Raw genomic sequence first — 56,307 nt, 5'->3', positions numbered from 1 at the left:
AATTGCTCGACACCATGGGCGTCGACATCATCGAGGCGGGCTTCCCCATTGCATCGAACGGCGATTTCGAGGCTGTCGCCCTGATCGCCAAACAGGTGAAGCGGGCGACCGTCGCCGGCCTCGCCCGCGCCATCTCGGCCGACATCGCCCGCGCCGGCGAGGCCGTGCGCCATGCGGCGCGCCCGCGCATCCACACCTTCGTGTCCACCTCGCCGATCCACTTGGCGCACCAGATGCGCAAGTCGGAGGAGGAGGTGCTGGAGATCATCACCGCGACGGTGACCCAGGCGCGGAATCTGATCGAGGATATCGAGTGGTCCGCCATGGACGCCACCCGCACTCCGATCGATTATCTGTGCCGCTGCGTGGAAGCCGCCATCAAGGCCGGTGCCACCACCATCAACCTGCCGGACACGGTGGGTTATGCCACGCCCGACGAGTACCGCGCCATGTTCCGAGCGGTGCGCGAGCGCGTGCCGAATGCGGACAAGGCGATCTTCTCAGCCCATTGCCACAACGATCTGGGCCTCGCCGTCGCCAACTCCCTGGCAGCCCTGGAGGGCGGAGCGCGGCAGATCGAATGCACCCTCAACGGCATCGGCGAGCGGGCGGGCAATGCGGCTCTGGAAGAGATTGTCATGGCCATCAAGACCCGTGGCGACGTGCTGCCCTACGAGACCGGCATCGAGGCCACCATGCTGACCCGCGCCTCGAAGCTCGCGTCTGCCGCCACCTCGTTCCCGGTGCAGTACAACAAGGCCATCGTGGGCCGGAACGCCTTCGCGCATGAGAGCGGCATCCACCAGGACGGCATGCTCAAGAACGCCCAGACCTACGAGATCATGACGCCCGAGAGCGTCGGCGTGTCCAAGACCTCTCTGGTCATGGGCAAGCATTCGGGCCGTGCCGCCTTCCGCAACAAGCTGGAGGAGCTGGGCTACAGCCTCTCCGACAACCAGTTCCAGGATGCCTTCGAGCGGTTCAAGGAACTCGCCGACCGCAAGAAGCATGTCTACGACGAGGACATCGAAGCGCTGGTCGACCAGAACATCGCCATGGCCCATGACCGCATCAAGCTGGTATCCCTCCACATCGTCGCCGGCACCCGCGGCCCGCAACGCGCCACCATGCGGCTCCAGGTCGATGAGCGGATCGTCGTGGAGGAGCAGGAGGGCAACGGCCCGGTGGATGCCACCTTCAACGCCATCAAGGCCCTGGTGCCTCACGAGGCGGTGCTGGAACTCTATCAGGTCCACGCGGTCACCGAGGGTACGGACGCCCAGGCGGAAGTTTCGGTCCGCCTCTCTGCCGACGACCGCAGCGTGACCTCCCGTGCGGCCGATCCGGACACTCTGGTCGCCTCCGCCCAGGCCTATCTCGGCGCCCTCAACAAGCTCATGAGCCGGGGTGCCCGCCTGCATGCCCAGCACGCGGCGGAATGATTGGCGAAAAGGCCCGCCTGGCGGGCCTTTTTCTTGCTCGGAGAGCGTCCGGAGTATCGAACCCTCAAGCTTTGGGCTTGAGCCGCTCGCCCCTTCCCGCGACAATCATAGGCTTGTCCGTTCGGTTGGAGGCCGATAGCGCAACAAACCTGCTCTGCGGCCCAAGCTCTTGGAAAAATCCGCCCCTGGGCCGAAAACCTCGCTTACAGGGGCTAGACAGGCTCCATCCGGTTTGTTACACGCACGGCCTCTTCAGCGGACATCGCGCCGCTGAATTCGCTTCGGCGACGGGTGATTAGCTCAGTTGGTAGAGCAGCTGACTCTTAATCAGCGGGTCGTAGGTTCGAGCCCTACATCACCCACCAAATCTTCCAAGAACTTAGCCACTCTGAGCTCATCCAGCAGATTGAGCATGCAGTTGCTGGTAATCACATAGTAAGCACCCAGCGCACTTACGGCGGCCCTATAGGGTTAGCGAAGGGCTGCGTTTCAGCCGGCTCGATAAACAGACGTGCATATGCGATCGGTCCATGCCGTCGCGGCGGTTTCGTGCGCATTGGGCACATGGGTCCCCGATGGAGCCACACGCTCGCGCCACGGCTTCTCCGGCACAGGAGGGTTGTGAGATGAAACGCAGGCTCTTCGCAGCAATGATCCCGGATTGGAGCCAAAACGATTAAGGCAGCCGCTCGCTTGGAAGGCCGCGTTTGCCCACAGTTCGGCTCTCGACGGCGGCCCGGTATGGCAACAAGCGGAAACTGAATCCGAAAAGCCTGGCGTAAGCTTTGGGTAGTTATCGGCAAGCCTTCCGCTCATCCGCGTCGAGGAAGCCGCAAGCTCGAATTAGATCACGTGGATCCTTGTAGGTCCTTCAATAGCCTTGAATTGGCATTCCCTGGACTCGCGATCAGGAGCGGCATCGGCAGTCTGTTGGTAGGCCGCTTCACTCACCAGGATTTCTCCGGCCTCCGCGGAGCCTTGGATCCTCGACGCCAGATTCACCACTGGGCCAGTGATGGCGAACTCCTTGCAAGCCTTCCCAACTTCGCCGATCGACGCCACTCCCGTATGGATCCCTATGCCAATCCCCAAGGAGGCACGGCCTTCCTCCACGGCCGTCCGGCTTCGCTCGAGCCACCTTTGCTGGATATCGGTCGCGGCCAGAACAGCCTGCTGCACGTGGTCCTGACGGGTATAGGGAAAGTTGAACACCGCCAGAACCGCATCACCCAGAAACTTGTTCACGACCCCGTCCCGTTCCCAGATCGCCTTGGCGCAAACGTCGTAGAAGCTGTCGAGCATGTCCCCGACCTCTTCCGTAGGCGCATCTTCGGACAGCGAGGTGTAGCCCCGGAGGTCGGCAAAGAGGACCGTCGCCGGGAAGATGCCCCGCTTCTTGCCATACACACGGGAGAAGAAGGTCTCGCAAACCGTGCAGAGATTCGGGTTCATCCTGCTGCTCTTGATCCCGACGACGCGGAACGGGATGGACAGAGGCCCCCGAAGAGCGATCGGAACTCGCATATTCTGCCAGCAACTTATGCAGATCGTCGACTGAGCGGTGGTCATGAGTTCCTCGCGTTACGTCGCAGGCGGGACAGGGCCGGTGCAGTCAGCAGTGACCGTTTCAGGATCGCTAAAGTGGCTGAAGGTTCAACGCACTGCATATGGAAGGCGAAGGATTTCGGCGGAATTGCCTGGAATTTCCATAGCCATAGACCAGACGAACCCTCCAAGATGCCGACGGTGGGCTGCTTGCAAGAGGTGATCGGATGGCGCGCGACATCGACCGGAAACTGCGGGTGACAACTGCCGCGCTTGGGTTGATCACTCGCAAAGATCTGGCGGCTGCCTTCAGGCGGGTCAACGCTGCCACGACATTCGATATTGAACGAGCCCATAAATGGCTGCAGGGTCGCTCCAGCCCGCGTGATGCCCGGCTCTACCAGGACTGGGTCAGCGTCCTGGACATCGACCAGAGCGCCGAATGGATCGCGAATTGCGAGTTCGATGCCTTCTTGGAGGTTGTTGCTCGACGGTACAACATCGGCCGGGAAGCGCTCTCCTCCCAGGGCACACCAACGCATTCTGTGCGCTCCGGGAGAGCGAAGGATACCTACTCGAATTTGGCAGGCGCCTATGTCTGCTACTCGAATTCCTGGTCGCCATACTTTCGCGGTCACATGATCCGCGGCGGATTGACGATTGCTGATACCGCAACTCCGCAGGTTGCCTATTCGGAGGTTCTGCCAACAGGTCAGCTCCAGGTGAGTGGGACGCTGAGTTTGAGCAACCGTGCGATGCATATGACCCTGAGGGAGCTCTCAGGCGATGCGCAGTTCCTGTTTTGCCTGTTTCCTCCGACGGCCCCGGTCAGAGTGCTTGGCGGTCTCATGTGCGGAGCCACGCTCCTCGGACCGGACTCGAGCCCATCGGTAACCCGGATCATCATGATCCGTCTTCCCGCCACAAGCGACTACCTGCAGACAGCCAATGCGTACCTCCCGAAAGGAAGCTCCTTCGCTCACGATCTGATCTCTCTTGGACTGCCGGTCTCATCGCCGCAGATAGTCGATGAACGGCTTTCGGAGTTCTTGTGCTCGGGTGACGGTAAAGGCCTCGATCAGCCCAGCATGGCTACATACCGGTCGATTGTTGAGGCATTCGACCGTGAATGGTTGTATCGCCTCGATGAAGGCTTTCATCCCATGAAGTGACTCAGTTGCAACAGCGTGCATCAGGAACTTGGGGGCGAGCCAGAGGTGTTACGCAACCTGCCCTCCTAAGCGCGAAATTAGCCCGACGTGAGCGAAGGGGATCCCTGAAGCAGGTGATGAGCGGATCCCACGCGCCTGTACTGAAGGTCCACTCTCGGCATGCCTTCAATGGAAGCTCGAGAGCAGCATTCTTCACGTAACCAGACGGTCCGAGTGAGGCGAGAAATCGGGCGTCTGACCCTGTTCGGCATTCTTTTTTGAGCAGCGAATGGTCATGGCGAGGCGGGCGGCTTGACCGCATCGTAGATTGCAATGACCGCGTCGTGGAGCCGGTCCATTCCGTCGGCAGGTTGCGAGTTGGTCTGCACCGTGATCAGGATATCGTTTTGCGAAAACCAAACGTAGAGAGTGCGGTAGCCGAGCGTCTCGCCCTCATAGAACCAGTGCGCCCCCATCTGTCCGAGGATTGCCTGGACCAACCCGAGGGAGAAGCCGCGCGGGTCCTCCGATGACACCTGGGCGAGGGGTTCTCCGGTCCGGGTCGAGATCATCCGGAGCCACTCACCCTGTTGCTTCGGGGGCACCACCCGGCCCGCGAACACCGCCCGCATCCAGCGGGTGACGTCCCGTGCGTTCGAGACTGCGCCGCCAGCGGCCTGGGCCCACGATGAGCTCATGGCACGAACGTCGCGGCCTATCAGCGGCAGGTTCCAGGACGCCGCACAATCCTTCGGCTGATAATCGGTGCAGGCCGGGTTCTCGAAATAGCCATGCGCCAGCCGCCGGAGCACAGTCTCAGGATAGGAGCCACTCTCGTAGAAGGTCGAGTGAAGCCCGAGCGGCTCGATCACAAGCTCATGAACCAGTTCCTGGAATGTCTTTCCAGTTGCCTTTTCAGCAATCATACTCGCCAGGATGTAGTTGGTGTTGGAGTAGTGGTAGCCCATTGTGACAGGGAGGCTGTTGCTACTGGTGGGATACACCAGCCTCACAAGCTCCTCAGCGCTGAGGTCGCGCTGGGGTTCCTCGACCCACAGGCGCGACATCGCCTCAGTCTCGGAATAGTTCGGGATCCCACTGGTCATGTTGAGCAGGCGCCGAATGCTGACATCCTGCCAGGCTGAATACTCCGGCAACCACTTGCCAAGCGTGTCGTCGAGCGACAACTTTCCGGTCTCCTCAAGCTTCAGGATCACGGCCGCCGTGAACGATTTCGAGGTGCTGCCCATCTGGAACAGGGTGTTCTGGCTGACAGGTCCGTCGGAGGCTGATCGGCCTGTGGTGCCGGCGAATGCCTCGATAGCCGGCCCAGGATCCCCAAGGCTGATGTAGGCGGCGATGCCGGTGACCTTCTCCAGTGGGGCTCTCCCGGCCAGCCAAGTATCGAGTGCCGCTTGCACCTTCTCGGGACTGCTCGGCTCGGAACCTGCACTGAAGGCGATCGTCGACACGATGATGCCGATACACGCTGGCAGAAGGGCTCTTGCGTGGACCATGGTTGCCTCCCTGGTGCCTCAGGGTCGGCTGCCATTACAGCAGATCTATGGCCAAGCCAGGGGGAACGCCCGGCACATTCCTGTGTCCCGAAAGAACAAGATGCGACCGGATCCGGGCCCGGTCACCCAGGAGCCACGGCTTTACCATGTACTGGCTCTCGCCGAACTCCGGTTGACAGACAGGCCTCCTGGTCAATTGACGAACGACCGCACTTGGCACTCCCCGGACCAAAGAGCTTGGTTCGGTTTGCCATTTGAGAGCTGACGTTCGTTGAGCGGCCGGCATGTGGAAGTTTGACCCACTCCGGACCATCCGCCATGTCCTCCCCCAAGTCCGCTCGAATTCCACGCATGGTCAGGTGCCGGCCGGGGCTCGCCCAACCTCGGCGGCTATGCCGCGCAGCGCCTGCTCGAAGGCAGCGGCCGGCTGACCGCCGGAGATCAGCCATTTTCCGTTGATGACGATGGCCGGAACCGATCGGATGCCGCTGGAGATCCATTCTCGCTGGGCAGCGCGGACCTCCTCGGCATAGCGCCCAGACGCCAGGATCTCGCGCGCATCATCCCCGTCGAGTCCAGCCGCAACGGCAGCATCCATCAGCACCGCATGGTCCGACACGTTCGTGCCGTCCGTAAAGTTGGCCTTGAACAGGGAGTGCTTCAGCTCCCGCTGGCGCCCGACGGTCTCCGCCCAGTGCAGCAGGCGGTGGGCATCGAACGTGTTGTAGATCCGGCTCTCCTCCGACATGTTGAACGTGAAGCCAACCTCGGCTCCACGCGATCGGATCATCGCGCGATTGGCGGCCGACTGCTCCGGTGTGGAGCCGTACTTCTCCGCGATATGCTCGACGAGGTTTTGCCCGGCGGCGGGCATGGCAGGATTGAGCTCGAACGGCTGGAAGGTGATGTCGGCCTCCACCGCGTCCGCAGCATTGGCAAGCGCCTGCTCAAGCCCCAGCAGGCCGATGACGCACCATGGGCAGGCCACGTCGGAGACGAAGTCGATCTTCAGGTGCTGGGTCATGGTGCTGCTCGTTGTCGTTCGTGCAAATTGTGAGGGCGCAGGAATACCGGAATTACCATAATAGCGATACGTTCAGGCGATTAACCCTCGAAGCGCTTGTTCAAGTTCCGGCGATCCCTGCCGTGGGTTCGCGTTACCGGATGCGAGATCGAGGCTTCGCATCTTCGACTATTGAGGAGCAAGGCCTCATCCTGCTCTACATACGTCCGGCACCGGAGTTCGTCGATCCCGGATGCATACCCCGCGGACGCCATAGAACGTCCATCAAGGCCATGCGACCGGCGCTGCAGGAACACCATCTTCCGGCTGGCATGGAGCTCTTGAGATGGGCCTAAAACGCCTTCTGATTGGCGCGAACGAACCGAATGGGCACGGTGTCATTGATATGATCGAGGAAAACTACTCCTCGGTACGGCCGGCTTGCGGCCCCAGCAGATGAGAGAATGACAATGGCTCGAACCAAAAAGGACGACGTTTCCCAGCCCAGCAGGAGCCGGAAGGCGCCGGAGAGATCCGCGCCGAAATCCGCCTCCCGGTCTGCCACGAAGAAGGAAGCTGGCGCTTCCAAGCGTGCCCAGCCTAAAGCGATGGCTGGTTCTCGGTCCGCCACGAAGTCCCAGGCTGTCCCCACGAAGGCCCGTTCCTCCGCAGGATCGCGCACGGCAGCGCGTGCGACCTCCGGCCCATCGCGATCGCGTTCCACGACACAAGCCCGCTCCGCATCCCGCTCGTCGGGCAGCCTGCTGAACCCGATGGCCTGGCTCTCGACCCTTGAGACAACGCTCACCTCCCCGCAGGCTCGCGCGGTGATGGCAGAGGCCCTCAGGGCGGTCGCGAACGTGCTTGAGAAGCCGCAGGGCCAGGGCAGCGGAACCCAAGAAGGCCGGAATGCCGTGTCGGCTGCCGGCAGTCTCGGTGCCGAGATTGTGGCTGCTCCACTGCAGGTGGCAGCGGCTGCCATTGGGGCCGCCGGTGAGGTCGTGACGAGCGCCCTTGGCGGATCTCCGGGCGGGGGCGGCAATGGCGGCAGTCGGAAGGGAGGCCGGCGGACCTCCTCCCGGAAGAATTCCTCGGCGGCCGGCGAATAGGCAGCCTGATGACCTGACGATCGGTCGGACGGCTCTGAACTACGAAGGAAAGCAAAAAGGCCGCCTCGGCGTAGGCGGCCTTCTCACTGTCGGAAATTCTAAGACCCCATCAAGCCGCCTCGGCGACAGGAGCGGGACCAGCTTCGTCCATGGCCCGCATGTAGACGTCGAGCAGGCTGTCGTGCTCGTCACGCTCGTCCTGATCCTGCTTGCGCAGCTTGATGATCTCTTTGAGGATCCTCACGTCGAAGCCTTCGCCCTTGGCCTCGGAGAAGACTTCCTTCTTGGCCTCGTTCAACTCCTTGATCTCGTTCTCGATGTTCTCGATGCGCTCCACGAACGAGCGGATCCGATTGCCCGGAATTCCAACGACGTCACTCATGGCTTCTCCTTTGCCGTATGTGGACCGGCACTATCCGGCACCGGAGTAAGCACCCCGTTAATCCGGGGCACCAGCCGTGGAGGAAGCCATCAGGGGAAAACGTCCGCTTCTGGCATTTCTTGGTAGTAGCGCATTGGTCTGTTCATCCGGTTAAGCAGACCTTCTGGAAGGCAGGGAACCGGCAGAAAATGACCCTAGGCTGACATTCCGCTCCAGATCATAGCATTGTTTCACAAGCCTTGTATTTGAGCTTTCGCCGCTTTTCTGAGCAGATACCGCTGTCTTCCCAACTCCATCGTCATCGTTCTCTCAAACCGTTACCTCTCAGGCGATCGTGGCATGCTTCTTGCATGGTAGTCCCTCGCTGCACCTGAACCAGGGCAGGCAAGGGAGAAGGACCTATGTCAATATTCGACATGACGCGTAGAAACCTGATGGCGCTGGCAGCAGCGGCGCTGGTTTCGAGCGCCACGGCGCAGGCCGCAAAAGCAGAGGAAACGATCAAGGTAGGGGTTCTCCACTCATTGTCGGGCACGATGGCCATCAGCGAGACAACCCTGAAGGATGTCATGCTGATGCTCGTCGAAGAGCAGAACAAGAAGGGCGGATTGCTCGGCAAGAAGCTTGAGGCAGTCGTCGTCGATCCGGCTTCCAACTGGCCGCTCTTCGCCGAGAAGGCTCGCGAACTCATCAGCCAGCACAAGGTTTCAGCCGTCTTCGGCGCTTGGACTTCGGTGTCGCGCAAATCGGTGCTGCCGGTTTTCAAGGAACTCAACAGCATTCTGTTCTACCCGGTCCAATACGAGGGCGAGGAGAGCGAGCGGAACGTATTCTACACGGGCGCTGCTCCGAACCAGCAGGCCATTCCGGCCGTCGACTACCTCGCCAAGGAGGAGAAGGTCGAGCGCTGGGTTCTGGCCGGAACGGACTATGTGTATCCCCGCACGACCAACAAGATCCTGGAGGCCTATCTGAAGTCCAAGGGCGTGAAGGCCGAGGACATCATGATCAGCTACACGCCGTTCGGACATTCCGACTGGCAGACCATTGTCGCCGATGTCAAGAAGTTCGGCGCGTCGGGCAAGAAGACGGCCGTGGTCTCCACGATCAACGGCGATGCCAATGTGCCGTTCTACAAGGAACTCGCCAACCAGGGTGTGAAGGCGACTGACATTCCGGTTGTGGCCTTCTCAGTCGGCGAAGAGGAACTCGCAGGCGTCGACACGAAGCCCCTTGTCGGACATCTCGCAGCGTGGAACTACTTCCAGTCGGTCGATACGCCCGAGAACAAGGCTTTCATCGAGAAGTGGAAGGCCTACACCAAGAATCCGAAGCGGGTCTCCAACGATCCGATGGAAGCCCATGTGATCGGTTTCAACATGTGGGTGAAGGCCGTCGAGAAAGCCGGCACGACGGAGCCGGACAAGGTGATCGATGCCATCGTAGGCATTAAGGTCCCGAACCTCACCGGCGGCGTCTCGGAGATGCTCCCGAACCACCACATCACCAAACCGGTGCTGATCGGCGAGATCAAGGAAGATGGTCAGTTCGACACCGTCTGGCAAACCGATGATCTGGTGGCAGGCGATGCCTGGTCGAAGCACCTAGAGGGCTCGAAGGACCTTGTCGCCGATTGGCAAACCCTCAAGTGCGGCAACTACAACAACGTGACGAAGAAGTGCGGTTCCTAAACCCTCAAAGATGAGGGCGGCGGCCGCCGCCCTCACGCTCCCTCGGTTCGAAGTTCATTTCATGATTGTTTTGCGCAATTTCCTGCAAGTCTTCGTTCTGCTGCTCGGCATGGCCTCTGCTGCCCTGGCGGGACCTTATGAAGAGGCTCTGCCCAAGTTCACCAGTGACAGCTATGCGGATACGGAAGCGGCAATCGGGACCGTTGCTGGCAGCGGCAATCCCTTGGCCGTGGATGTCATTGAGGCCCTGCGAGACGGGCGGCTCCTCGTCGGGTCCGGACAGGTCTTCGTTCGCCGAGGCTCCGGAGACCTCACCAATGCCGCCACGGGTCAGGCATGGGGCAATCCGGCTGGTGAGCTGAAGCCGGTCCGGATCAACAACCGGGTGCGCCGTGCTGTCGAGGCTGCGCTCGGCAGCCTAACATTGCTTAGCTCCGATGCGACGAAGCGTCTGGAGGCTGCACGCGCCGTGTTCCGCTCCCGGGATGAGGCAGCCCTGCCCACGCTGGAAAAAGCCATTGCGCAGGAGGGCCAGCCGCATGTCCGGAATGCTTTTGAGAGCGCCCGTGCCGCCATCCTCCTGAATAAGCCGGATGCACTGCCCACGCAGAGGCTCGCTGCCGTTGAAACCCTTCGGAATCGGGGTGATCAGGAAGCTCTCGCTCTCCTGTCCAACCTGCCGTCCCAGGCAACGCCTGAAGTTATGGCTGCTGCAGGAAAAGCGGCCGAAGCTATCCGGACTCGCCTCGCGTTCTGGGAAGCAGTCCAGAACGTCTGGTACGGCATCTCCCTCGGGTCCGTCCTGCTGCTGGCGGCCATCGGCCTTGCCATCACGTTCGGCACCATGGGCGTCATCAACATGGCTCATGGCGAGATGGTGATGCTGGGAGCCTACACCACATTCATGGTGCAGGAGTTGATCCGCTCCCATTTCCCTGGGCTGTTCGGAGCCTCGCTCCTGATCGCGCTGCCGCTCGCGTTTCTGGTTGCGGGTTCAGTCGGCGTTCTCATTGAGAGGACCGTGATCCGCTTCCTTTATGGACGTCCTCTGGAAACCCTGCTCGCCACGTGGGGAATCTCCCTCATCTTGCAGCAGGCTGTGCGCACGATCTTCGGCCCCACCAACAGGGAGGTCGGGACACCGGCCTGGATGAGCGGGGCACTGGACGTGGGGGCGATGAGCCTGACCTACAATCGCATGGCCATCGTGGTCTTCGCCTTTGCAGTCTTCGCGATCCTGCTCTTTGTGCTGCGATACACCTCTCTGGGGCTGTACGTGCGGGCCGTCACGCAGAACCGGCGCATGGCAGGCTCCATGGGCATCCGGACCAGCCGCATCGATGCGCTTGCCTTCGGGCTCGGATCGGGGGTGGCGGGCATCGCCGGCGTGGCACTCTCCCAGATTGACAATGTCAGCCCTAATCTGGGGCAGGGCTACATCATCGACAGCTTCATGGTGGTCGTGTTCGGCGGTGTCGGAAACCTGTGGGGCACGCTGGTCGGCGCGATGACGCTCGGCATTACGAACAAGATGCTCGAACCCTATGCGGGAGCAGTCCTCGGCAAGATCGTCCTGCTCATCGCCATCATCGTCTTCATTCAAAGGCGTCCGCGCGGACTCTTCGCGCTCAAAGGCAGGGCGGTGGAAGCATGAGAACTCAATCCCTGTTCGACTGGAAGACAACTCTCGTTCTGTCCCTCCTGGCTGCCGCCGCCATCCTGGTGCCGGCCATGAACGGACTGGCCGCTCCCGGATCGGCCCTGCACCTCTCGGATCACCTGGTGCCGCTGCTCGGCAAATATGTCTGCTTTGCCCTGCTGGCGCTCTCGGTTGATCTGATCTGGGGGTTCTGCGGCATTCTCTCCCTCGGACAAGGAGCATTCTTCGCACTGGGAGGCTATGCCATGGGCATGTACCTCATGCGCCAGATTGGGCCTCGTGGTGCCTATGCAGATCCGATCCTGCCCGATTTCATGGTATTTCTGAACTGGAAGGAGCTGCCCTGGTTCTGGCATGGCTTCGACTGGTTCCCCTTCGCGGCACTGATGGTGCTGCTGGTGCCCGGGGCGCTCGCCTTCGTGTTCGGCTGGTTCGCGTTCCGGTCGCGGGTCACCGGCGTCTACTTCTCCATCATCACTCAGGCCATGACCTTCGCGCTGATGCTGGCCTTCTTCCGCAATGACATGGGGCTGGGCGGCAACAATGGGTTGACCGATTTCAAAGAGATTCTCGGCTTCCCGGTTCAGGCGGGCTCGACGCGGATAGCCCTGTTCGTGCTCTCTGTCCTGGCGCTTGCAAGCGGCTACCTGCTGTGCCGGTGGGTCGTTGGGTCCACATTCGGCAAGGTGCTCGTGGCCGTGCGCGATGCAGAGAGCCGCACGCGTTTTCTCGGCTACCGCGTCGAGCACTACAAGCTTGTGGTATTCACGCTGTCCGCCATGCTGGCGGGCATCGCGGGTGCGCTTTACGTACCGCAGGTCGGCATTATCAATCCGAGTGAATTTGCTCCAGCCACTTCCATCGAGGTGGTGATCTGGGTGGCGGTCGGCGGACGCGGGACCCTTGCCGGCGCCATTCTCGGGGCGCTGCTGGTCAATGCGGGCAAGACCTGGTTCACCGCCGCGCTGCCGGAGTTCTGGCTATTCGCCTTGGGCAGCCTCTTCGTCTTCGTCACGCTGTTCATGCCCCACGGAATCCTCGGCGCCGCCGGGGATCTGTGGGAGCGTTCCAGTCAGAAGCTGCGCACGCGCCGTTCACCCCAACCTGTCACCCAACCGGCGGAGTGAGCCATGACCGCACCGGTTACGCCGACCCTGCTATATCTTGATAACGTCACCGTCTCGTTCGATGGCTTTCGTGCGCTCAACGCTCTGTCCCTCACCATCGACCACGCGGAGATGCGCGCCATCATAGGCCCCAACGGGGCAGGCAAGACGACCATGATGGACGTGATCACCGGAAAGACGCAGCCCAACGAAGGCACGGCCCTGTACGAAGGCACCCACGACCTGACCGCTCTCGATGAGACAGCCATCGCCGAACTCGGCATCGGTCGAAAGTTCCAGACTCCGACCGTCTTCGAGATGCACACGGTCGAGGACAACCTGCTTCTCGCACTGAAGAACAAGCGCGGGCCTTTCGCGACCCTGTTCTCGCGCCGTGCGGCTCAGGATCGGGAGAGGATCGATGCTCTTCTGGAGCGGGTGCGCCTCACAGCGCAGCGCCATCGCAGGGCAGGCGAGCTGTCTCATGGGCAGAAGCAATGGCTCGAGATCGGGATGCTGCTGGCGCAGGAGCCGAAGCTCCTGCTGATCGACGAGCCTGCCGCCGGCATGACGGACCAGGAAACCGCCGACACCGCCGACCTTCTCCGTGACATCGCCAAGAGCAAGGCTGTGATCGTGGTCGAGCACGACATGACCTTCGTGCGCGATCTCGATGTGAAGGTTACCTGCCTGCATGAGGGTTCCGTGCTGGCCGAGGGATCGCTCGATGCGGTGAGTGCCAATGAACGTGTGGTTGAAGTCTATTTAGGCAGATGATGATGCTCGCAGTCGAAAACCTGTCTCTTCATTACGGCGCGGCCCAGGCTTTGCGCAGCGTTTCCGTCGCTGCTGCCGTGGGCGAGGTCACATGCGTTCTCGGACGCAACGGCGTGGGCAAGACATCGCTGCTCAGGGCCATAGCGGGCCATCGGGCGATCTCGAGTGGCAGTATCCTTTTCGAGGGGCAGAACATCGCGCGCCTGAGGCCCTTCGAGCGCGCAGCGCTCGGCATCGCCTATGTGCCTCAAGGCCGGGAGATATTCCCGCTCCTGACGGTGAAGGAGAATCTCGAAACAGGCTTCGCGCCGTTGAAGCGCGGCTCGCGTCAGATCCCCGAGGAGGTATTCGAGCTCTTCCCGGTGCTCAAGTCCATGCTTGGGCGGCGGGGCGGCGACCTGTCGGGTGGGCAGCAGCAGCAGCTCGCCATCGGCCGGGCGTTGGTCATGCGTCCGCGGCTCCTGGTGCTCGATGAACCGACCGAGGGCATCCAGCCCTCGATCATCAAGGATATCGGCCGCGCCATCTCTTACCTGCGCGGGCGCAAGAACATGGCGATCGTGCTCGTCGAGCAGTATTTCGACTTCGCCCGCGATCTGGCAGACCGCTTTGTTGTCATGGAGCGCGGTGAGATCGTGCAGCATGGCGACCGTGCAGCGCTGGAGGGGAACGATGTTCGTCAGCGCCTTGCCATTTGACGGCCTTCAGACCCTGCGCCAGCGGGCCGTCGGTCGTGTATCGTTCGCTGCAGCCGCTCTCGATGGTCTGACTCGGCCGATGCGCATCGAGGAAAGCGGCTCTATGCGCATTCGCCTACCGAGGGGGGAGGGTGCAGGGCTCGATGCCGTTCTCGTCAACACCGCAGGCGGCATCGCCTGTGGCGATCGCTTCACGGTGGAAGTCGAGGCTCAGGCTAATGCTTCGGTGACGGTTGCGACTCCTGCCGCGGAGAAGGTTTATCGCTCGGACGGGCCTGTTTCGAATTTGCTGGTGAAGCTCACCTCAGGAGCAGGGGCTCGTCTCGATTGGCTCCCGCAGGAGACTATTCTGTTCGACAACGCGAGGCTTGACCGGCAGCTTGAGGCGAATGTTGCCGAGGATGGGCGTCTGACTCTGCTGGAGGCGGTCGTCTTCGGGCGTGAGGCGAGGGGGGAGCGCATCACGGATGGACTCTTCATCGACCGTTGGCGCATCCGCCGCGGATCACGCCTCGTCTATGCCGACACATTGCTGCTCGACGGGCCCATCGCCGACCTGCTGCAGAGGCCGAGCGTCGGCAACGGCGCCCGTGCCCTCGCGACCTTGATTTATGTCGCCCCGGATGCCGAGGCTCGCCTGGAACCGGTCCGCGAACAGCTATCTTCCAGGCAGGGCTGCGACGCTGCGGCGAGCGCCTGGAACGGCCTCCTCGCCGTACGTTTCTGCGCTGCCACCGTCGAGGCGCTCCGCGCTGCCATCTGTCCGTTCCTCCTCAGCTTTCGTGGCGAGCCCCTGCCTCGTGTCTGGCTCAGCTAGGATCTTGGAATGCAACTCACACCTCGCGAAAAAGACAAGCTCCTGATCGCCATGGCTGCCATGGTGGCCCGCCGCCGCCTGGAGCGCGGCGTGATGCTCAATTATCCGGAGGCAATCGCTCTCATCACCGACACGGTGGTGGAGGGCGCGCGCGACGGGCGTTCCGTCGCCGAGCTGATGGAGGCTGGCGCCCATGTTGTCACCGCCGATCAGGTCATGGAGGGCGTGGCCGAGATGATTCACGACGTTCAGGTCGAAGCCACTTTCCCCGATGGCACCAAGCTCGTGACCGTGCATCACCCGATCCGGGGTGCGGCTTCCAAGGACGTGCCCGGGCAGGTCATGGCGCAAGATGGCGAGATCACCTTCAACGCCGGCGCGGAGCGAACCGTGCTGACAGTAGCGAACACAGGCGACCGCCCCATCCAGGTCGGGAGCCACTACCATTTCTTCGAGACCAATCCGGCCCTGTCCTTCGAGCGCGAGAAGGCGCGAGGCATGCGTCTCGATATTACGCCCGGCACAGCGGTGCGGTTCGAGCCCGGCTCCACGCGTGAGGTCACGCTGGTGCCGCTCTCCGGCAAGCGCGAGGTCTATGGTTTCCGCCAAAGCGTGATGGGGGCACTCTGATGACGAATGGAAGAAAGCCAGCCTCGCTCCCGCGTGCGGCCTATGCCGCCATGTTCGGCCCCACCAAGGGCGACAGGATCAGGCTTGCCGATACCTCCCTCGTGATCGAAGTCGAGAAGGACTTCACGACCTATGGCGAGGAAGTGAAGTTCGGGGGCGGCAAGGTCATCCGTGACGGAATGGGGCAGGGGCAGGCGACCAGGGCTCAGGGCGCGGTCGACACCGTCATCACCAATGCGGTCGTTCTCGATCACTGGGGTATCGTGAAAGGCGACATCGGCATCAAGGGGGGGCGGATCACCGGGATCGGAAAGGCCGGCAACCCGGACGTGCAGCCGAACGTCGACATCATTATCGGCCCAGGCACGGAGATCATCGCCGGAGAGGGCAAGATCGTCACCTCGGGCGGCTTCGACTCGCATATCCATTTCATCTGCCCGCAGCAGATCGAAGAGGCTCTGATGTCAGGCATCACGACGATGCTCGGCGGCGGCACGGGGCCGGCCACCGGCACCTTCGCCACCACCTGTACGCCAGGGCCCTGGCATATCGCCCGTATGATCGAGGCGGCGGACGCCTTTCCCATGAATCTTGCCTTCACCGGCAAAGGCAATGCCTCACGTCCGGGTGCACTGGAGGAGATGATCGAGGCTGGCGCCTGCGCCCTCAAACTCCATGAAGACTGGGGCACCACGCCTGCAGCCATCGATTGCTGTCTTTCGGTGGCCGATGCCTACGACGTGCAGGTGATGATCCACACCGATACGCTCAACGAGTCGGGCTTCGTCGAGGACACCGTCGCCGCCTTCAAGGGCCGCACGATCCACGCCTTCCATACGGAAGGGGCGGGTGGGGGGCACGCACCGGACATCATTAAAGTGGCTGGGCTTCCCAATGTGCTGCCATCCTCCACAAATCCGACGCGGCCTTACACGCTGAACACCATCGACGAGCATCTCGACATGCTCATGGTCTGCCATCATCTCGATCCGTCGATTCCTGAGGATCTGGCCTTCGCGGAGAGCCGCATCCGCAAGGAGACCATCGCGGCTGAGGATATCCTTCACGATATCGGCGCACTCTCGATGATGTCCTCCGACAGCCAAGCCATGGGTCGCGTCGGCGAGGTCATCATTCGCACCTGGCAGACGGCGCACAAGATGAAGGTCCAGCGCGGGCCGTTGCCCGGCGAGACCGGCGACAACGACAACCTGCGCGCTAGGCGCTATGTGGCAAAGTACACGATCAACCCCGCCATTGCTCATGGGGTATCCCGGCATATCGGTTCCGTCGAAGCCGGAAAGCTCGCCGATCTCGTTGTCTGGACGCCGGCCTTCTTCGGCGTGAAGCCTGATCTCGTCATCAAGGGTGGAGCCATCGCGGCGGCGCTCATGGGGGACCCGAACGCCTCGATCCCTACGCCTCAGCCCGTGCACTACCGTCCGATGTTCGGGGCCTATGGTCGGGCGTTGGCAACAACCTCGCTCACCTTCGTGTCCAAGGCGGCCGTCGAGAACGGACTTGCAGAGAGGCTCGGTGTCCAGAAGCAGCTCGTCGCCGTCGAGAACGTTAGGGGCGGCATCGGCAAGAAGGACATGGTGCTGAACGACGCCACGCCTTTCATTGAGGTCGATCCCGAAACCTATGACGTTCGCGCCGACGGCGAACTGCTGGTCTGCGAACCGGCCAGAGTTCTTCCCATGGCTCAACGTTACTTCCTGTTCTGAACATGATCCGTGCCACATCCATCATCCGCCGTGACGCCGTCGAATCCGACCGCGTCGTCGATATCATCACCCTCGACCATGGCGACCGACACAGACGTCGCATCCTGTTGAACGCCGATGGCGGCACGGCATTCCTGCTCGACCTCGAAAGGGCCGACGTGCTTGAGGATGGAGACGCCATTCGCCTCGACAGCGGCTGGCTCGTGGGGGTGAGGGCAGCGGCAGAAAGGCTCATCGCGGTCTCGACCGAAGATCCTCTCGATCTCCTCATTCTTGCTTGGCATATCGGCAACCGGCACGTGCCGGCGGAAATCAGCAAGGGAGCGATCTACATCGCCTACGATCATGTGCTGCTCGAGATGCTGCATGGGCTCGGAGCCAGGACGGAGATCGTCGAGCGTCCGTTCCGTCCGGTGCGGGGTGCTTACCATCAGCACGAGCACGGAGGGCATTCCGGCCATCACCATGGACACGGCCATGGATGATGCGCTCCTGCTGCAGGCAGTCGAGAAAGGCCATAGCATCCTGCCGCTGTTCGCTTGGCTGTCCCCGTCCTATCCGGTCGGCTGCTATGCCTATTCCCACACGCTGGAGTGGGCGGTCCAAGCAGGGGACGTGGCGGACGAGGGGTCGCTCGCTGCATGGCTGAGGGATCAGATGACGCTCGGCTTCGGCCGCAACGACGCAATCCTGCTGAGCCACGCTTACCGGGCCGTAGAGGCAGGCGATGAAGCTGCGCTCGTGAATGTCAACGCATTCGCCCTCGCGTTTTCCCCTTCCGCGGAGTTGTACCTCGAGACGAGCCAGCAGGGGCGCAGCTTTCTTGACGCGACCCTGGCCGCTTGGCCCGCTCCGGGTTTGCTCGATTTAGACGGCGAGGTGGCATTCCCCATTGCCATTGGCATGGCAGCTGCGGCGCATCGCGTTCCTCTGTCGATCACCCTGAACGCCTACCTCTTTGGGCTTGTGCAAACGCTCGTCTCAGCAGCGATCCGGCTCGCACCGATCGGGCAGACGGCCGGCATCCGGGTCTGCAGCAGCTTGGCGCTGACGGTGCAGCAGGTTGCCGTCCAAGCTGTCGGCTTGTCTCTTGACGATATCGGTGGCGCAACTTTCCGGGCCGATCTCGGCTCCTTTCATCATGAAAACCAATATACGAGGCTTTTCCGCTCATGAAATCCCAGACAGGACCTCTTCGTGTCGGCATCGGCGGGCCGGTCGGCTCAGGCAAGACCGCCCTGATGGAGGCGCTCTGCAAGAACTTCCGCGAGCGCTATGACATCTGTGCCATCACCAACGACATCTACACCAAGGAGGATGCCCGTCTGCTGACGGTTGCAGATGCCCTTCCGGTGGAGCGTATCATGGGCGTGGAGACAGGCGGTTGCCCACACACAGCGATTCGGGAGGATGCTTCGATCAATCTCGCGGCCATCGCAACCATGCGCAAACGCTTTCCAGTGCTCGACATTGTGCTGGTGGAGTCCGGCGGCGACAATCTGGCTGCAACCTTCTCGCCCGAACTTGCGGATTTGACCATCTACGTTATCGATGTGGCAGGCGGCGAGAAGATCCCTCGTAAGGGTGGACCTGGCATCACCCGGTCGGACCTTCTGGTGGTGAACAAAATCGATCTTGCGCCCTACGTTGGCGCGGATCTCGCTATCATGGAGGAGGACACGAAGCGCATGCGCGGTCAGCGCCCCTATGTCTTCAGCAACATCCGCGGCGGCGTCGGCGTCGACGCCATCGCGCAATTCATCGAACGAGCCGGCGGCCTTGCCGCAGACGCTTGAGAGGAGCATCTCATGAGATTGAAGCATTCCCTTCTTGTCGTTTCCATGATCGGGACGGCCATCCCGGCCGCTGCCCATACAGGTAGCCATGCCGCTTCAGGTTTAGTTGGCGGTTTTGCACATCCATTTGGTGGTCTTGACCACACGCTGGCCATGGTAGCCGTCGGCCTCTTCGCCGCCGTGCTCGGTGGGCGGGCTCTCTGGGCCGTTCCGGCGACCTTCGCCTCCATGATGCTCGTCGGCGGCGTCACGGGCTTCATGGGCATTGAAATCCCTGCCGTCGAGCTGGGTATTGCCCTTTCGGTGGTTGTCTTCGGCGCAGCTCTAGCAGCAAGGATTCGCTGCCGCGTCTCCGTAGCCATGATGCTGACCGGAATGTTTGCCATCTTCCACGGCTACGCCCATGCAGCCGAGATGCCGATGGAAGCAGCAGCAGCCCGTTATTGTCTGGGCTTTGTCTCGGCGACTGTTCTTCTGCACGGGGCGGGCCTCGCAATAGGCATCGTCCTCGGTCACCGCCAGATGATCCACCGCTTGGCAGGTGTGAGCATCGGCATTGCAGGGGTTGTTCTATCGCTGAGTTGATGTTGGCGATCAGGGCCGCGGATAATTCATATCCACTCGTACCGATCTGTTCAAATTACGTTAGAACCCCTGACTCAATGGTCAACCACTGGGTCGCAAGGTCTGCTGCTGGTACGCGCTGGTCGTTCGCCTTGAGCTGCTTAAGCCCGAGGTCTGAAACTTGCTCCGAACCTTGGTCGCCTCTACCGGCAGGACACTCAGATTGAGCATTCCTTCCAAACCCTTCGTCAGCTTACCATGGCACTTCGGACGGGCCGTTCTGTGCACCGATATCCTGCCTGTGACCCGAAGCTGCCTTCTGAGTGATGTCTCGTGAGGTTCGATGTGCCAGATCCGTGACTGTCAGATGGATGGTAACCGCTGTCGGACGATGGCAGCATGGAGGCGGGCCCCATAGAGCAGCCCGTCATCGTTGAAGTCATAGGCCGGGTTGTGCAGAGGCGCGGAGCCCTTGCCGTTGCCGACGAACACGAAGCAGCCGGGCACGTGCTCCAGGAAGCGGGCGAAGTCCTCCGAGCCGGTCATCGGCTCGCGGGCAGTCGAGACGTGCTCGGGCTCGAACACGGTCCGGGCCGCTGTGAAGACTTCGTCCACCAGGGCGGAATCGTTCAGTAGCGGCACGAACTCGCGCGTGTAGGTCACCTCGGCGGCGACGTTGTAGGTCATGGCCGTTCCCGCAGCGATGATGCGCATCTGTTTCTCGATTTCGGCGCTGACCTCCGGCTGGAAACTGCGCGCATCACCGAGAATGCGGGCAAGCCCGGGCAACGCGTTGCGGGTACCGTCGGTGATCAGTTCGGTCACTGAGACAACACCGATGTCGGTTGGGCTCAGGCGACGAGACACAATGGTCTGGAGGTTCATGACGGTCGCGCAGGCCGCGACCAGCACCTCGTTTCCCCAATGAGGGCGAGCGGCATGTCCGCCGACGCCTTTCAGGACGATCTCGAAGTTGTCCTCCGCCGACATGATCGGCCCCACCCGGGTCTGGAAGTGTCCGGTCGGCAGCCCTGGCATGTTGTGCAGGCCGTAGATCTCCTCGAACGGGAAGCGCTCCATCAATCCGTCGGCCAGCATGGCGAGCGCGCCCTTGCCCCATTCCTCGGCAGGCTGGAAGACGAAGCGCACTGTACCGTCGAAGCCACCTTCCTCGGCGAGGAGTTTGGCTGCCCCGAGCAACATGGCGGTGTGCCCGTCATGGCCGCAGGCGTGCATTGTGCCGGGGTTCTGTGAGCAATAGTCCAACGTGCCCTGTTCGAAGATGCGCAGGGCGTCCATATCGGCCCGGAGCGCGATGGCCCGATTGCCGCTGCCGCGTTTGAGTGTGCCGACGACTCCGGTGCCACCCACGCCTTCGGCCACCTCGTCGAGGCCGAACTCCCGCAGTTTGGCGGCCACGAAAGCGCCGGTGCGCTTCTCCTCGAAGCCGAACTCGGGATGGGCGTGCAGGTCACGCCGCCAGGCGATCATCGCCCGTGTGAGGGCGTCCAGATCCATAGCCATGGGGTTCTCCTTATCGGACTGCCAGCTGGGTGACGACGTCGAGTAGGATGTTGGCTCCCGCAATGAGGTCGGCGTCCGGCGTGTCTTCGCGTGGATTGTGGCTGATGCCGCCGATGCTCGGTACGAAGATCATGGCTGAGGGAGCGATGCGGGCAATCATCTGGGCATCGTGGCCCGCGCCCGAGGTCATGCGTTTCGAGGCTAGCCCGCGCCTGCGGGTGGCATTCTCCACCAGTTCCACGATCTTACTGTCGAAGGTCACCGGCTCGAATCGCGCCAGCCGCTCAATTGAGATCGTTACCTCATCGGCAACTGCGAGCTCCTTCAAGTAGGCGGCAAGGGCTGCTTCCTCCGCCCGGAGACGCTGCTCGTCCGGATCGCGCAGGTCCACCGTGAAGGTGGCGCGGGAGGGTATGACGTTGATCGCGTTCGGCTCGAAGCTCATGGTTCCGACCGTCGCAACGGTGGGCGTATTCGCGTTCCGCGCCCTGTCGCGCAGGAAGGTGACGACGCGCGCCGCTGCATGGCCTGCATCCCGGCGCCTGGACATCGGCGTCGTACCGGCATGGTTGGCCTCGCCCGCGATGGTGACCCGCTGCCAGGAGATGCCTTGAATGTTCTCGACCGCGCCAATAGGCACACCTTCGCGCTCCAGCACGGGACCCTGCTCAATGTGCAGCTCGACATAAGCGTGTGGCTTGAGGAAGCCCGGCTCCTCGGCGCCGGCGTAGCCGATGCGCTCCAACTCGGCTCCAAGCACCGTGCCATCGGTGCCGACCGTCGCCAGCGCTTCCTCAACCGGTAGCCCGCCGGCATAGACGAGCGAGCCCATCATGTCGGGGGCGTAGCGCACGCCTTCCTCATTGGTAAAGGCAGCAACTGCGATGGGCCGAGCAGGGGAGTATCCGGCAGCCTTCAGGGTCTCGATCACCTCCAGCCCGGAGAGCACGCCGTAGCAGCCGTCATAGACGCCGGCGTTAATGACAGTATCGATGTGCGAGCCGAGCAGGACGGGGGCCTCGTCCGAATTCGCGTTATACTTCCAGATCCCGAAGATGTTCCCGATGCGATCGACCGCGACATTAAGACCTGCGGCTCGGATCCAGGCAACGAGGGCGTCGCGTCCGGCCTTGTCGGCATCGGAACCAGCAAGCCGGGTGAGTCGGCCATCAGCATCTCGTCCGATCTGCCCGAGTTCCCGGAGCCGGCCGAGCAGTCGCTCCGCGTCGATTGAGAGTGTCGTCATGCGTCCGCCCCTCCGGTGGTGGTTGCGACGGCGTTAGGCCGTATTCCGACCAGTTCGGTGTAGAGTTCAGGATCGGTCGCGCCTTCCGTATTAATGACGAAGACGCGGGACGTCTCATCGAGGTGGAGCGCTGCCCGGATCTCAGGGTCGGACACGGCGCGAATGAGGCCGGCAAGACCTGCACTGCCGCTCTCGCCAGCGACGATGGCGGGATCGTTTCCGCGTGGCCGGGCCAGGCGGTTCATCACCGCGACAGCATCCTCCTCGTCCACCGTCATGAAGGCATCTGCGACTCGGGACAGCACCCGCCAGGCGACCAGCGACGGCTCGTAGCATTCCAGCATCGCCATGACCGTCGGCTCGCCGTGCTCGATCTTAACCGGATGGCCCGCCCGCGCTGTCTCGAAGAGGCAGGCGGCGCGTGCCGGATCGACCACGACGAAGGTCGGCCGCTTGCTTCCAAGTGCGAGAGCGAGATGCCCCGCCACGGCAGCCGCAACACCGCCGACACCGGCCTGCACGAACACATGTGTCGGGGGTGCGGGAAGCTGGCGCAGGGCTTCGCGCACCATGGCGGTGTAGCCCTGCATAACCAGCCCGGGAATGCGCTCGTAACCCGGCCAGGAGGTATCCGACACCACGGTCCAGCCTTTCTCGGCCGCAACACGTGCCGCCTCGGCGACCGAGTCGTCATAGGTGCCCTCGACCCGGATCATCAGGGCGCCGAAGCGGGCGATGGCCGCCACACGCTCATCGCTGACGCCGGAATGCACGAAGATGGCAGCTCTGGCGCCAACCAGTTGTGCGCCTTGAGCGACGGAGCGGCCATGGTTGCCGTCCGTGGCACAGGCGACGGTCATCCTGGATGCAACGGCGCGAACCTCAGGTGTGTGCAGCTCGGCGACGTCGAGCGGGTATCCGAGTTGGCGGCTGGCTTCCTCCAGCACGAGCTGGATGACCGCGTAGGAGCCACCCAGGGCCTTGAAGCTGCCGAGACCCAGCCGGAAGCCCTCATCCTTGATATGGATGGCACCCACACCGAGTTCGGCAGCCAGGGCTGGCAGGGTGTGCAGGGGTGTCGGCGCATGATTGTCGCGATAGGTGAGGTATCGTTCGACTTGCTCGGCAGCCTTCATGCCTAGGGTCTCGGCATCAGCCGGATCAAGAGCCTTGCAGTGGTCGGGGTGCTGGTTGGGCAGGAACATCACCGTCCTTCATCGCTGAGACGGCGAGAAGATATTGCACTTGGCACGAGAAATGCGCTCTATTTCGGCCCGCAGAATGCAAGAATCTTTCACTCAAGAGGGACATTGGTGTCTAAGTCCTCGTCTTCAATCACCCTAGACAGCTTTGATCTTGCGATCCTGAACATTCTCCAACGAGACAACACAGTCCCTCAACGGGTGATCAGCGAAGCCGTCAATCTGTCTGCACCGGCCGTGCAGCGCCGTATCCGCCGGATGGAGGAGGCAGGGGTCATCCAAGCCAATGTCGCAGTTGTTGATCCGACCCAGCAAGACCGGCTGTGACCACGACCTCCTCGTCGGGAGCCTCCGCCAGAAGTATCTAGTCGAACTCACAGCCCGGGGTCATGGGCCAGGAGATCGGCCGTCCCCAGTGGCTCGAACAGCTTGGAGAAAGACTCTGTCCAATCTTCAGACATCTGCAACATGCCGCGCATAGCCTCTCGGGTGGATCGTCCATGACCAGTGATGGTTGGCATCTATCCCTCCCTGCTCACTGAGTTCGGATGAGCCGCAAGAGTTTATCACCTCATGATTATTGGCCTCGGCCAGCCCTTGATACCCACTCAGGATGAGATGATCAGCCCAGCCTGATGTGGTTCGATGCTTCACGAGATGAGAAGGACAAGCCCATGGCCGGTAAATCGCGCATGCGACCCTCGTTCAAAAAGAACACCCGCCGCTACAGGGAGGTGGTTGCCCCAGCCAAGACGCTCGAAGGGCAGAGGAAACTCACCAAAAAGCGCCGTTACGCCAACCGCCACGGTTAGCCGAACACAATCCCCTTTAGGTTCTTCAGAGCTGTATCGCATCGTTCGATGTGATCGCTGGCCCGGCGCTGCATCTCCACGGTGTTGCGGCAGGGCTCGTCGACCTCTTGCTTGCAGAACGGGCAGATCATTGGTTCGACCTCCTAGCTGAGGGGGATGTCAGGCCAACAAAGATGCTGGATCGGGGTTCCCGCGTGTCGCGACCCAAGCCCTACAGCAAGGATCACGCCAGATGCTCTTCTGGCCTAAAGCCTCAGCATCAGTGTCATCAAAAAGCCAAGGTATCTGCTCTTGATCCTCCCATGAGCAAAGCCCCCAAACGCCCGAGCCAACGTGATGATCCCAGACGCCAGGATGTCGAGGATGGTGTGCAACGCCAGAAATCCACTACCCGTAAGGGGCGCGCTGCGCCGAAGAAGGCGAACACGGCTCTGGATTCCCTGAGCGTTGAGATGCTCAATGGGAGACCAGAGGGACCAGAAGGGAACACTGGCTCCAGCCTCCCGCCCGCGCAGAGCGACACCCTCGCCCCAAGTGGCAGCTTGGCAATGGAAGAAAATCAGAACACGCAAGATCAGCAAGGGCCATACAGCAGGATCGGAGACGAGATTGAACAGCCGGTGCAGACGGTTGGTCTCGGTCCAACAGAGCCTAATCACGGCACTGCAAGTGGTCAGCCCCGGCCCAGCGAAGGGCTTGAGATGCAAGCCGCCCTAAAGCAGGAACCAACTCAGCGTCATCTAATGGCTCGCGACCTCAAGTCGGAAAGTCGACAAGATATGAAAAGATCTTTCCGCATTGGCCTCGAAGGTACGGTTCAACAGGCGATCGGAGTGTGGAGCCCACGCATCCACGCTGCATCAGCACAGGTGAGAGGTGCCTCGGGACGTGTGAAGGTCTGGGCACAGGAGAGGTCGGAGCGCAGGGGGCATGGGAGCGACAAAGCTAAAAGATCAGCAAACCCGGTCTACATTCTTGGCGCGATCACCCTAGGCATTCCAGCTTTGCTGCTGATCCCGCTGGTGGGGATGAACCCGGGAGTTCAGGAAGGGACCTTCACGACCGTTGCGACCTTCCTCGTCGTCTCCGCCTTTGTCACGGCTGCGGTGTTCGAGATCAAAAGGTTGGCTGACCAATCCTCTGATGAGGAGCATCACTGACAGAGTGCAATTGCCGGGTTGCTTTCAGCTCCCGTCAAGACCCAAGGATGTTACGGACGTGGCGCAGCGGCCAGGCGGTGCAGCAACCCGCACCGCCTGACGGGAGAGTGGCCTAGCACTCGGTTTTCTGCTTTGTGGTGGTGCCGGTCGCGTCAGTCGTCTGCTTCGTCGTTGTCGAGCAGCCGGTGCTGCCGGTTGTGCCGACATCCCGGTTCTCGATCACGACGTTCTTCTGGTCCGGTCCTGAAGCGGCATCACCAGTTGCGCCGCCTACACCGGCCCCGACTGCTGCGCCAACGGGACCACCAACAACGGCACCAACTGCACCGCCTGCGGCAGCACCGGCTGCGGCTCCTCCTGGATCGGCTGAGGCCAGGGTCGGGATCAGGAGGGCTGCTGCAAGAGCAGCGTATTTGATATGTGCGCGCATGAACGTTTCTCCAACGAACCAATCGCGAACTGCGATCTGCTGCCACGTTAACGGCGTCCTCACAAAGGTGTTTCAGCTTGGCGGTTTACAGACCCATTGGTTTTGAAATGTCAGCCTGATCCTCAGCTTTTGCCGAATGAGGTGGTAGGGTCTCTTACTGGAAATCGGTAAGGGTGCCTTGCCAAAAGAGAGCAAGGAGCATAGGTGGAGCCAAGGTTACGGGGATTTACTGTGCTGCACAGGCCGTTCCTGCTGATCCTGCTAGGATTTCATCTAGTTCTATTCACCTTCTGAAACCTGTTCCTGTGCAGCCGAGGACATGAGCACTATGAGCGAGAGCACAACCTCTCCGAACTTCATCGAACTCTCTGCTGACATTGTTTCGGCTTATGTCAGCAACAACTCCGTTCCGGCCTCCGAGCTCCCGACGCTGCTCAGTTCTATTTTTGCGGCCCTGATGAAGACAGTTCAGGCCCAGAGCGAGGAGCCGCAAGCTGAGTTGACGCCCGCTGTTCCGGTCAAGAAATCCGTGACTGCCGATGCGATCATCTGCCTGGAGGATGGGAAGAAGTTCAAGTCGCTCAAGCGCCATCTGCGGACCACTTTCGACATGACGCCCGAGCAGTACCGGGCCAAGTGGGGTCTGCCCGCCGATTACCCGATGGTCGCGCCGAACTATGCCAAGGCACGCTCCGAACTTGCCAGGACCATGGGGCTCGGTCAGCAGCGCAGGAAAGTCAAGGCACCGGTCGAGGCGGTTGCAAACGATGGTGCTCCCGCCAAACCCAAGAGGGCTGCCGCGAAGGCGGCTGCGACATCGGACGAAGTGACCGGGCCTGCCAAGGGCAGACGCACGAAAAAGGCTGCCTAGTTCATCTCGTAGCATTTAGAGCAGCCATAGCCGTGTAGATGCTCTCTCACGCAAACCCGGTGCTTCCAGTACCGGTTTTCCTATGCCGCTCTGCCAACTTCTGTCCCGCTTCAGCCTGAAGTGCGTCGCCTATGCCGCACTTCAGGCTGAAGCGGGTTAAGACCTCATTTACCGTGAGAGCACATCGTGTTGGCTCCGCCATCGGAGCCTATCATGGTCAATGTTGAGCAGATTCTCCGCAGCCGCCTCGGTCGCGGTGGTAAAACCAAGCGTATGCTTCTGGGGCTGGCCCTGATGGGTCTTACCCCCGTGAGCCTCTCGGGGTTCTCGGAGGCTGCGTCTGCCCAGAGCTTGATCTCAATACGAGGAACCGACCGTATCCAAGTAGTAGGTCGTGCAGGCCCGACCCAGGCATGGGTGAGCTTCTGCCAACACCGACCTCGTGAATGCCATATCGATCTCTCGCAGCCCGCACGCATCACCCTAACCCCCGCCATCTGGGAGGCTCTCACGCAGGTGAACAAGCGCGTCAACTCATCGATCCTTGCCGTTACAGACCAGGATCATTGGGGTGTTCTCGACCGGTGGGACTATCCAGATGATGGGCTCGGTGATTGCGAGGACATTCAGCTTCTGAAGCGCAAGCTGCTGGTCCAGGCCGGGCTGCCGCACCGCGCCCTACGGATGACAGCCGTCATCGACGACCAGGGGCAGGGGCATGCGGTACTCATGGTCCTCACCGACCAAGGCGATTTCATTCTCGACAACAAGCGCAATGCTATCCTGCCTTGGCGTCGGACCGGCTATACCTTCATCAAGCGGGAGGGCACCAGCGGCAAAACCTGGGTCGCTCTCGGAGATCAAGCCGCCCCAAGCGTAACAGCCAATCGTTAGATCGGATTGAAGGGCGCGAATATCTAACTGACGATCTGGATGTGCAGAGCAACGCTATTTCAACCTGTACGAGGAGGATGAGAACCTCCGAGACCTCTACGTCACGGACGAATGCACTCTCGTGCTCGCTAGCAGGCTTTGGCAACAGAGCAGATTCTGCTTTCGACCCCGGATAGTTTCCACCGCCACGATCCAACGTGTGGCTGGGCCGGCCACAATGCCTGTGTCTTCCAGCATCTCCTGCGCCCGGATTCCTGCCAAGCCGGGCCGAGCATCTGGTAGCTACCAGGGAGGGCGAGCTTGCCGTAGCCCTCGCCAAGAAACGCGTGGCGAAGTATCGGCAAACCTCCTCCGAGAGGCACGGCCACAGCCACCATTGTGGGTGTGTTAGCATATTGGGCCATCTCTAGGTCGTTCTGCCTCGCCTGTTGCTCTATAATACCGCAGAGTTCGGTCGAAACTGACACAGGGCAATGAGGGATCAGTAGATTTCGAGGCTATGGTTTGAAACACGCCTCTGCTACTGCTGAACGCCGCAACCCTGGGACGATTGCCTTGAAATTTCCGGAAGTGTCCATTGGGACTGGGCTGCTTCAAGGGGGTTAGATGTTCACACTCGATGAGCTCAACAGCGCGATCGCCATCGTGCGCTCGGCCATGCCGCCGACTCCACAATATGCTTGGCCTCTTCTCGCCAAGCGCTTCGGATGCACGGTCGTTGTAAAGCACGAGAACCACACACCCATTGGCGCTTTCAAGGTGCGAGGCGGTCTTGTCTATCTCGATCGCCTCAGACGAGAGCGCCAGCACGTCCGCGGCATCATCAGCGCTACACGAGGCAATCACGGTCAGAGCCTAGCCCTCGCAGCAGGCTATCTCGACTTGCCTGTCGCCATTGTCGTTCCGCAAGGAAACTCGGTTGAGAAGAATGCCGCGATGCGCGCCTTCGGGGCTGAGCTCATCGAGCATGGGCGAGACTTCGATGATGCCAAGCAGCACGCATTGGAACTCGCCAAAGAGCGAGGGTATGAGTTCATCCCATCGTTCCACGCCGATCTCGTAACAGGTGTGGCAACCTATGCCCACGAACTATTTGATGCCTTTTCCGATCTTGACGTGGTGTATGCCCCCATAGGCCTAGGATCCGGCATCTGCGGGCTTATCCGCACCCGTGACCTCCTGGGCCTCAAGACGGAAATCGTAGGCGTCGTTCCGCAGGAGGCAAATGCTTATCGGTTGTCGTTCGATGCTGGCCAGGTCGTGTCAGTGAACCAGGTCGCCACCTTCGCGGACGGCGCGGCAGTGAGAGTTCCTGATGAAACGGCCTTTGACCTGATCAAAGGCGGCGCTGCCCGCATCGTTGAAGTCGCTGAAGATGATATCGCTCAGGCAGTCCGGATCTATCACGAGGACACCCACAACCTTGCAGAAGGAGCCGGTGCTCTAGCGCTTGCTGCTCTTGCCAAGGAGCAGGCCCAGATTAAGGAACGCAAAGCTGGTGTTATCCTCAGCGGTGGCAACATCGACAGGAGCTGGGCCGCGGCTATCCTCGCTGGCAAGACCCCGAGGCAGAGATAGCTCCGTAGCTTTTGTCGCTCGGCTGCCCGAGGGGCCAACCATCCACGCTAGATTAGGATCTAGACAGCTGAAAGGACGTGTATGACACGCCTCTCGATCATATCGGCTGTTCTGGCGGCATAGGCTTTCATATGCGGAGACGCGGCATGGGCGTTGAGTGCTTCCGTGCTTGCCCATTTCTCGACAACGACGAAAGTGTCTGGCCCGAGCTCGGCCTGAAAGGGGCCGAAGGTTGGAACATCGATCACGGGAACGTACTCAATGCAGCCCTCCTCCGTGTGCACAGCCGGCATGTTGGCTCTGAACTCTTGGAGCACGGCATCGCGCATGCCAGGTTTGGTGGTGATAAAGGCGAGGACATGTAGCATAATGAACCTCTGAATTGAATGGCATCGCCTCGTCAGCAAGCATTTTGGTGCATGCGACTGGCTATTGCTGCATGCACATAGGCACGCACAAATCTGCGAGTGGAACCCGCTTCAGGCGAAGGTGTCTAACCAACGATGGCTTCAGCCTCTATTTCAACCGCGTACTCCCCGACCAAGCGCGAGATCTCGAGCAAAGTATTCGCAGGTCTCACGGCTCCGAAGTATCGACCATGCACCCGGGAAACAGGCTCCCAGTCGTCTGCATTGCGGAGATAGACACGCGTTCGGACCGTGTCCGCGAGCGTTCCGCCCAGAGAGGCGATGCTCGCTGCGATCTTATCGAGAATGTAGACCGCCTGCCCTTCGGCATCGCCTGGACAGATGATTTCACCTGTGCCGTGGGTGGCCGTGGTTCCGCTAACCAGGATACGATTGCCAATCCGCACTGCACGGCTGTACCCACAGATGGGCTCCCAGACGCTGCCGGAGTCAATGCGTAGGCGGTCAGATCGCCCATCGATCGGGACTGCCTCGAACACGGGCGGGAAGCTCTCGAGGTGATCGCTGAGATCCCCGGATGCCGTAAGAAAAGGCGGATGCCGGTACTCGTCACCGCAATCACCTGGGATGCGCCGAGTAGAAACTAAAGCTTCGTCGATCCGCTGTTTGTCATCTTCGTCCAACGAGAACGAAAACAGGGCTGTATTGTCTGCCCGATGCTCGCGCTCTCCCAGCCGAGCCCCAACGATGACAGCGGCGACGGCCGGCTGCTCGAGCACCCAGCGCGTGGCTACATTGGCAACGGACACAGCGTGCTTGCGAGCAATCTCGTGCACGGCCGTCAGGATCTTCTGGAGAGCCGACCACCCTCCGATAGTGTCGATGAAGCGCTTATACTTTGACTTGCTCCAATCCTCGATAGATGTCGGCTCGGGAGCACCCACCCATCGGTCCGTCAGGAAGCCTCCCCCGAGTGTGCCATAGGCCAGCAGGCGCACGCCGGCGGCGAGACAGAAAGTGCTCATGTCCTCCGCAGCGCGGCGGTCGAGAAGGGAGAAGGAGACCTGGTTCGATACGATCGGGAAGCCGTGCTTTACCAGGAGGCGCAGGTGGTCGGTATTGAAATTCGTCACGCCGAGATGGAGGATGCGCCCGTCCTGCTGCAGCGCAACAAGCTCCTTCATGGCATCAATGTAGCCGGGATGTTCGAACATCCACCAATGCAATTGCAAGAGGTCAATGGATTGGACACCAAGGCGCTTGAGGCGCTGGGCGACACCAGCCCGCACAACGTCCGCGGTCATCGGCCCAGGCGTGGGACACCACTTGGTGAAAGCCGCCGGACGCTGCTTCTCGGCCCCGCTCTGCATGCTCAGAAATCGACCGGTGATCAGCTCCGCACTGCCGTAGTGGTCGGCCATATCGAAGCTGTCATAGCCGTCCCGGGCATAGTCGGCCATGGCGGCGGCTGCCACGTCACGATCCAAGAGGCGGCCATCCCGCTCCATATCGGCCACTTGCCAAAGGCCGGTGACCACACGGCTGATCTCAAGACCGGGTGCGAGCAGTATCCGATCGGGGGGAATGGACATGGTAATCTCCGGCATAAGGCGAAGGCTCCGCGCCGGGCGCGGAGCCTGTGTCACCGACAGAGCAGGCTCTAGCGCGACGGGATCTTAGCCTTGATGGCATTGACCTCATCGACGCCCATCTGGCCGACCGTGGTGATCTCACCGTTCTGAATTCGCCACAGTCGGAAGGGGCCGGTGATATCGCCATATTGGTCGAAGGTCACAGGCCCAATGACGCCTTCGTAGCGCACCGGTTTGCCGTCCTTGATGAGTTGGAGCGCCTTCTTGAAGCCCTCCGGACCGGCATAGATCACTTCGCCGTCACTCCCGGTGACTTTACGAATGGCGTCCCGAATCGCTGCCGCCTCAAACTTGCCGGCCTGAGCCACTGCAAGGCCAAGGATTGCTGCCGCGTCATAAGCCCTGTCGGCGGCTGGGGCATTGGCATCAAAGCCGCCGGACATTGCCGGATAAGCCTTCACGAAATGCTCGGTCGAGGGCGTCTTGGTCGTGCCGGACGAGGTTCCAAACGCATCGTTCAGGTAACGCGGCCCGACGTCGCGGATGAAGTCAGCGCTGTTCATGCCGTCGTTCAGGAGAAACTTTGCGGCGCCGCCCTGCGAGATCCAGGTACGTGCGATCGCTGTGCCGTCGCCTGGATAGGAGACGAGGTATAGGGCAGGCGGATCTCCATCAAGACCGCGAGTGACCTCCGGTGCATAGGAGGCCTGACCCTGGTTATACGGCGTTACGGAGGTAATTTGACCCCCGAGCGCCTCATAGGCACGCTTGAACTCCGCCACCATGTTCACGCCGAAGTCGTTATTGACGTGAATGACCGCAATTTTCTTCAGGCCTTGATCCATCGCGTATTTCGCGGCCGCTGTGCCTTGGAGCGCGTCCGAGGTGATGGTGCGGAAGAAAATACCGTTCGCCTTCCCCTCTTGTGCAGTTCGGGTGAGCGTCGGCGACGAGGAGGCAGGCGAGATCTGAACGACGTTCGCCGGCGCCGTCACCGAGGTCAGGATCGGAAGCGATACGGAGGAGATGATGCCGCCGATGATCGCCGGGACGCGCTTGAGGTCAACGAGCTGCCGGGCCTGATCGACTGCGACGGAGCCTTGACTCTGCGAGTCCCTAAGGTCCGCCGCGAGCTGGCAGCCGGCAGCGCCGCCTGCCTCGTTGATCTCCTTGAAGGCAAGCTCGATGGATTTGGCCGCAGCTTGGCCAAAACGCCCGGCCGGACCGGTCAGCTCCACCACAACGCCGACCGTGTGCGTGCAGGGCTGCTGTGCGGATGCTGGCAGTGGCGCGAGAGCAATCGCTAGGGTGGCGGCTGAAACAATGGATGTAAAGCGCACGGTGAACACTCTCCCTTGGTCTAGCCCGCTGGAGTGAGCTCTGATGTCATCTGCCCCTCCTGGCCACAAGGCAGTGTTTCGTCTCGGCGGCCTTTTGGCAAGTGTGGCAAGCTGGAATGGTCCTCAAGAGCCCGGACCAATCCAAGTCTCGTGCAGGGCAAGCCAACGCACACGCTGCCCGCCCTCAATTGAGACTTCAAACAGGGCTGTCGAGTGGCGTCGGGTGACGACGTCGCCCAACGTTTGCTCCTCCACATAGCCGAGAAGGACGAGCGGCGGCCGCAAGAGCAGAATCTCAGGCTCGGCAACGGAAATGTGGAACGAGCCCTGGCTTGCCCTGGCCCCGTGGGTTCCCCGCAGCCACCCGATCACATCCTGTCGCTGAAGCCTTTGTCCGCTCGGAGACACCATGGTGAACTCCTCGCCGAGAGCTCTCTCCACGCGGGAAAATACGGCGTTTGTGTTCTCGGCCTCTCCGCTGAGCCATGCTTCGAAGAAGGCATGCAGGTCGGCCACCTCTTGCAGTACGGCCTGGGCGAGGGGGTGGTCGAGGCCCATGAAGGTCACGCGTCGTTGAGGTTGTAATGCATGATGCGACCGTGCCGACCCTCCCGATCACGCTCCAGAGTGTAGGTATCTCCTTCAGGGCCGGTCCTGCGTGCCAGAACGCTGTCGATGGCGGCCCGGTCCTCCTCATCGAGGGCAAGCCGAAACACATCGAGATTGTCGGGCAGGTGCTCGGCATAGCGGGCGCCGATGATGGCGCCTGCAACTGCGGGCTGGTCCAAGACCCACCGGGTGGCCACCGCCGTTAGGCTGACCCCGTGCTTGCGCCCGATCTCCCGCAAGGTGCCTAGCAGGTTCTGGAATAAGGACCAGCCGCCGAAATCGTCGATGATGAGCTTGTACTTGACCAGCGAACGATTGGCGAAGGGTTCCTGCGGCTCCGAGGCGCCGAGCCACCGCTCCGAAAGAAAGCCGCCTGCCACCGTTCCATAGCATAGAAGCTTCATGTCGTGCTCCTGGCACAGCGTAACGAGGCCGTTCTCGGGCCTCTGATCGAGAAGCGAGTACTGGACCTGCATCGACACGAGCGGCACCCCTGAGTCGAGCAAGGCGCGCGTATGGGGTGTATCAAAGTTCGTGCCGCCGATCTGGTGGATCTTCCCCTCATCTTGGAGTTCCTTGAGGATGAGCGCGGTCTCGACCGCGCCTAGTACGGCATAGTTCCACCAGTGGAACTGCACCAGATCCAGACGCTCCACTCTGAGCCGCTGGAGCGAGCGGTCGATGATCTCGCGCACATACGCACGGTCGACACGGGAGAGAGCATCCCAGTCCGGCACGAACTTTGTGTGTACTTTGAAGTTTTTTAGCGCTTCGGAGCCACGCTCAGCGAACGTGCGCTCGCGGAAATGCCCAATCATCTCTTCCACGCCGGTGTAGATGTCGGCGCAGTCGAAGGTCGTGACCCCGGCATCCACGAAGGCAGCCATGTCGGCGATCGCCCGCTCTGCCTCAATGGCACCATGCCCGCCGGCGAGCTGCCAGCCCCCGCGCAGCATGCGAGAGATCCGGTAGCCGGGGGCGAGCTCAATGATTTCGACGGTCATGTCTGGCCTTCGTTGGGCAAGGGTAGGGCTGTGACCTCCGAGTGGCGGAACACGCGCTTCGCCATCCGGCTGATCCGGAACCGGCTCGGACAATTGGGGTCCGGGCAGGCGACCTCGGCATCCGTGGACATCCAGTCGTTCGGGTGAGTGGCGCGCTGCTTCGCGGGGAGGAGCGGCAAGAGCGCAGCAAGCGAATAGATCGAGAAGCCTTGGCCCGGAGGGAGGTGAAGCATCTCCCCCTTGAGCTCAAAGTGGTCGCCGGGCTTGGCCCCACAATATAGCGTGGCGCCTTCTGGGGCGACGACTTCTACCCTCAGGTCGTAGAGCTCGAAGGAATCATCTGCCACGGGACAACGTCCATTGCCTGTTGCACGTACCCATTCTCATGACGCAAAATCGCCGCCCTCGCAACATGGCCCAATCGGGACTCCGTTCCACTCATGCTGACAGCCCAGTCGATCACCAAGACCTTCGGCGGCAATCGTGCCGTCGATGAGGTGTCCTTCACAATCAAGAAGAGTACGATCACAGGTCTCATTGGGCCGAATGGGGCGGGCAAGACAACCCTCTTCAACTGTTTGGCGGGCCTGTTCCCGCCGACTTCCGGATCTCTCAGTCTCGAGGGGGAGCGGATCGACGGGCTCTCACCGGACCGGATCTTCGCTAAAGGACTCGCCCGAACTTTTCAGATCCCCAGGCCATTTCCAGAGATGACGGTCCTAGAGAACGTTATGGTGGCGCCATTGCACCAACGGGGCGAGCGTTTCTGGGCCAATTGGCTCATGCCGAACCGTGTGGCCGCTGAGGAACGGGCGCTGTCGGCCGAAGCCCGGCATTGGATCGACTTTGTGGGCCTGTCCCATCTCGCCGATCAACCGGCCTGCGTCCTGTCCGGTGGGCAGCGCAAACTCTTGGAGCTCGCCCGGGTTCTCGTGGCCAAGCCGCGCTTGATCCTGCTCGACGAACCGGGAGCTGGGGTCAACCCTGTGCTGTTGGACGCGATCGTCGACCGGATCGTGAAGCTCAACCGACAGGGCGTCACGTTCCTGATCATCGAGCACAACATGGATCTGGTGATGAACCTGTGCAGTCCCATCATGGTGATGGCGCAGGGGCGCCTCTTGATGGCCGGAACAGCCCAAGAGGTCCGTGACGATCCGAGGGTGGTCGAGGCCTATCTCGGCGGAGCCCCGGCGTGACGGCTCTTAGAGTCGAGGCGCTGGAGGCCGGCTACGAGCCGGGGCTCCCGATCGTGCGGGGCGCGTCACTGTCGGTCGAATCCAACGAGATTGTTGCTGTCCTCGGACCAAATGGAGCCGGAAAGTCGACCCTGATCAAGGCGATCGCCGGGCTCGTACCGATCTCTGCAGGAAGGGTTCTCCTGCACGATCGCGAGATCACCGGACGCGCCGCTCATCGACTGCCGCACGAGGGCCTTGGATTCGTGCCGCAGACCGAGAATGTGTTCGTGAACCTCTCAATCGACGACAATCTCGATCTCGCTGCCTCAATCCTGAAGGTGCCGAAGAAGCGGCGGCTCGGCGAACTCTATGGCCTGTTTCCCGATCTGGCGCGTCAGCGACGTCTCCTGGCAGGTCGTCTCTCAGGCGGCCAGCGCCAGATGCTCGCTGTTGCTCGGGCCCTGGTCGGCGAGCCGAAGGTCTTGATGCTGGATGAGCCCTCGGCAGGTCTTTCACCCAAGCTCGTCGGCATCGTCTTCGAGAAGCTCGTCGAGGTTCGCGCTACCGGTGTCACAATCGTGCTGGTTGAGCAGAACGTAAAGGCAGCTCTCGCCATAGCCGATCGTGCCGCAGTCTTGGTCGAAGGAAGCACCCGGGTTGTTGGCGCCGCGCGCGAACTCGCGAACGATCCGCAGGTCGCTGCCCTTTATCTCGGACACCATCGAGGAGACACCTAGTGTTGCAGCTCATCGCCGACGGCTTCATCATCGGCTCGGTCATTGCGCTTGGAGCAATCGGTGTGACGCTGGTCTATTCGATCCTGCGCTTTGCGAACTTCGCGCATGGCGAGCTCCTGACCTGGGGCGCCTATCTGGCATGGACAGCGCTCCTCGGCTTTGCTGCTGTGTGGGGACCTATGGAGCCGCTCGGCCCATTCTCGTTCGGCTGGACTCTTCTTGCATCGCTTGGCGTTGCAGCAATCGCCACTGCGGCGCTGGCGCTTTTGGTCGATCTTCTCCTGTTTCGTCAGCTGCGGCGACACGGGAGCGCGATCACGCTAATCATGGCGAGCTTTGGAGCAGCCCTGGTGCTGCGAAACCTGCTTCAGTTCATCTTTGGGGCAGTTCCCGAGTACTACAGCCGTGAGATTCAGGTTGCCATCCGGCTCGTCCCACGGGATGTGCTGGGCGGGTTACGGATCACCCCGGATCAACTTTTTGTCCTTGGTCTGACGGCCGTTTCGGTCGTCGGGCTCCATCTCTTTCTCACGCGCACAACCCTCGGCAAGGCGATGCGGGCAACCTCCATCAACCCGCAACTCGCTCGGGTGACGGGCATCGACGTTGATCGAGTGATCCGCGCCACCTGGATCATCGGAGCCGTTCTTGCAGCTGTGGCGGGGGTGTTCTCAGGCCTAACCGTTCAACTGCGGCCACAACTCGGCCTAGACCTTCTGCTTCCGCTCTTCGCCGCGGCAATCCTTGGTGGAATTGGCAGCGTCTACGGGGCGGTCGCAGGAGGTCTCATCGTCGGACTTGCGGAGAGCCTGTCAGTGCCCATCGTAGGGGCTGAATACCGGGCGGCGACCGCCTTCATAGTCCTCATCGCCATTCTGCTCATTCGCCCCACTGGCCTCTTTGGTGAGAGGCCGTGATGCCCGATCTGCTCGGCCTGCTCTCGTACGGCACCTTCTTTCTCGTCTTTGTCACGATTTACGGCCTGGTGGTGCTCGGCCTGAATCTGCAGTGGGGCTTTACAGGCCTGTTCAACGTAGGCGTCGCAGGATTTGTTGCGATCGGGGCCTACACGTCGGCTCTCCTCACAGCGCCGGACTACCCAGATCAGATCGGCGGCTTGGGTCTGCCCATCCCCCTCGGCTGGCTCGGAGCCATGGCAACGTCAGGCCTTGCAGCCTTTATCGTCGGGGTAGCGGCACTGCGGCTGCGGCACGACTATTTGGCCATTACCACATTCGGTATCGCCGTGACCCTGCAGTTGGTCGCGTTGAATGCTCAGGGCTTAACGGGTGGTCCGTTCGGGCTGCAGTTCATCCCAAAGCCATTCGCTGATGTCATCGCGGATAACCTTGCCTGGAATCTGGCTTACCTGGCGATGACTGCAACGCTGCTCGGTCTCAGCTATGTTGCCCTGGAGCGTCTGGTGCGTAGCCCCTGGGGTCGCGTTTTGCGGGCGATCCGCGAGGATGAGACGGCGGCCGAGTCCCTAGGGAAGCGGGCATTCCGGTTTCGGCTCCAGGCCTTTGTGATCGGTTGCATGCTCATGGGGCTTGGGGGTGCTCTCTACGCGCACTTTGTTGGCTATATCGCTCCGGAGGATTTTCTGCCGATCCTCACCTTTCAGCTTTGGACAATGCTGATCGTGGGCGGCTCGGGCAACAATCGCGGGGCCATCCTTGGAGCCGTCGTAGTGTGGGCCTTATGGACCCTCTCCGGAAATGTGCTTCGTGAACTCGTTCCGGCCGAGCACCAGGCCAGGGCAGCGACCCTGCAGGTTGTTCTCATTGGGCTGCTTCTTATGATCATTCTTTTGGTGAGACCACGTGGCCTTCTCGGCGAGGAAGCCATCGTTTCAAGGCACATGAAGGACTCAGCCGGCGACGTGCTGGAGGAATAAGGCTTTCAGGGCAGGATCGCACGGAGAGCTTATTGACGCAGGCGGGTGCTGCACTGAAGCGTTCGAATTGTAGGCGTCTGGTTATCGATAAGGGCAACTTGGTACAATCAGGATCGGATGGCTCCTCTCATCATCTGGCGCAGACGCCGCACCCAACCCTCTGGAAACCATGTAGCGCACCTCTGGTTGTTGGCCGCTGGGTCAGGAACAGCTAAATAAGGCCGGTCACCTGAGCCCGAGAGCTCGGTTCCTCGCGCTGTTGATATGGGCTTCCATCGCGGCAACCGCTTGAGAGGAATCGCGGGTATCCATCGCGTCGATAATGGCCATATGCTCCTGCATCACGGGTGGGACCAAAGCCTCGGAGAGGAGCGTCTGCTCCTGTCTTATGAGGCGCACTTTGATAGAGTTGACCCGATAGGCATCGGCAATGATGGCATTGCCGAGGAATGCGATGATGGTCCAGTGCAGGTTCCAGTCGACCGCCTGGGCTCGTGCTACGAGGTCCGCCGTGACGCCTCCGCGGTACTCGGCCAGAATGCTCTCATGGTCATGCCTAAGCTGAGCGAGCGTCGCGTCACTCGCCTCAGCGGTAAAGATCGCCACCGCTGCGCTTTCCATAAAGAGCCGGAACTGGAACGCGTCCCGGATCAGGCTCAAGTCAACATGAGCAACCTGCATGCCCCGCTGCGGAACCGTCTTGATGAGACCTTCCGACTCGAGCCGAGGTACGAGTTCCCGGATGGCTCCAAGCGACAGGCCAGTCAGCTCGACGAGCTGGCGTTGCGAGATGAATTGACCGGGGCGGATGTCTCTTGCCAGGAGATGGTGCGTAAATCGGTCATAGGCTTTCTCCCGAAGCTTGGGCCCAGCCCCAACTGAATCGGCCTCCTCCATCCTTGCCTCGTCAAGCTGCCGTTTTCGGGAAAAGATGATCGTAGAACGAGCCGAGCCGCTCGGCATCCGCAGCCGATACCCGGACGAAGGGTGATCTGACGTTCAGCCAGGCTGCATCCCCGGTCCGGTGAGCGACGAGGGCTTTCACCGCAGGTGTGACCGGATACTTCAGCACTTCGTCGACAAGCCTGTTGACGCGCTCATCTCCTTGTCCGTCCGTAGCCAGTGGTCGGAGAACGGCAGGGCAAACATTGGCGAGGCCGGAGATGGCTCCTTGTCCGCCTCGTCGCACGCCTTCTGCAAGGTAGCGCTCATCTCCGATCAGGATTGCGAGATCCGTGTGACTCTCGAGGAGGCGCTGAGTGTATTCCCAGTCGCCTGAAGAATCCTTCACGCCCGTGACGATGCCAGGAAACTGCTTCTTGAGCCGGTTGATCAGCTCAATCGAAAGCGAAATCTGCGTAACGGAGGGTATGTTATAGAGGATGACGCCGCGTGCAGCTGGTCCCAGCTTCTCCAGAACAGAAGCATACCAAGAGAAGAGGCCCTCATCAGTGACACCTTTGAAATAGTAAGGCGGGGTCAGCAGAAGACCGCGGCAGCCGAAATCCGACGCCATGCGTCCCTGTAAGAGAGCCTCGTGCACCGACGTGGCTGCCACGCAATAAACCACGTCATTCCCACTGATCCCGGCACTGGCGAGTGCTCCCAACACCTGCTCTCGTCCTGACATGCCGACCGAGGCACCTTCACCTGTCGTGCCAAACAAAGTGATGCTGTTGCATCCATTGGAGAGGCACCAGTTCGCGTGCTCTGCCATTCGGGAGAGATCAAGCGACTCGTCTGGACGGAAAGGCGTCGTCATTGCCGCGGAAAGGCCAAAGCGGTCGGCAGACACAGTCACATCAAGAATCCTTGGTTCCGGTCCAGGCGGTAAGCCGTTCCTGGAGTACTAGGCTGAAGTCTGACATGTTAGTCTGATGTCAGATATTTACAAGCAGGGGATTGCCGGTGCAGGATACGTTTCAAGGGTGAATTCGATAACGCCCTGGAGCATTCAAATATTTGGGAGGACAATGATGTTCGCTTCATTCTCGCGGCGCCTGTTCATTGGGACAGTTGCAGCAACGGCCGTGGCGGCTTTGGCTCCAGTCCAAGCCGCTGATCCGATCAAGCTCCGCATCTCGACACCCGCCGTAGAAGCCGATTGGCATGCCAAGATGCTTCCGGTGTTCAAGCAGGAATTGGAGAAGTCCTCTCCGGGCCAGTTCGATGTGGAAATCCACCTGAACGGCACCCTGTTCAAGCAGGGCACCGAGCCTGCCGCCATGCAACGCGGCAACCTTGAGATGGCGATGATCTCGGCATTCGACATCTCCAAGCAGGTTCCGGAATGGTCCATCTTCACGGCCGGCTACCTGCTGCGGGATCCCGACCATCAGACGAAGGTGTTTGGGAGCGATGTGGGCAAGGAGATGTACGGTCTCGTTGAAGAAAAGATGGGCATCAAGATTCTTGATGTCGGCTACTTGGGAACCCGCCAGCTGAACTTGCGGACGGAAAAGGAGGTCAAGACTCCAGCCGATCTCGCAGGGGTGAAGCTGCGCATGCCCGGATCTGATACCTGGCTGTTCCTCGGCAAGGCTCTCGGTGCCAACCCGCTGCCGGTTGCGTTCGGTGAGATCTATACTGCGCTGCAGACCGGCGCGATTGATGGCCAAGATAATCCGCTCCCGACAGTTCGTGCGGCGAAGTTCTATGAAGTCACAAAGCAGGTCGTGCTCACGGATCACCTGGTGGATGCGATCTTTCTGTCCATGGCGGGCTCCACGTGGAAGAAGCTCGATGATAAACAGAAGACCGCTGTGACGAATGCCGCCAAGGCGGCGGTTCGCTTCAACAACGAGAACCGGATCAAGGAAGAGGCCGAATTGGCCGATTTCTTCAAAGCTCAGGGCCTGAAGGTGTACAAGCCCAACGTCGAGGCCTTCCGCGCCCAGGTGCAGAAGACATATCTGGAATCCGACCTGTCCAAGGCCTGGCCGAAGGGAATGGTCGATCGCGTCAACGCGATCAAGTAAGCGGATCGCTCCACTGCGCCTGCGACTGCTTCGGAAGTCCCGCAGCTTCCGAAGCAGTCGCTCAAAGCTGCTCCATAGTCACTCGACCGCTCCTGTGAATGCGGCAGGCGAAGGCCAGCCGCGCTCCACCGGGTCACCATTCGTGAGCTGCCATGCAATCTCTCCGCGCCCGCCTGCGCTACTTCGCCGAACTGGTTACAGTCATCCTGTTCATGGCAATGTTCGCTGCTTTTCTTCTCCAAGTCTTTACCCGGTATATCCTCAATGACCCGGTGGCGTGGACGCAGGAATTCGTACTGATAGCCTATATATGGATCGTGTTCTGGTGCGCAGCGTTCTTGCTGCGCGAGCGGGAGCATATCACCTTCGATATGTTGTTTTTGGCTCTTCCCCTTGCTGGACGGCGCGTGCTCGCCATTGTTCTGACCGCGCTGACTGGAGTTGCATTCGTCGCGGCTCTTCCGGCAACGTTTGACTATGTGACCTTCATGAAGATCGAGAGGAGCCCCGTTATCGGGCTTCGGTTTGACGTTCTGTATTCCATCTTTGTCGTCTTCGTGATTGCAGTGGCGATCGGCGCGGTGGTGCGGGTCTGGCGTCTTCTCCGCCGCTCATGGCAGGACGAACTTGGGACCAAAGGGGACTTCGAACCATGAGCTCTATCTTCATTCTCACGCTCGTGGCCTTCTTCGGTCTCGCTCTGTTGGGGATGCCGGTCGCCTTTGCAATGTTCGTGGCCTCCATCGGCTACCTGATCGCCTCTGGCCGCGACATTGGGCTATTCGGCGAGCAGATTCTCAACGGCCTCTACGATTCGTTTGTGCTGTTGGCAGTGCCGCTCTTCATCCTGGCTGCGAACATCATGAACGCCAGCGGTGTATCCGATCGTCTCTTCATGTTCTGTCAGGCGCTCGTTGGCCGTTTCCGGGGTGGTCTCGCGCAAGTCGATATTCTGGTCAGCATCATCTTCTCAGGGATGTCCGGCTCGGCAATTGCGGACGCAGCCGGGCCCGGCAAGCTCGTTACGCAGATGATGATCAAGCAGGGGCGCATTCCACCGGGGTTTGCTGCCTCGGTTGCTGCATCATCTGCAACTATCGGCCCGATCATACCTCCGTCTATCCCGATGGTGATCTACGCCGTCGTCTCCGACACGTCAGTCGGATATCTCTTTCTTGGCGGAGTGATTCCAGGGTTGATCATGGGCCTGGCCCAGATGGGATTAGTGGGCTTCATTGCCCGAAAGCGGAACTTTCCACGAGGTGAGGGTATCCCGCTGAGCGAGCTCCCACGTACGACATACCGGGCGGTTCCGGCGCTCCTCATGCCAGTGATCCTGCTTTACTGTATTTACGGCGGGGCGACGACGCCGACAGAAGCGGCTGCGATTGCGGCAGCCTATGCCCTTGTACTCGCCGTGTTCTTCTACCGGGAGCTCTCATGGAAGGAGGGCTTCAAGGTTCTGGTGGAGTCCAGCAAGGCGACAAGCGTGGTGGCGCTTCTCATCGCCGGCGCCTTGATCTTCAACTATATCGTGGCTTCGGAACGGCTCCCCGAGCAGGTCGGCCGCCTTCTCGATGGCCTCGATGTCTCTCCACTCGTCTTCCTTTTGCTCGTCAACCTGCTCTTCCTGGTACTCGGCTGTCTGTTCGACGCTACGACGCTTCTACTCGTCCTCGTGCCGCTGTTCCTGCCGGCTGCAAGAGCGCTGGGCATCGACCTCGTTCATTTCGGCGTTGTCATCGTCGTCAATATCATGATCGGACTCATCACGCCCCCCTATGGAGTGCTGCTGTTCGTGATGAGCGGCTTAACTGGAATTCCGCTGCGTGACATCATCCGTGAAATCTGGGCCTTCATCGGCATTCTCGTTGCCGCTCTGCTGCTGATGATCTTCGTCCCGGAGGTTGTTCTCTGGCTGCCGCGGTATTTCGGTTACAAGGGCTAACCGTTGCACCGGAGCTTCCTGCAGCTTCGACCCGGATTCGGCATTCTGTCGGGCCGACATCGAGTACTGCCTCGCAACCTCCACCATCCCATATGATCGGGATGTTCAGATCCATCAATCGTGGGTCCCAACTCAAGATGCGCGGCAAGCCGGACCGCGGTGGCTCTCATGGGGCTCCAACCGTCAGGACAAGCCGTAAAAGCGCAGAGCCGTTCCGCCGAACAGCGCGCTCTTCTGATCCGGCGGCAGATGAGCGGTGAGGTTCTGCGCCCACTGCCACCATTGAAGATAGGTGCTGCGCAATGTGCAAACTGGCCAGTCGCTGCCGAACATCAGGCGCTCTGGCCCGAAAAGAGCGAGGAGGGCCTGAGAGACAGGTTCGAGGGCAGCCAGTGAGACTTGCTCAGCACATTCGGTCACAAGGCCAGAGAACTTGCAGTGCACATGGGGGTTCCTGGCCAATCGTGCCAGATCTCCGTGCCACGAGCTCAAGTCACCTCCGATCGGCGGCTTGGCGCCATGGTCGATCACGACTTTCAAGTCCGGATGTCGCTCAATCAGCCGCAGAAGATTGGGTAGGTGTCGTGGAAGAACAAGGGCATCGAAGCGGAGGCGGAGATCGACAAGTGCTCGATAGACGCCTGCCAGTTCCGCGTTCAGCATCCAGTCATCGTCAGGGATATCCTGCAGCATGGGGCGAATACCCAGAAGCAGCCTGTTGGAGGCTAATTTCTCCAGTTCGTCTATGGCATCCGGAGCTAGCATGTCGACCCAGCCGACCACCCCTTTGACTTTTGGTTCGTTCTCCGCGACCGAGAGAAGATACCGGGTCTCCTCCAGAGTTGGTGCAGCCTGAACGAGGATCGCATAATCCACCCCGGCCTGTTCCCAGCATGACCGGGCATCCTCAATTGTGAAGTCGCGATAGATCGGGCCAAGGTCAGGCGTGAGCCAGCCATAGTCGCCCCGCGACAATCGCCAGACATGCATGTGGGAATCGATGTGCGGGATCATCAACCGTGTGACCTCAGGAGCGCAGACCCGTAGACCTGATCATGGAATTTTGGCGACTGAAGGACTGCTTCCTTTTCACGGCGGAGCAGGGGAGAGGGGCTGACCCCTCTCCCGGCGCCTTTTCTCAATCATAGAGGACGGATGCTATCTTCGGGTCACTCATGTTCGACTTGTCGTAGTAGAAGAAGCCGGTATCGATGACCTTCTCGAGTTTCTCGCCTTTGAGGGCCTTCACGGCAGCTTCAACTGTCTTGTAGCCGATGCCGATGGGATTCTGGGTGATGGCTCCCGCCATGAGACCATCCTGGATCGCCTGCTTCTGCTGCTTTCCGGAATCGTAGCCGATGATGACGAGCTTGCGGTTCATCTCCTTGGCGCCATTGACGACGCCGATGGCCGAGCCCTCGTTCGCTCCGAAGATGCCTTTGAGGCGAGGGTTTGCCTGAAGGATCGACTTCGTGATCTCGGTGGACTTCAGGTGGTCGCCGGAACCGTATTGGACGCTCACGATCTTGACCTTGGGGTGCTTTTCCTTGATCCGGTTCACGAACCCGTCGCGCCGGTCGATGCCAGTGCGGCTGGTCTGATCGTGCACCACGAGAGCGATGTCGCCTTCGCCGCCGATCAGCTCCGCCATCTTGTCGGCCGCCAGTGCCGCGGCCGCAAGATTGTTCGTGGTAGCCGTGGTCACCGGAATGTCGCTGTCGACGCCGGAATCGAAGGCCACGACCGGAATTTTAGCGGATTGCGCCTTGCGCAGGAGCGGGATGGCCGCCTGGCTGTCAAGGGCTGCTAAGCCGATCGCTTTCGGATTCTTGGCGAGAGCGGCCGAGACCATGTCGATCTGTTTGTCGACCATGGTTTCGCTGTCCGGCCCCTCAAACGTAATGCGCACGTTATTGTCTTTGGCGGCCTGTTCCGCGCCGGCCTTGACGGCCTGCCAGAACTGATGCTGAAAACCTTTCGAGACAAGCGGTATATAGATGTCCTGGGCGGTTGCGGGACCTGAAAGCCCGATGAGCGCTCCGATGCCGATGGCGCCAATGAGATTGCGTCTATTCCACATTTGTTCCTCCTGGTTATCCTTCATTGTTGATCCTGCCGACTGAGGTAGGGAATGTCTTGGTTGAGTGGTGTTGCGGTCCCGTCTGCTCCTTCATGATTGCAAGAGGTGGGCAAACTCCTAGCTTTTGCGGCGCAGGATGTCGGCATAGACAGCCAGAATGATGATGATCCCCGTCACGACGGTCTGCCATTCCTGAGCAACTGACAGGATGCGCAGGCCGTTCGTGAGCACGCTGATGATCAATGCGCCTATGATCGTTCCGAGGATGGTACCTCGGCCCCCGCTCAAGGAGGTTCCGCCGATGACCACGGCCGCGATGGCATCCAGTTCATACCCCTGCCCAAGCGCGGGCTGAGCCGAGTTGAGCCGCGAGGCGATGATCAGACCGGCGATGCCGCAGATCCCGCCGGAAACGGTGTAGACGATGATCTTCCAGAAGTCGGTGTTCACACCCGAGAGACGCACCGCTTCTTCGTTCGAGCCCAGCGCGAAGGTGTAACGTCCGAGAGCGGTGCGCGTGAGAACGAAACTTGAGACGATCGCTACGGCGAACAGGATCAGCACACCATTGGGAATCGGCAGGAAAGGCAGGATCGCTCCAATCAACGACTCCTGCGAGATCATCGAGAAGTTCGGCGTATCGTTGAAGTAGATTGGTCTGGTCCCCGAGATCACGAGGGCAAGCCCCTTCAGCAGCATCATCATGCCGAGAGTCGCAATGAAGGGAGGTATTTTCATCTTGGCGATGATGGTGCCGGAGACCGAGCCGCACAGAGCGCCTGCGGCGATGGCCGCAAGGATGCCTACAGGCATGGGCAGGCCCCAGTAGGTTAGCACCACGCCGGCAATGACGGCGCAGAAAGTCATCAATGTGCCGACAGACAGATCGATCCCGCCCGTGATGATGACGAATGTTGCGGCAACGGCGAGAACACCGTTCACGGCGGTTGCCTGCAGAATTCCGATCAGATTGTCGCTCTGCAGAAAATTCTCCGAGGCGATGCTGAAGACGGCCATCAGGGCGATCAGGCTGGCAAAGGCCAGGATCTTCTGCCATGCCCCCTGGCTCAGCACGGCCGACCTGACGATGGCCTGAGCGTCCTTCTCTACGATGGTCGTCACTTGGTTGATCTCCTAGCCACCGAATTCAAGGTGTCTGCCGTCAGGCTGTGCCGTTGTGTCGCCAGACGCATGATGTCCTCTTGCTTTGTACCCTCCGCAGGAAGCTCGCCAGTGAGGCGCCCCTCGCACATGACAGCGATCCGATGACTCATGCGCAGGATTTCTGGTAACTCGGATGATATCATCACGATGGCCCGACCCTGAGCCGCGAGTGTGTTCAGGAGCTTGTAGATTTCGTTCTTAGCGCCGACGTCGATGCCGCGGGTTGGCTCGTCGAAGAACAGGATCTCGCAGTCGCGCGCCAGCCATTTGGCAATCACGATCTTCTGCTGGTTGCCACCTGACAGGAATCTCACCTCCTGAGCATCCGATGGTGTCTTGATCCGCAACTGACTGATATACGCGCGTGCCGTTTCGCGGATGGCTCTCGACTTAAGAAAAATGTTCAGGGAAAGGAACTTGCTCAAGCACGGCATGACAACATTCGCTGCAACATCCATGCCGGTTGCCAGTCCAAACCGCTTTCTGTCCTCCGAGAGATAGCCGATCCCAAGCCGAACAGCATCTTGGGGCGAACGGATCGTCGCAGGCTTGCCTCTGACGGTGATCTCCCCGCCATCCAGCGGGTCGGCCCCGAAGATTGCTCGCGCCACCTCCGTGCGGCCAGCCCCCATCAAGCCGGCGAAGCCAAGGATTTCTCCTTTCCGCAGCTTGAAGCTGACGTCCTGAATGGCGTTGCTTCGACGGAGATTGCGGACCTCAAGCACCACGTCATGGCTTGACAGGTCGGGAACGTCCGTCTTCGTCTCGGTCAGGCTGCGACCGACCATCATCGAGATGATCGTGTCGATGCTCGTGGAAGCGGTCGGAACCGTGCCGACATATTCGCCGTCGCGCATGACTGTGACGCGGTCTGAGATTTCCTTCAACTCGTCCATCTTGTGGGAGATATAGATGATGCCCACACTTTCAGCTTTGAGTTGCCGTATAATGCTGAACAGCTCCGCAATCTCAGTCTTGTTCAGGGCGGCTGTAGGCTCATCCATGATCAAGACCTTGGATCTAAAGGACAGCGCCTTAGCGATTTCGACCATCTGCTGCTTGGCCACCGTGAGCTCGCCCACTTCGGCGCGAGGATCAAGCACCAGATGCATACGGGCGAAGATATCGGCGACAGCGCGGTTGAGGGCCGCCTCGTCGAGCAGAAGTCCCATAGCTCGCTTCGGCTCGCGGCCGATGAAGATGTTCTGTGCGGCAGTGAGTTCATTCATCAGGTTCAGTTCCTGGTGAATGATGCTGATGCCCAGATCTTGGGCAGCACGCGGCGATGTAATATCGACAAGCTCGCCCTCGATCAGGATTTCGCCGGCGTCCTTCTGGTAAATGCCGGCAAGAATTTTCATCAGGGTCGACTTACCGGCGCCGTTCTCTCCCATCAGGGCGTGGACTTCTCCCGGAAACAATTCGAAGCGAGCTTTCTTGAGAGCTCTTACCCCTGGGAATGACTTGTCGAGGTCCCTGATTGTGACGAGCGGCGTCATGAGCATCGCCCCGTTTGTCTACATGCCAGAGCACAAGGCCGCTGCAGGGAGGTGGAACATGCGATCAGGGCAGCATTCAAAACGACAATGTTCGTGATGATAAAAGCGTCCGTAAGCATCCATGCGAAGGCGCTCGGACGATCCAAAACCCAAATCACTGCGGACGCCAACAGGATTCCATCCTGTACCTGCATCTGCTCCTCCCGACCGCCCCCTGTGACGGTCCTGCACCTCTAGAGCCATTCTGTGTAGCTCCTTCGTGTGCCGGATCGGATTGAAAGCACAACAGCTTTTCTTGAAAGGATGATATTCATGAACGTCAAAGGCAAGCAACTGGAAATGCAATTCTGGAGATGTGGTAGATGGAGGATCTGTTACATAGTTTCTTCGCCTCTAAGGTCCTCCCTTGAGGCGCTGCCCTTGCTGGCCGAGGCTCGGCGCCATAGGCTTGAACCTACTCCTCGACAAAGCCGGATCGAAGCTGTCGAGTAATGTGAATGGAGTGCTCAGATGCCTGCCGCCCCGATTCAGAAGACCTTGCTTGAACGCGCGAATTTCTCAGTATCCAGGATCTGCTTCGGGACCTCCTCGCTTGGAGACATGCCTGGGACTTATGGTTATGACGTCAGTGAGGAGAGAGCGCGGGCGACCGTGCGGGCGATCTTCTCGGGTCCGGTGAATTTCCTCGATACATCCCGCATCTACGGTTTCGGCCGCAGCGAGGAACGAATTGGCGACGTCATCCGTGAGCGCGGTGGATTGCCGGAGGGATTTGTCCTCTCGACCAAGCTTGATCGCGACCCGCAGACCAACCGCTTCGATGCCTTGCAGGCACGGCGGTCGCTGGAGGAGAGTCTTCAAGCTCTTGGACTCGACCGCATCCATCTCCTTCATCTTCATGATCCGGAGCATGCCGCCTCGCTGGATGCGACCACGGGAGCGCAGGGAGCCCTTCCCGAGTTGTTCAAGATGAAGGAGGAGGGACTTGTAGAAGCCGTTGGCCTTGCCGCAGGATCGGTAGAGATCATGATGCCGCTCCTGCGTGACTGGGACTTCGATGCGATGATCACCCACAATCGCTTTACCTTGGCAAACCGAAATGCGGAGGCCATGATCAGCTACGCTCATTCAAAGGGGATCGCTGTTCTCAACGCGGCACCTTATGCAGGCGGCGTTCTGGCGAAGGGCTCTGATTCATACCCACGATATGTGTACCAAGAGGCTTCAGAAGACGTTCTGGATCCGATTCGCCGGATCGAAGCCATCTGTTCCAAGCACGGTGTTCCACCGGGCGCGGTAGCCCTGCAGTTTTCGATGCGAGACGAGCGGATCGCCTCGACAATATGCGGCGTCAGCAAGCCGGAGCGGGTTGCGCAGACGCTCGAATGGGCACACTGGCCGGTTCCGCAGGCCGTGTGGGATGAACTGGCATCGCTTTCCTACTCGGTCGACGATCCTGAGGCGAGGCGACAATACAATCCAGGATAGGCCGTGTAGATTCAATTAAGCCTTCTCAACATCGCCGAGCATCCGCAAAAAAGGGTTTATCTAGTGGTGGCCCGGGACCAGTGAGTGCCGGATCATCCTGTAAGAAGGCGCATAGGGTTCTAATCTCGAACTAATCAGGTTCATCCCACCATGCTGAAGAACATTAATCCCCTCCTATCCCCGGATCTGCTGATGGTGCTGCGCTCGATGGGACATGGCGACCAAATCGCTGTAGTCGACGGTAATTTCCCGGCGGCTGCCATGGCACAACGTCTCGTTAGGCTCGACGGGTTGTCAGCGACAGACGTCACCAGTGCCATTCTGTCGGTGATGCCTCTCGATGATTTCGTGCCAGAGGCCGCGTGGCGCATGGAGGTTGTGGGCGACCCTCACGCGGAACAGCCAATCTTCGAAGAGTTTCGCTCGATCATTGCACGTCACGAGGGCTCGAATTTCTCTCTTGCGGCTCTAGAGCGCTTTGCCTTCTACGAACGAGCCGAAGCTGCCTATGCAATCGTTTCGACGGGTGAAAAAAGGCTTTATGGCAATATAATCCTAAAGAAGGGTGTTGTCCGAAACGACTGATGTTTGTTGTGAGAACGTAGCTCATTCGTTGGAAGGAAGAAGTCCAGCCCGAACGGATGCAGTGATCAGGACTTAATGCGCCCGACACCAGCCGGATTCGATTCTGCCCCTAATTTATGCAAGCTCATGAATGAGCCTCCACCTGTGAGAGGCTATCTATCTTTTGGAGAATGAGAGCATGCCAGAATGTCCCCTTCTGGCACGAGGCGGATATACGCCGAATGTCCGCTCGAGTGAGGAGCAGCGGACCTTCCCAGGGTGTCTGCAATTCCCTAGGATGACCCGTAGAGACCTCTGCAGAGTGGGAACTCGCCGCGTGCCGCTCGATCATGCGACTGGAGCATGAATCAATTTTGCTCTGTCATGTCGGCCACAATCTGGTGCTTCCGCGCGTCAACATTGATCTTATCTCCACTGGACCACGTCAGGAACTCCTGCCACGCTGTGCCGTCCTGCCGTTGAGCCGGAGCCATCGCAATACGCGAACTGCCAGGGGAGAACAATCTGATGATACGAAATAGCGTATTTATCTACACCGCAGGGATCCTGATCGCGCAACTGTCCACACCCACCCTCTCAGCATCGCTGCGCTATGCGAACCAGGGCGACCTCAAGTCCCTTGATCCCTATACTCTCAACGAGACTACCACGAACGCCCACCTGGGCCATGTTTATGAGGGCCTCACTCGACGCGGGAAGGACTTGGCAATCCAGCCTTCTCTCGCGGAGCGTTGGGAGACCAGCGAGGATGGGTTGCGCTGGCGCTTCTACCTGCGCAAGGGCGTGACCTATCACAATGGAAGCTCTTTCACCGCCGACGATGTAATCTTCTCGGCCGACCGAGTGCGCATGGCCGGATCGAATTTCACCACGCGGGTGCCTACGAGCGCAAAGTTTGTCAAAATCGACGATTACACAGTTGATGTCTTGCTCACCTCCCCAAATCCGATCCTGAATTCACAGTGGGACACCTGGTATATCATGGACAAAGAGTGGAGCGAGGCGAACAACGCCACGGCTCCGACGCCTGCCGCTGCCACAACCCCAAGCTTCTCGTCGCTGAATGCGAACGGTACTGGTCCTTATAAGATTGAAAGCCATCAAGCCGGTGTAAGGACGATCTTCAAGAAAAACCCTGCCTGGTGGGACAAACCGGAGCACAATATCGACGAGATCGTGTTTACGCCCATCGGGAGTGATGCGACGCGGGTCGCGGCGCTCCTGTCGGGCGAGGTTGACGTGATCGAGCCTGTTCCGGTGCAGGATATCGCTCGCGTCAATTCCTCCCCTAATGCCCAGGTGCTCACTGGACCCGAACTGCGAACAATCTTCATCAACTTCGACTCAGCCCGTGATGAGCTTCTGTTCTCGAACGTGAAAGGGAAGAACCCATTCAAAGATGTGCGGGTTCGTGAGGCCATCTTCAAAGCGATTGACATCAATCTCATCCGCGACCGGGTGATGCGCGGTCTGTCAATGCCTTCTGCCCTGATGATTGCACCGGAACTCTTCCCCCATTCCAAGGATTTCACGCGGCCGGCCTTCGATCTTGAAGGAGCTAAAAAACTTCTTGCTGAGGCAGGATACCCGAATGGGTTTGAGGTCGGAATGGATTGCCCGAATGATCGCTACGTTAACGATGAGGCGATCTGCCAGGCAGTTGCCTCGATGCTCGCGCGGGCTGGGATCAAGATAAATCTGACAGCTCAGCCGAAGGCGCTCTACTTCGCGAAAGCCGGCAAGTCGGGAGGCTACACCACATCGCTTTCGCTGCTCGGCTGGACACCTGGCACTTTCGACAGCCACAACGTGCTCTATGATGTCATGGGTTGCCGGGATGTTGCAGGATCAAGCAGAGGTGAGACGAATTATGGTGGGTACTGCAACAAGGAACTCGATGCGTTGACAGACCAAATTCTGGTCGAGACAGATGCAGCAAAACGGAACCAGTTGATCAAGAAAGCCTTCGAAACCGCCTCCAAAGACTACAGCCATCTTCCCCTGCACCAGCAGGCCCTCGCTTGGGGCGTGTCGAAGAAGGTCAAGCTTGTTCAGCGTGCCGACAATCAGATCTTGTTCTATTGGGCAAAGAAGGAATAGTGAGCTAAACGGAAGGGTACTCACTTTTTGAAGCAACTTTGTTTCATAAAACAGGACCTCCTCACTAGCAGTTGTTAGGCAAGTGAGGAGGTCTCCTGTCATGTGCTTGCCGGTCCCAGCTAGCAGGCGATAGACCTCTCCGCCCCAATGCGCGCAGCGCTCGGTCGCACGATCTGACGAGTGACCAGCCTTCTGTGTACCCAGCGCGGGATGGAGGCACAGCAGTAGGCCTCCCTACCACACGGCGGCACATCGTGCGCAGGCTTGGGAAGGGGAGTATCCGTCGGCGGGTGTGAGGGAATGTCCCGGTCTAGCACTCCTGAGACTTAAGACCTTGGCCCGATTAGGCGCTCACGAGCTGACATTGATTGAGCGGTCGGATCGCGAAAGGTTGACTCCAGACAGACATTGCACTCGCTGACCTGGCCCACGCAGGCCGTAACTCTGGCCCTCTGAACCCTTGTCTGCAGGCCCAAGAACTCCATTCTCCATACCCAGAGGGCACCGGAGCAAACCGGTCACTGCGCGCCAACGCAGCCTCGCAAGAATGGATTCGGAGGAAGCTCATGGTGGGATTGTCGCGCCGGAGCCTGCTCGCCGCCCTGGCGATGTCGGCTGCCGCCCCTGGCCTGACCCAGGCTCAGGGCCTGTCTGATCGGAATATCTTCATCATCGTCCCCTTCACCCCTGGCAGCGGGCCCGATGTGCTGGCGCGCATCGTCGGCGAGGAACTGCGCAAGCGCTGGAACCAGCCCGTCATCATCGACAACAAGCCCGGCGCCAGCGGCAACATCGGCGCGGCCGCTGCGGCTCGCACGGAGCCCGATGGTCATACGATCCTGCTCAGCGTCAACACGTTCCTGATGAATGCCGCGCTCTCCAAGAGTCTGTCCTACGATCCCGTGAAGAGCTTCGCGCCGATCGTCGAACTCGCCACGGGTTCGCTCGTTCTGGCCGTCCATCCCTCGATCCCGGTGAAGAGCACAAGGGAACTGATCGACTATGCCAAGGGCAAGCCCGGCCAGGTCACCTACGCATCGCCCGGGCGCGGGACGCCGCAGCATCTCGCGATGGAACTGTTCAAGCTCACGGCTGGCGTGGATCTCCGGCACGTCCCCTACACGGGCTCCGCTGGAGCCGTGAAGGATCTGGTGGGCGGGCATGTGGGTGCTATGTTCGTTCCGGTGCACACCGTGCTGCCGATGGCGGCCGAGAACCAGGTTCGCCTGCTGGCGCTCGGAAGTGAGAAGCGCTCCACACTCGCGCCGGATGTGCCGACCCTGGCCGAAGAGGGGGTCAGTGGGTTCGAGGTCGACCTCTGGTATGCCTTGAGCGCTCCGGCCGGCACGCCGAAGGACATCATCGATCGCTACAATAAGGCTGTGAACGAGATCCTCACATCGCCCGATGTCCGCGACCAGTTCGCCAAGCAGGGGCTCGTGCCGGTCGGCGGGTCGCCCCAGCAACTAGCTGCCCTCATCGAGAAGGATCTGCCCCGCTGGGCGAAAGTGGTCAAGGACGCAGGCATCGCTCAGGAATGAGCGCCAAAACTGCTTCCGTGTGCGAAGCGACAAAGCAAGCCTTGAATCGGTGCGTTGTCCTGGCTCACCGCTAGGGTATCGGTCCCCCGTTCTACAAGGCATTTTACGAGGAGACTTCGATGAAGCGGATCGATGCGTTCACGCACTTCTTTCCGAAAGGCTACTACGATCTGATGGGAGAGGTCGCGGGCCACATGGGGGACATGGTCCGCCGCGCCCGCGCCATTCCGGCGATCCACGATCTCGACGAGCGCTTTCGCGTGATGGACAAGTTCCCAGATTATGCGCAGGTTCTGTCGCTGCCGGCTCCGCCGTTGGAGATCATCTCGGGAGGCAATCCGGACACGGCGCTCGAACTCGCCAAGCGCTGCAATGACGGGCTTGCGGAACTGTGCGCCAAGTATCCTGACCGCTTTCCCGCCTTTGTTGCCCAGACGCCTCTTGCAACTCCCGATGCCGGCGTAGCGGAAACCCAGCGCGCTATCCGCGATCTCGGCGCGATCGGCACCCAAATCTACAGCAATGTGGCCGGAAAGCCGCTCGACCGGCCGGAATTCGAAGCCTTCTTCGCGGCGATGAACGAACTCCGCAAGCCTATCTGGCTACATCCCTCGCGAGGTGCCAACCATCCGGACTATCTCGATGAAAAGAAGTCGCTCTATGAGATCTGGTGGACCTTTGGCTGGCCCTACGAGACCAGTGTCGCCATGGCGCGGCTTGTCTTCTCGCAAACCCTCGACAGGTATCCCAACCTCAAGATCATTGCGCATCACCTCGGCGCCATGGTTCCCTATTTCGAAGGGCGCGTCGGACCAGGGTGGGATCAGCTTGGCAAGCGCACCTCCGACGAGGATTACTTCTCCCTCCTGAAGAGTTTGAAGAAGCGTCCGCTGGACTACTTCAAACAGGATTTCTACGCCGACACGGCCGTGTTCGGCTCGAAGGCGGCCACCATGTGCGGGCTCGAGTTCTACGGCGTCGACCATGTGGTGTTCGCATCCGACTGCCCCTTCGATCCCGAGCAGGGACCTGGCTACATCCGTGAAACCCTCCAGATTTTAGAGGGGTTGGACCTGTCCAGGGAGGATAAGGAAAAGATCTACTTCAGGAATCTGGAACAGCTCACCGGGCATCGTTTCTCAAGCTGACAATGGGCGACGAAAAAAAGGACGACACGCAGGTCATCATCGTCGGAGGCGGCCCTGTCGGCATGGGGCTGGCGATCGAACTCGGGCAACACGGAATCCGCTGCGTTGTCGTCGAGCGCTACACGTCTCCGCAAGCCATTCCGAAAGGGCAAAATCTAACCCAGCGAACGATGGAGCATTTCCATTTCTGGGGTGCGGAAAAGGCCTTGCGTGCAGCGCGAACCATCCCACGCGACTATGGCATCGGAGGATTGACGGCGTATGGAACCCTGCTGGGGGATTACACCTACGACTGGCTTCAGCGGGAACTCGTAAGGCCCTTCTATTTCACGGACAACGAGCGGCTGCCGCAATACGCGACGGAGGCGGTGCTCCGGCAGCGCGCGGCCCAGATCCCGTACGTGAGCACATTCTATGGGTGGAACGCCGAGGAGATAAGCCAGGATCATGATGGCGTGCATGTGGTCATCGCGAAGCGTGGGCAGGACGAGCGCCGGGTTCTGCATGCCCGATACCTTGCAGGCTGCGATGGCAGCCGATCTTTGGTGAGGGAACAGAGCGGAATCACCCAGACCCGCTCGGATCACGACCGGCTCATGGTCCTTCTGGTGTTCCGCTCGAAAGGCCTGCATCAGCTCCTGGAGCGCTACCCCGGCAAGTCATACTACAATGTCCTTGATCCGGAACTGAAGGGATACTGGAAGTTCTTCGGTCGTGTCGATCTCGGAACGACGTGGTTCTTTCATGCGCCGGTCCCGCTCGGAACGACCAAGGACAATTTCGACTTCAGGCAATATCTCCATTCCGCAGTTGGGGCAGAGTTCGACGTCGACTTCGAGCACATCGGGTTCTGGGAGTTGCGCGTTGCCACGGCAGATACCTACCGAAAGGGCCGCATCTTCATTGCCGGTGATGCGGCGCACAGCCACCCACCCTATGGTGGCTATGGCATCAACACCGGCTTCGAGGATGCGGCAAACCTTGGCTGGAAGCTTGCCGCCACGTTGCAGGGCTGGGCCGGGCCCAGGCTCCTTGACACTTACGACGAAGAGCGGAGGCCGGTCTTTCAGTCGACGACGCGGGATTTCATCGAGCGGGCCATCGAGGCCGACAGACGATTCCTGAACGCGTTCAATCCGGAGCGCGACCGGAGCACGTTTGAGCGTGAGTGGCGGGATCGGAGTTCCGGCGCAAAGGCCGAGATCAATGCCTTCGAACCTAACTATCGCGGCTCCTCGATCATGTGGGGAGACCCCGGAAGCGGCTGCAGTGCTCTCGGTTCACATAGTTTCCTGGCCCGGGCGGGACATCACCTTGCACCTTCGCTTCTCTCGTCGGGTCGCAACATCTTTGAGGATCTGGGTCAGGGCTTCTCCCTTCTGGGCCTAGATGTCCATGAAAGCACCCTGAGATCCTTCGAAGCCGCCGCCAAGCGATTGGGCATGCCGCTCAAGATCATCAGGGATACCTGCTACGGTGGCCGAGAGCGATATCAGGCAAGGCTGATTCTCATCCGCCCTGACCAGTTCGTCGCCTGGGCTTCCAGCGAGAGCAGCGTCGACGGAGCAGAGGTCCTGAGCCGGACCATCGGTGCAGGATAGCTGCTGCCTGCTCAGAAACCGGAGGTCTGCTTAGGGCAGATTTCGTTGAAAAAGTCCTCGTGATTAGCGACGGATCGTGATTCCCTGATCGGGCATTCTCAGCGGAGGATCGGGC

53 protein-coding genes, 1 tRNA gene and 1 pseudogene (1 of these 55 only partly in view) are annotated in these 56,307 nt (G+C 60.3%); 34 read left to right on the top strand and 21 right to left on the bottom strand.

Annotated elements, in window-relative coordinates; translation table 11 throughout:
- Both AC0QTX_RS00275 and AC0QTX_RS00270 read left to right on the top strand, forming a co-directional pair.
- Positions 1-1,442: the 3' portion of a 2-isopropylmalate synthase gene (locus AC0QTX_RS00275; protein WP_474601813.1), read on the top strand. 121 nt of this gene lie to the left of the window's left edge; only the last 1,442 of its 1,563 coding nucleotides appear in the window; its start codon lies off the left edge, out of view; it ends in the stop codon at positions 1,440-1,442.
- A 289-nt stretch (positions 1,443-1,731) separates the two neighbouring features.
- Positions 1,732-1,807 (top strand) — tRNA-Lys (locus tag AC0QTX_RS00270).
- A gap of 478 nt (positions 1,808-2,285) precedes the next feature.
- Here AC0QTX_RS00270 and AC0QTX_RS00265 read toward each other — a convergent pair.
- Positions 2,286-2,894 carry an adenylate/guanylate cyclase domain-containing protein gene (locus AC0QTX_RS00265; RefSeq protein WP_474601812.1) on the bottom strand — a complete coding sequence of 203 codons (609 nt, stop codon included), beginning with the start codon at positions 2,892-2,894 and terminating at the stop codon, positions 2,286-2,288.
- A gap of 320 nt (positions 2,895-3,214) precedes the next feature.
- Between AC0QTX_RS00265 and AC0QTX_RS00260 the strand changes: the two genes are divergently transcribed.
- Positions 3,215-4,159: a hypothetical protein gene (locus AC0QTX_RS00260; protein WP_474601811.1), complete on the top strand. Its 945-nt coding sequence runs from the start codon at positions 3,215-3,217 to the stop codon at positions 4,157-4,159.
- A gap of 272 nt (positions 4,160-4,431) precedes the next feature.
- Here AC0QTX_RS00260 and AC0QTX_RS00255 read toward each other — a convergent pair whose 3' ends face one another.
- The 3 genes from AC0QTX_RS00255 to AC0QTX_RS00245 form a co-directional block, all read right to left on the bottom strand.
- Entirely contained in the window at positions 4,432-5,655 is a 1,224-nt protein-coding gene (locus AC0QTX_RS00255; protein ID WP_474601810.1) for a serine hydrolase domain-containing protein, read from the bottom strand.
- Between the two features lie 355 nt (positions 5,656-6,010).
- Positions 6,011-6,679, bottom strand: coding sequence for a DsbA family oxidoreductase (locus AC0QTX_RS00250; protein WP_474601809.1), 669 nt, complete (start codon positions 6,677-6,679; stop codon positions 6,011-6,013).
- Positions 6,680-7,010: 331 nt separating this feature from the next.
- Positions 7,011-7,466, bottom strand: a complete 456-nt coding sequence (locus AC0QTX_RS00245; RefSeq protein WP_474601808.1) for a hypothetical protein — start codon at positions 7,464-7,466, stop codon at positions 7,011-7,013.
- Positions 7,467-7,488: 22 nt separating this feature from the next.
- On the opposite strand from AC0QTX_RS00245, the gene AC0QTX_RS00240 reads away from it, so the two are divergent.
- The gene (locus AC0QTX_RS00240; protein ID WP_474601807.1) at positions 7,489-7,767 is read left to right on the top strand and encodes a hypothetical protein; all 279 of its coding nucleotides are present in this window, start codon (positions 7,489-7,491) and stop codon (positions 7,765-7,767) included.
- 109 nt (positions 7,768-7,876) lie between these two features.
- Here AC0QTX_RS00240 and AC0QTX_RS00235 read toward each other — a convergent pair whose 3' ends face one another.
- Positions 7,877-8,149: a DUF2312 domain-containing protein gene (locus tag AC0QTX_RS00235; protein ID WP_474601806.1), complete on the bottom strand. Its 273-nt coding sequence runs from the start codon at positions 8,147-8,149 to the stop codon at positions 7,877-7,879.
- Positions 8,150-8,583: 434 nt separating this feature from the next.
- On the opposite strand from AC0QTX_RS00235, the gene urtA reads away from it, so the two are divergent.
- The 12 genes from urtA to AC0QTX_RS00175 all read left to right on the top strand — a co-directional run bounded on the left by urtA (position 8,584) and on the right by AC0QTX_RS00175 (position 19,636).
- Positions 8,584-9,840 (top strand): urea ABC transporter substrate-binding protein, encoded by a 1,257-nt coding sequence (gene urtA, locus AC0QTX_RS00230; RefSeq protein WP_474602075.1) that lies wholly within the window; start codon positions 8,584-8,586, stop codon positions 9,838-9,840.
- A 61-nt stretch (positions 9,841-9,901) separates the two neighbouring features.
- Positions 9,902-11,494 (top strand): urea ABC transporter permease subunit UrtB, encoded by a 1,593-nt coding sequence (gene urtB / locus AC0QTX_RS00225; protein ID WP_474601805.1) that lies wholly within the window; start codon positions 9,902-9,904, stop codon positions 11,492-11,494.
- The gene (urtC, locus tag AC0QTX_RS00220) at positions 11,491-12,627 is read left to right on the top strand and encodes an urea ABC transporter permease subunit UrtC (RefSeq protein ID WP_474601804.1); all 1,137 of its coding nucleotides are present in this window, start codon (positions 11,491-11,493) and stop codon (positions 12,625-12,627) included. The genes urtB and urtC overlap by 4 nt, the downstream gene beginning before the upstream one ends.
- A gap of 3 nt (positions 12,628-12,630) precedes the next feature.
- The gene (urtD, locus tag AC0QTX_RS00215; protein WP_474601803.1) at positions 12,631-13,383 is read left to right on the top strand and encodes an urea ABC transporter ATP-binding protein UrtD; all 753 of its coding nucleotides are present in this window, start codon (positions 12,631-12,633) and stop codon (positions 13,381-13,383) included.
- Positions 13,384-13,385: 2 nt separating this feature from the next.
- Positions 13,386-14,081 carry an urea ABC transporter ATP-binding subunit UrtE gene (urtE, locus tag AC0QTX_RS00210; protein ID WP_474602074.1) on the top strand — a complete coding sequence of 232 codons (696 nt, stop codon included), beginning with the start codon at positions 13,386-13,388 and terminating at the stop codon, positions 14,079-14,081.
- Positions 14,056-14,898 (top strand): urease accessory protein UreD, encoded by an 843-nt coding sequence (locus AC0QTX_RS00205; protein WP_474601802.1) that lies wholly within the window; start codon positions 14,056-14,058, stop codon positions 14,896-14,898. Before urtE ends, AC0QTX_RS00205 begins: the two co-directional genes overlap by 26 nt.
- Before the next feature lie 9 nt (positions 14,899-14,907).
- Positions 14,908-15,528, top strand: coding sequence for an urease subunit gamma (locus AC0QTX_RS00200; RefSeq protein WP_474601801.1), 621 nt, complete (start codon positions 14,908-14,910; stop codon positions 15,526-15,528).
- Positions 15,528-17,255 (top strand): urease subunit alpha, encoded by a 1,728-nt coding sequence (gene ureC, locus AC0QTX_RS00195; RefSeq protein ID WP_474601800.1) that lies wholly within the window; start codon positions 15,528-15,530, stop codon positions 17,253-17,255. The genes AC0QTX_RS00200 and ureC overlap by 1 nt, the downstream gene beginning before the upstream one ends.
- 2 nt (positions 17,256-17,257) lie before the next feature.
- Entirely contained in the window at positions 17,258-17,740 is a 483-nt protein-coding gene (locus tag AC0QTX_RS00190; RefSeq protein ID WP_474601799.1) for an urease accessory protein UreE, read from the top strand.
- Positions 17,721-18,431, top strand: coding sequence for an urease accessory protein UreF (locus AC0QTX_RS00185; RefSeq protein ID WP_474602073.1), 711 nt, complete (start codon positions 17,721-17,723; stop codon positions 18,429-18,431). Before AC0QTX_RS00190 ends, AC0QTX_RS00185 begins: the two co-directional genes overlap by 20 nt.
- Entirely contained in the window at positions 18,428-19,051 is a 624-nt protein-coding gene (ureG, locus tag AC0QTX_RS00180; RefSeq protein ID WP_474601798.1) for an urease accessory protein UreG, read from the top strand. Before AC0QTX_RS00185 ends, ureG begins: the two co-directional genes overlap by 4 nt.
- A gap of 12 nt (positions 19,052-19,063) precedes the next feature.
- Positions 19,064-19,636, top strand: a complete 573-nt coding sequence (locus AC0QTX_RS00175; protein WP_474601797.1) for a HupE/UreJ family protein — start codon at positions 19,064-19,066, stop codon at positions 19,634-19,636.
- Between the two features lie 342 nt (positions 19,637-19,978).
- Here the strand turns inward: AC0QTX_RS00175 and AC0QTX_RS00170 are convergent, their stop codons facing one another.
- Genes AC0QTX_RS00170 through AC0QTX_RS00160 form a run of 3 tightly spaced genes read right to left on the bottom strand, consistent with a single transcriptional unit; the run spans position 19,979 to position 23,590 of the window.
- Positions 19,979-21,139, bottom strand: coding sequence for a M20 aminoacylase family protein (locus AC0QTX_RS00170; RefSeq protein WP_474601796.1), 1,161 nt, complete (start codon positions 21,137-21,139; stop codon positions 19,979-19,981).
- A gap of 10 nt (positions 21,140-21,149) precedes the next feature.
- Entirely contained in the window at positions 21,150-22,385 is a 1,236-nt protein-coding gene (locus AC0QTX_RS00165) for an allantoate amidohydrolase (protein WP_474601795.1), read from the bottom strand.
- Positions 22,382-23,590, bottom strand: a complete 1,209-nt coding sequence (locus AC0QTX_RS00160) for a diaminopropionate ammonia-lyase (RefSeq protein ID WP_474601794.1) — start codon at positions 23,588-23,590, stop codon at positions 22,382-22,384. Before AC0QTX_RS00160 ends, AC0QTX_RS00165 begins: the two co-directional genes overlap by 4 nt.
- A 105-nt stretch (positions 23,591-23,695) precedes the next feature.
- Here AC0QTX_RS00160 and AC0QTX_RS00155 point away from each other — a divergent pair.
- Positions 23,696-23,893 (top strand): annotated as a pseudogene (locus tag AC0QTX_RS00155) (Lrp/AsnC family transcriptional regulator); the annotation flags it as partial.
- An 808-nt stretch (positions 23,894-24,701) separates the two neighbouring features.
- A complete protein-coding gene (locus tag AC0QTX_RS00150; protein WP_474601793.1) occupies positions 24,702-25,559 on the top strand; it encodes a hypothetical protein in 858 nt (285 codons plus the stop codon).
- Positions 25,560-25,671: 112 nt separating this feature from the next.
- Here the strand turns inward: AC0QTX_RS00150 and AC0QTX_RS00145 are convergent, their stop codons facing one another.
- Positions 25,672-25,989 (bottom strand): glycine zipper domain-containing protein, encoded by a 318-nt coding sequence (locus AC0QTX_RS00145; RefSeq protein WP_081929091.1) that lies wholly within the window; start codon positions 25,987-25,989, stop codon positions 25,672-25,674.
- Positions 25,990-26,317: 328 nt separating this feature from the next.
- On the opposite strand from AC0QTX_RS00145, the gene AC0QTX_RS00140 reads away from it, so the two are divergent.
- The 3 genes from AC0QTX_RS00140 to AC0QTX_RS00130 all read left to right on the top strand — a co-directional run bounded on the left by AC0QTX_RS00140 (position 26,318) and on the right by AC0QTX_RS00130 (position 29,332).
- A complete protein-coding gene (locus AC0QTX_RS00140) occupies positions 26,318-26,860 on the top strand; it encodes a Ros/MucR family transcriptional regulator (RefSeq protein WP_474601792.1) in 543 nt (180 codons plus the stop codon).
- A 213-nt stretch (positions 26,861-27,073) separates the two neighbouring features.
- A complete protein-coding gene (locus tag AC0QTX_RS00135; RefSeq protein ID WP_474601791.1) occupies positions 27,074-27,754 on the top strand; it encodes a transglutaminase-like cysteine peptidase in 681 nt (226 codons plus the stop codon).
- Positions 27,755-28,360: 606 nt separating this feature from the next.
- Positions 28,361-29,332, top strand: a complete 972-nt coding sequence (locus AC0QTX_RS00130; protein WP_474601790.1) for a threonine dehydratase — start codon at positions 28,361-28,363, stop codon at positions 29,330-29,332.
- Positions 29,333-29,391: 59 nt separating this feature from the next.
- On the opposite strand, the gene AC0QTX_RS00125 is transcribed toward AC0QTX_RS00130, so the two are convergent.
- From AC0QTX_RS00125 to AC0QTX_RS00100, 6 genes are all read right to left on the bottom strand, one after another.
- Positions 29,392-29,700: a putative quinol monooxygenase gene (locus tag AC0QTX_RS00125; protein WP_474601789.1), complete on the bottom strand. Its 309-nt coding sequence runs from the start codon at positions 29,698-29,700 to the stop codon at positions 29,392-29,394.
- 125 nt (positions 29,701-29,825) lie between these two features.
- Entirely contained in the window at positions 29,826-31,292 is a 1,467-nt protein-coding gene (locus AC0QTX_RS00120; protein ID WP_474601788.1) for an aldo/keto reductase, read from the bottom strand.
- 68 nt (positions 31,293-31,360) lie between these two features.
- Positions 31,361-32,632, bottom strand: coding sequence for an ABC transporter substrate-binding protein (locus AC0QTX_RS00115; RefSeq protein WP_474601787.1), 1,272 nt, complete (start codon positions 32,630-32,632; stop codon positions 31,361-31,363).
- 123 nt (positions 32,633-32,755) lie between these two features.
- The gene (locus AC0QTX_RS00110) at positions 32,756-33,190 is read right to left on the bottom strand and encodes a hypothetical protein (RefSeq protein WP_474601786.1); all 435 of its coding nucleotides are present in this window, start codon (positions 33,188-33,190) and stop codon (positions 32,756-32,758) included.
- A 5-nt stretch (positions 33,191-33,195) separates the two neighbouring features.
- Positions 33,196-34,245, bottom strand: a complete 1,050-nt coding sequence (locus tag AC0QTX_RS00105) for an aldo/keto reductase (RefSeq protein WP_474601785.1) — start codon at positions 34,243-34,245, stop codon at positions 33,196-33,198.
- Positions 34,242-34,592 carry a TIGR04076 family protein gene (locus AC0QTX_RS00100; RefSeq protein WP_474601784.1) on the bottom strand — a complete coding sequence of 117 codons (351 nt, stop codon included), beginning with the start codon at positions 34,590-34,592 and terminating at the stop codon, positions 34,242-34,244. The genes AC0QTX_RS00105 and AC0QTX_RS00100 overlap by 4 nt, the downstream gene beginning before the upstream one ends.
- Before the next feature lie 93 nt (positions 34,593-34,685).
- Here AC0QTX_RS00100 and AC0QTX_RS00095 point away from each other — a divergent pair, with 93 nt between their 5' ends.
- From AC0QTX_RS00095 to AC0QTX_RS00080, 4 genes are read left to right on the top strand one after another with little or no spacing between them, the layout of a single operon-like run.
- Complete coding sequence (locus AC0QTX_RS00095; protein ID WP_474601783.1) at positions 34,686-35,444, top strand: ABC transporter ATP-binding protein; 759 nt, start codon at positions 34,686-34,688, stop codon at positions 35,442-35,444.
- Positions 35,441-36,163: an ABC transporter ATP-binding protein gene (locus AC0QTX_RS00090; protein ID WP_474601782.1), complete on the top strand. Its 723-nt coding sequence runs from the start codon at positions 35,441-35,443 to the stop codon at positions 36,161-36,163. The genes AC0QTX_RS00095 and AC0QTX_RS00090 overlap by 4 nt, the downstream gene beginning before the upstream one ends.
- The gene (locus AC0QTX_RS00085) at positions 36,163-37,080 is read left to right on the top strand and encodes a branched-chain amino acid ABC transporter permease (RefSeq protein ID WP_474601781.1); all 918 of its coding nucleotides are present in this window, start codon (positions 36,163-36,165) and stop codon (positions 37,078-37,080) included. Before AC0QTX_RS00090 ends, AC0QTX_RS00085 begins: the two co-directional genes overlap by 1 nt.
- Positions 37,080-38,060 (top strand): branched-chain amino acid ABC transporter permease, encoded by a 981-nt coding sequence (locus AC0QTX_RS00080; protein ID WP_474601780.1) that lies wholly within the window; start codon positions 37,080-37,082, stop codon positions 38,058-38,060. The genes AC0QTX_RS00085 and AC0QTX_RS00080 overlap by 1 nt, the downstream gene beginning before the upstream one ends.
- A gap of 225 nt (positions 38,061-38,285) precedes the next feature.
- Here the strand turns inward: AC0QTX_RS00080 and AC0QTX_RS00075 are convergent, their stop codons facing one another.
- Positions 38,286-38,957 carry a GntR family transcriptional regulator gene (locus AC0QTX_RS00075; RefSeq protein WP_474601779.1) on the bottom strand — a complete coding sequence of 224 codons (672 nt, stop codon included), beginning with the start codon at positions 38,955-38,957 and terminating at the stop codon, positions 38,286-38,288.
- Positions 38,958-38,967: 10 nt separating this feature from the next.
- On the bottom strand, positions 38,968-39,861 hold the full coding sequence (locus AC0QTX_RS00070) for a dihydrodipicolinate synthase family protein (RefSeq protein WP_474601778.1): 894 nt from the start codon (positions 39,859-39,861) through the stop codon (positions 38,968-38,970).
- 172 nt (positions 39,862-40,033) lie between these two features.
- On the opposite strand from AC0QTX_RS00070, the gene AC0QTX_RS00065 reads away from it, so the two are divergent.
- The 3 genes from AC0QTX_RS00065 (at position 40,034) to AC0QTX_RS00055 (ending at position 42,986) form a co-directional block, all read left to right on the top strand.
- The gene (locus AC0QTX_RS00065; RefSeq protein WP_474601777.1) at positions 40,034-41,038 is read left to right on the top strand and encodes a sialic acid TRAP transporter substrate-binding protein SiaP; all 1,005 of its coding nucleotides are present in this window, start codon (positions 40,034-40,036) and stop codon (positions 41,036-41,038) included.
- 152 nt (positions 41,039-41,190) lie between these two features.
- The gene (locus AC0QTX_RS00060) at positions 41,191-41,694 is read left to right on the top strand and encodes a TRAP transporter small permease (protein ID WP_474601776.1); all 504 of its coding nucleotides are present in this window, start codon (positions 41,191-41,193) and stop codon (positions 41,692-41,694) included.
- Positions 41,691-42,986, top strand: coding sequence for a TRAP transporter large permease (locus AC0QTX_RS00055; RefSeq protein ID WP_474601775.1), 1,296 nt, complete (start codon positions 41,691-41,693; stop codon positions 42,984-42,986). The genes AC0QTX_RS00060 and AC0QTX_RS00055 overlap by 4 nt, the downstream gene beginning before the upstream one ends.
- A 183-nt stretch (positions 42,987-43,169) precedes the next feature.
- Here the strand turns inward: AC0QTX_RS00055 and AC0QTX_RS00050 are convergent, their stop codons facing one another.
- The 4 genes from AC0QTX_RS00050 to AC0QTX_RS00035 all read right to left on the bottom strand — a co-directional run bounded on the left by AC0QTX_RS00050 (position 43,170) and on the right by AC0QTX_RS00035 (position 47,729).
- On the bottom strand, positions 43,170-43,976 hold the full coding sequence (locus AC0QTX_RS00050; RefSeq protein WP_474602072.1) for an amidohydrolase family protein: 807 nt from the start codon (positions 43,974-43,976) through the stop codon (positions 43,170-43,172).
- A 148-nt stretch (positions 43,977-44,124) separates the two neighbouring features.
- Positions 44,125-45,066 carry a substrate-binding domain-containing protein gene (locus AC0QTX_RS00045; RefSeq protein WP_474601774.1) on the bottom strand — a complete coding sequence of 314 codons (942 nt, stop codon included), beginning with the start codon at positions 45,064-45,066 and terminating at the stop codon, positions 44,125-44,127.
- A gap of 117 nt (positions 45,067-45,183) precedes the next feature.
- On the bottom strand, positions 45,184-46,179 hold the full coding sequence (locus tag AC0QTX_RS00040) for an ABC transporter permease (protein WP_474602071.1): 996 nt from the start codon (positions 46,177-46,179) through the stop codon (positions 45,184-45,186).
- A 5-nt stretch (positions 46,180-46,184) separates the two neighbouring features.
- A complete protein-coding gene (locus tag AC0QTX_RS00035) occupies positions 46,185-47,729 on the bottom strand; it encodes a sugar ABC transporter ATP-binding protein (protein ID WP_474601773.1) in 1,545 nt (514 codons plus the stop codon).
- Positions 47,730-48,239: 510 nt separating this feature from the next.
- Here AC0QTX_RS00035 and AC0QTX_RS00030 point away from each other — a divergent pair.
- The 6 genes from AC0QTX_RS00030 (at position 48,240) to AC0QTX_RS00005 (ending at position 56,192) form a co-directional block, all read left to right on the top strand.
- Positions 48,240-49,217 (top strand): aldo/keto reductase, encoded by a 978-nt coding sequence (locus AC0QTX_RS00030; protein WP_474601772.1) that lies wholly within the window; start codon positions 48,240-48,242, stop codon positions 49,215-49,217.
- Positions 49,218-49,367: 150 nt separating this feature from the next.
- Positions 49,368-49,802, top strand: a complete 435-nt coding sequence (locus AC0QTX_RS00025) for an RbsD/FucU family protein (protein ID WP_474601771.1) — start codon at positions 49,368-49,370, stop codon at positions 49,800-49,802.
- A gap of 507 nt (positions 49,803-50,309) precedes the next feature.
- Complete coding sequence (locus tag AC0QTX_RS00020) at positions 50,310-51,902, top strand: ABC transporter substrate-binding protein (RefSeq protein ID WP_474601770.1); 1,593 nt, start codon at positions 50,310-50,312, stop codon at positions 51,900-51,902.
- A 566-nt stretch (positions 51,903-52,468) separates the two neighbouring features.
- Positions 52,469-53,443, top strand: coding sequence for a Bug family tripartite tricarboxylate transporter substrate binding protein (locus AC0QTX_RS00015; RefSeq protein ID WP_474601769.1), 975 nt, complete (start codon positions 52,469-52,471; stop codon positions 53,441-53,443).
- Between the two features lie 119 nt (positions 53,444-53,562).
- Positions 53,563-54,591 (top strand): amidohydrolase family protein, encoded by a 1,029-nt coding sequence (locus AC0QTX_RS00010; protein WP_474601768.1) that lies wholly within the window; start codon positions 53,563-53,565, stop codon positions 54,589-54,591.
- A gap of 2 nt (positions 54,592-54,593) precedes the next feature.
- Positions 54,594-56,192, top strand: a complete 1,599-nt coding sequence (locus tag AC0QTX_RS00005) for an FAD-dependent monooxygenase (protein WP_474601767.1) — start codon at positions 54,594-54,596, stop codon at positions 56,190-56,192.
- The last annotated feature ends 115 nt before the right edge of the window (positions 56,193-56,307 follow it).

Source organism: Microvirga sp. jy35 (assembly GCF_056148915.1).
The sequence above is the reverse complement of the archived record's forward strand: the minus strand, read 5'-3'. Positions and strand labels throughout refer to the sequence as shown.

Bases quoted from the DNA above. Each gene is read 5' to 3' on its own strand.
- AC0QTX_RS00080 (WP_474601780.1), top strand. From the start codon at position 37,080: ATGCCCGATCTGCTCGGCCTGCTCTCGTACGGCACCTTCTTTCTCGTC.
- AC0QTX_RS00030 (WP_474601772.1), top strand. From the start codon at position 48,240: ATGCCTGCCGCCCCGATTCAGAAGACCTTGCTTGAACGCGCGAATTTC.
- ureG (WP_474601798.1), top strand. From the start codon at position 18,428: ATGAAATCCCAGACAGGACCTCTTCGTGTCGGCATCGGCGGGCCGGTC.
- AC0QTX_RS00125 (WP_474601789.1), bottom strand. From the start codon at position 29,700: ATGCTACATGTCCTCGCCTTTATCACCACCAAACCTGGCATGCGCGAT.
- ureC (WP_474601800.1), top strand. From the start codon at position 15,528: ATGACGAATGGAAGAAAGCCAGCCTCGCTCCCGCGTGCGGCCTATGCC.
- AC0QTX_RS00025 (WP_474601771.1), top strand. From the start codon at position 49,368: ATGCTGAAGAACATTAATCCCCTCCTATCCCCGGATCTGCTGATGGTG.
- AC0QTX_RS00005 (WP_474601767.1), top strand. From the start codon at position 54,594: ATGGGCGACGAAAAAAAGGACGACACGCAGGTCATCATCGTCGGAGGC.
- AC0QTX_RS00205 (WP_474601802.1), top strand. From the start codon at position 14,056: ATGTTCGTCAGCGCCTTGCCATTTGACGGCCTTCAGACCCTGCGCCAG.
- AC0QTX_RS00075 (WP_474601779.1), bottom strand. From the start codon at position 38,957: ATGGAGGAGGCCGATTCAGTTGGGGCTGGGCCCAAGCTTCGGGAGAAA.
- urtB (WP_474601805.1), top strand. From the start codon at position 9,902: ATGATTGTTTTGCGCAATTTCCTGCAAGTCTTCGTTCTGCTGCTCGGC.
- AC0QTX_RS00185 (WP_474602073.1), top strand. From the start codon at position 17,721: ATGGACACGGCCATGGATGATGCGCTCCTGCTGCAGGCAGTCGAGAAA.
- AC0QTX_RS00010 (WP_474601768.1), top strand. From the start codon at position 53,563: ATGAAGCGGATCGATGCGTTCACGCACTTCTTTCCGAAAGGCTACTAC.
- AC0QTX_RS00150 (WP_474601793.1), top strand. From the start codon at position 24,702: ATGAGCAAAGCCCCCAAACGCCCGAGCCAACGTGATGATCCCAGACGC.
- AC0QTX_RS00055 (WP_474601775.1), top strand. From the start codon at position 41,691: ATGAGCTCTATCTTCATTCTCACGCTCGTGGCCTTCTTCGGTCTCGCT.
- AC0QTX_RS00105 (WP_474601785.1), bottom strand. From the start codon at position 34,245: ATGACCGTCGAAATCATTGAGCTCGCCCCCGGCTACCGGATCTCTCGC.
- AC0QTX_RS00065 (WP_474601777.1), top strand. From the start codon at position 40,034: ATGATGTTCGCTTCATTCTCGCGGCGCCTGTTCATTGGGACAGTTGCA.
- urtD (WP_474601803.1), top strand. From the start codon at position 12,631: ATGACCGCACCGGTTACGCCGACCCTGCTATATCTTGATAACGTCACC.
- AC0QTX_RS00110 (WP_474601786.1), bottom strand. From the start codon at position 33,190: ATGGGCCTCGACCACCCCCTCGCCCAGGCCGTACTGCAAGAGGTGGCC.
- AC0QTX_RS00050 (WP_474602072.1), bottom strand. From the start codon at position 43,976: ATGCATGTCTGGCGATTGTCGCGGGGCGACTATGGCTGGCTCACGCCT.
- AC0QTX_RS00060 (WP_474601776.1), top strand. From the start codon at position 41,191: ATGCAATCTCTCCGCGCCCGCCTGCGCTACTTCGCCGAACTGGTTACA.
- urtE (WP_474602074.1), top strand. From the start codon at position 13,386: ATGCTCGCAGTCGAAAACCTGTCTCTTCATTACGGCGCGGCCCAGGCT.
- AC0QTX_RS00020 (WP_474601770.1), top strand. From the start codon at position 50,310: ATGATACGAAATAGCGTATTTATCTACACCGCAGGGATCCTGATCGCG.
- AC0QTX_RS00045 (WP_474601774.1), bottom strand. From the start codon at position 45,066: ATGTGGAATAGACGCAATCTCATTGGCGCCATCGGCATCGGAGCGCTC.
- AC0QTX_RS00035 (WP_474601773.1), bottom strand. From the start codon at position 47,729: ATGACGCCGCTCGTCACAATCAGGGACCTCGACAAGTCATTCCCAGGG.
- AC0QTX_RS00200 (WP_474601801.1), top strand. From the start codon at position 14,908: ATGCAACTCACACCTCGCGAAAAAGACAAGCTCCTGATCGCCATGGCT.
- AC0QTX_RS00130 (WP_474601790.1), top strand. From the start codon at position 28,361: ATGTTCACACTCGATGAGCTCAACAGCGCGATCGCCATCGTGCGCTCG.
- AC0QTX_RS00190 (WP_474601799.1), top strand. From the start codon at position 17,258: ATGATCCGTGCCACATCCATCATCCGCCGTGACGCCGTCGAATCCGAC.
- AC0QTX_RS00160 (WP_474601794.1), bottom strand. From the start codon at position 23,590: ATGTTCCTGCCCAACCAGCACCCCGACCACTGCAAGGCTCTTGATCCG.
- AC0QTX_RS00140 (WP_474601792.1), top strand. From the start codon at position 26,318: ATGAGCGAGAGCACAACCTCTCCGAACTTCATCGAACTCTCTGCTGAC.
- AC0QTX_RS00145 (WP_081929091.1), bottom strand. From the start codon at position 25,989: ATGCGCGCACATATCAAATACGCTGCTCTTGCAGCAGCCCTCCTGATC.
- AC0QTX_RS00265 (WP_474601812.1), bottom strand. From the start codon at position 2,894: ATGAACCCGAATCTCTGCACGGTTTGCGAGACCTTCTTCTCCCGTGTG.
- AC0QTX_RS00165 (WP_474601795.1), bottom strand. From the start codon at position 22,385: ATGACGACACTCTCAATCGACGCGGAGCGACTGCTCGGCCGGCTCCGG.
- AC0QTX_RS00170 (WP_474601796.1), bottom strand. From the start codon at position 21,139: ATGGCTATGGATCTGGACGCCCTCACACGGGCGATGATCGCCTGGCGG.
- AC0QTX_RS00095 (WP_474601783.1), top strand. From the start codon at position 34,686: ATGCTGACAGCCCAGTCGATCACCAAGACCTTCGGCGGCAATCGTGCC.
- AC0QTX_RS00175 (WP_474601797.1), top strand. From the start codon at position 19,064: ATGAGATTGAAGCATTCCCTTCTTGTCGTTTCCATGATCGGGACGGCC.
- urtA (WP_474602075.1), top strand. From the start codon at position 8,584: ATGGCGCTGGCAGCAGCGGCGCTGGTTTCGAGCGCCACGGCGCAGGCC.
- AC0QTX_RS00135 (WP_474601791.1), top strand. From the start codon at position 27,074: ATGGTCAATGTTGAGCAGATTCTCCGCAGCCGCCTCGGTCGCGGTGGT.
- AC0QTX_RS00255 (WP_474601810.1), bottom strand. From the start codon at position 5,655: ATGGTCCACGCAAGAGCCCTTCTGCCAGCGTGTATCGGCATCATCGTG.
- AC0QTX_RS00250 (WP_474601809.1), bottom strand. From the start codon at position 6,679: ATGACCCAGCACCTGAAGATCGACTTCGTCTCCGACGTGGCCTGCCCA.
- AC0QTX_RS00240 (WP_474601807.1), top strand. From the start codon at position 7,489: ATGGCAGAGGCCCTCAGGGCGGTCGCGAACGTGCTTGAGAAGCCGCAG.
- AC0QTX_RS00260 (WP_474601811.1), top strand. From the start codon at position 3,215: ATGGCGCGCGACATCGACCGGAAACTGCGGGTGACAACTGCCGCGCTT.
- urtC (WP_474601804.1), top strand. From the start codon at position 11,491: ATGAGAACTCAATCCCTGTTCGACTGGAAGACAACTCTCGTTCTGTCC.
- AC0QTX_RS00235 (WP_474601806.1), bottom strand. From the start codon at position 8,149: ATGAGTGACGTCGTTGGAATTCCGGGCAATCGGATCCGCTCGTTCGTG.
- AC0QTX_RS00120 (WP_474601788.1), bottom strand. From the start codon at position 31,292: ATGTCCATTCCCCCCGATCGGATACTGCTCGCACCCGGTCTTGAGATC.
- AC0QTX_RS00015 (WP_474601769.1), top strand. From the start codon at position 52,469: ATGGTGGGATTGTCGCGCCGGAGCCTGCTCGCCGCCCTGGCGATGTCG.